General features: G+C 51.9%; 44 protein-coding genes (1 of these 44 running past the window's edge). 25 read left to right on the plus strand and 19 right to left on the minus strand.

Annotated features, from left to right (window positions below; all coding sequences use genetic code 11):
• The first annotated feature begins 1,448 nt into the window (after nucleotides 1-1,448).
• The 3 genes from X474_RS19925 to X474_RS19935 are packed head-to-tail and all read left to right on the plus strand — an operon-like array spanning nucleotide 1,449 to nucleotide 4,680.
• A complete protein-coding gene (locus X474_RS19925; protein ID WP_044351501.1) occupies nucleotides 1,449-1,679 on the plus strand; it encodes a hypothetical protein in 231 nt (76 codons plus the stop codon).
• A 2-nt stretch (nucleotides 1,680-1,681) separates the two neighbouring features.
• Nucleotides 1,682-3,067 carry an SAM-dependent methyltransferase gene (locus tag X474_RS19930; protein WP_044351502.1) on the plus strand — a complete coding sequence of 462 codons (1,386 nt, stop codon included), beginning with the start codon at nucleotides 1,682-1,684 and terminating at the stop codon, nucleotides 3,065-3,067.
• A gap of 5 nt (nucleotides 3,068-3,072) precedes the next feature.
• Nucleotides 3,073-4,680: a sulfatase-like hydrolase/transferase gene (locus X474_RS19935; RefSeq protein ID WP_156360857.1), complete on the plus strand. Its 1,608-nt coding sequence runs from the start codon at nucleotides 3,073-3,075 to the stop codon at nucleotides 4,678-4,680.
• A 701-nt stretch (nucleotides 4,681-5,381) separates the two neighbouring features.
• Here the strand turns inward: X474_RS19935 and X474_RS19945 are convergent.
• The 3 genes from X474_RS19945 to X474_RS19955 form a co-directional block, all read right to left on the minus strand.
• On the minus strand, nucleotides 5,382-6,662 hold the full coding sequence (locus X474_RS19945; protein ID WP_044351506.1) for a radical SAM protein: 1,281 nt from the start codon (nucleotides 6,660-6,662) through the stop codon (nucleotides 5,382-5,384).
• A 241-nt stretch (nucleotides 6,663-6,903) separates the two neighbouring features.
• Nucleotides 6,904-7,410, minus strand: a complete 507-nt coding sequence (locus tag X474_RS19950; protein WP_197282208.1) for a YqaA family protein — start codon at nucleotides 7,408-7,410, stop codon at nucleotides 6,904-6,906.
• Between the two features lie 80 nt (nucleotides 7,411-7,490).
• A complete protein-coding gene (locus X474_RS19955; RefSeq protein WP_044351508.1) occupies nucleotides 7,491-9,932 on the minus strand; it encodes a glycosyltransferase in 2,442 nt (813 codons plus the stop codon).
• A 787-nt stretch (nucleotides 9,933-10,719) separates the two neighbouring features.
• Between X474_RS19955 and X474_RS19960 the strand changes: the two genes are divergently transcribed.
• Entirely contained in the window at nucleotides 10,720-11,016 is a 297-nt protein-coding gene (locus X474_RS19960) for an MTH1187 family thiamine-binding protein (RefSeq protein ID WP_044351510.1), read from the plus strand.
• A gap of 89 nt (nucleotides 11,017-11,105) precedes the next feature.
• On the opposite strand, the gene X474_RS19965 is transcribed toward X474_RS19960, so the two are convergent.
• The 3 genes from X474_RS19965 to X474_RS19975 all read right to left on the minus strand — a co-directional run bounded on the left by X474_RS19965 (nucleotide 11,106) and on the right by X474_RS19975 (nucleotide 14,511).
• Nucleotides 11,106-12,356, minus strand: a complete 1,251-nt coding sequence (locus X474_RS19965) for a dicarboxylate/amino acid:cation symporter (protein ID WP_044351511.1) — start codon at nucleotides 12,354-12,356, stop codon at nucleotides 11,106-11,108.
• Between the two features lie 12 nt (nucleotides 12,357-12,368).
• Nucleotides 12,369-13,577 carry a threonine synthase gene (locus X474_RS19970; protein ID WP_044351512.1) on the minus strand — a complete coding sequence of 403 codons (1,209 nt, stop codon included), beginning with the start codon at nucleotides 13,575-13,577 and terminating at the stop codon, nucleotides 12,369-12,371.
• A gap of 277 nt (nucleotides 13,578-13,854) precedes the next feature.
• Nucleotides 13,855-14,511: a GntR family transcriptional regulator gene (locus tag X474_RS19975; RefSeq protein ID WP_197282209.1), complete on the minus strand. Its 657-nt coding sequence runs from the start codon at nucleotides 14,509-14,511 to the stop codon at nucleotides 13,855-13,857.
• A 439-nt stretch (nucleotides 14,512-14,950) separates the two neighbouring features.
• Between X474_RS19975 and X474_RS19980 the strand changes: the two genes are divergently transcribed.
• A complete protein-coding gene (locus X474_RS19980) occupies nucleotides 14,951-16,246 on the plus strand; it encodes a M48 family metallopeptidase (protein WP_052515442.1) in 1,296 nt (431 codons plus the stop codon).
• A gap of 94 nt (nucleotides 16,247-16,340) precedes the next feature.
• Here X474_RS19980 and X474_RS19985 read toward each other — a convergent pair whose 3' ends face one another.
• The 8 genes from X474_RS19985 to X474_RS20020 all read right to left on the minus strand — a co-directional run bounded on the left by X474_RS19985 (nucleotide 16,341) and on the right by X474_RS20020 (nucleotide 26,181).
• Complete coding sequence (locus X474_RS19985; RefSeq protein ID WP_044351516.1) at nucleotides 16,341-17,954, minus strand: ASKHA domain-containing protein; 1,614 nt, start codon at nucleotides 17,952-17,954, stop codon at nucleotides 16,341-16,343.
• A 30-nt stretch (nucleotides 17,955-17,984) separates the two neighbouring features.
• Nucleotides 17,985-19,709 carry an N-acetylmuramoyl-L-alanine amidase gene (locus tag X474_RS19990; RefSeq protein WP_052515443.1) on the minus strand — a complete coding sequence of 575 codons (1,725 nt, stop codon included), beginning with the start codon at nucleotides 19,707-19,709 and terminating at the stop codon, nucleotides 17,985-17,987.
• A complete protein-coding gene (gene mutS, locus X474_RS19995; protein WP_044351518.1) occupies nucleotides 19,696-22,305 on the minus strand; it encodes a DNA mismatch repair protein MutS in 2,610 nt (869 codons plus the stop codon). The genes X474_RS19990 and mutS overlap by 14 nt, the downstream gene beginning before the upstream one ends.
• A 74-nt stretch (nucleotides 22,306-22,379) precedes the next feature.
• Nucleotides 22,380-23,603 carry a tetratricopeptide repeat protein gene (locus tag X474_RS20000; protein WP_044351520.1) on the minus strand — a complete coding sequence of 408 codons (1,224 nt, stop codon included), beginning with the start codon at nucleotides 23,601-23,603 and terminating at the stop codon, nucleotides 22,380-22,382.
• Nucleotides 23,603-24,076: a lipopolysaccharide assembly protein LapA domain-containing protein gene (locus X474_RS20005; protein WP_044351522.1), complete on the minus strand. Its 474-nt coding sequence runs from the start codon at nucleotides 24,074-24,076 to the stop codon at nucleotides 23,603-23,605. The genes X474_RS20000 and X474_RS20005 overlap by 1 nt, the downstream gene beginning before the upstream one ends.
• Complete coding sequence (locus X474_RS20010) at nucleotides 24,073-24,576, minus strand: HIT family protein (protein ID WP_044351523.1); 504 nt, start codon at nucleotides 24,574-24,576, stop codon at nucleotides 24,073-24,075. Before X474_RS20010 ends, X474_RS20005 begins: the two co-directional genes overlap by 4 nt.
• Nucleotides 24,577-24,624: 48 nt before the next feature.
• Entirely contained in the window at nucleotides 24,625-25,101 is a 477-nt protein-coding gene (locus tag X474_RS20015; protein WP_044351524.1) for a metallophosphoesterase family protein, read from the minus strand.
• Nucleotides 25,102-25,452: 351 nt separating this feature from the next.
• Nucleotides 25,453-26,181 carry a UPF0280 family protein gene (locus X474_RS20020; RefSeq protein WP_044351561.1) on the minus strand — a complete coding sequence of 243 codons (729 nt, stop codon included), beginning with the start codon at nucleotides 26,179-26,181 and terminating at the stop codon, nucleotides 25,453-25,455.
• Between the two features lie 467 nt (nucleotides 26,182-26,648).
• Here X474_RS20020 and X474_RS20025 point away from each other — a divergent pair, with 467 nt between their 5' ends.
• From X474_RS20025 to X474_RS20070, 10 genes are all read left to right on the plus strand, one after another.
• Nucleotides 26,649-27,290, plus strand: coding sequence for a helix-turn-helix transcriptional regulator (locus tag X474_RS20025; protein ID WP_044351526.1), 642 nt, complete (start codon nucleotides 26,649-26,651; stop codon nucleotides 27,288-27,290).
• A 101-nt stretch (nucleotides 27,291-27,391) separates the two neighbouring features.
• Nucleotides 27,392-28,570: an acetyl-CoA C-acetyltransferase gene (locus tag X474_RS20030; RefSeq protein WP_044351527.1), complete on the plus strand. Its 1,179-nt coding sequence runs from the start codon at nucleotides 27,392-27,394 to the stop codon at nucleotides 28,568-28,570.
• 92 nt (nucleotides 28,571-28,662) lie between these two features.
• On the plus strand, nucleotides 28,663-29,844 hold the full coding sequence (locus X474_RS20035; protein WP_044351529.1) for an acetyl-CoA C-acetyltransferase: 1,182 nt from the start codon (nucleotides 28,663-28,665) through the stop codon (nucleotides 29,842-29,844).
• Between the two features lie 221 nt (nucleotides 29,845-30,065).
• Complete coding sequence (locus X474_RS20040) at nucleotides 30,066-30,851, plus strand: enoyl-CoA hydratase/isomerase family protein (protein ID WP_044351530.1); 786 nt, start codon at nucleotides 30,066-30,068, stop codon at nucleotides 30,849-30,851.
• A 396-nt stretch (nucleotides 30,852-31,247) separates the two neighbouring features.
• On the plus strand, nucleotides 31,248-32,396 hold the full coding sequence (locus X474_RS20045; protein WP_044351563.1) for an acyl-CoA dehydrogenase family protein: 1,149 nt from the start codon (nucleotides 31,248-31,250) through the stop codon (nucleotides 32,394-32,396).
• Nucleotides 32,397-32,627: 231 nt separating this feature from the next.
• Nucleotides 32,628-33,593, plus strand: coding sequence for a methylmalonyl Co-A mutase-associated GTPase MeaB (gene meaB, locus X474_RS20050; protein ID WP_044351531.1), 966 nt, complete (start codon nucleotides 32,628-32,630; stop codon nucleotides 33,591-33,593).
• A gap of 303 nt (nucleotides 33,594-33,896) precedes the next feature.
• Nucleotides 33,897-35,567, plus strand: coding sequence for a sodium:solute symporter family protein (locus X474_RS20055; RefSeq protein WP_052515444.1), 1,671 nt, complete (start codon nucleotides 33,897-33,899; stop codon nucleotides 35,565-35,567).
• A gap of 227 nt (nucleotides 35,568-35,794) precedes the next feature.
• Nucleotides 35,795-36,340, plus strand: coding sequence for a helix-turn-helix domain-containing protein (locus X474_RS20060; protein WP_044351532.1), 546 nt, complete (start codon nucleotides 35,795-35,797; stop codon nucleotides 36,338-36,340).
• A gap of 70 nt (nucleotides 36,341-36,410) precedes the next feature.
• Complete coding sequence (locus X474_RS20065; protein ID WP_044351533.1) at nucleotides 36,411-37,568, plus strand: acyl-CoA dehydrogenase; 1,158 nt, start codon at nucleotides 36,411-36,413, stop codon at nucleotides 37,566-37,568.
• A gap of 767 nt (nucleotides 37,569-38,335) precedes the next feature.
• On the plus strand, nucleotides 38,336-40,345 hold the full coding sequence (locus tag X474_RS20070) for a methyl-accepting chemotaxis protein (RefSeq protein ID WP_044351534.1): 2,010 nt from the start codon (nucleotides 38,336-38,338) through the stop codon (nucleotides 40,343-40,345).
• 78 nt (nucleotides 40,346-40,423) lie between these two features.
• On the opposite strand, the gene dnaE is transcribed toward X474_RS20070, so the two are convergent.
• From dnaE to X474_RS20090, 4 genes are all read right to left on the minus strand, one after another.
• Nucleotides 40,424-43,894: a DNA polymerase III subunit alpha gene (gene dnaE, locus X474_RS20075; protein ID WP_044351535.1), complete on the minus strand. Its 3,471-nt coding sequence runs from the start codon at nucleotides 43,892-43,894 to the stop codon at nucleotides 40,424-40,426.
• A gap of 222 nt (nucleotides 43,895-44,116) precedes the next feature.
• Entirely contained in the window at nucleotides 44,117-45,670 is a 1,554-nt protein-coding gene (gene guaA, locus X474_RS20080; protein ID WP_044351536.1) for a glutamine-hydrolyzing GMP synthase, read from the minus strand.
• A gap of 3 nt (nucleotides 45,671-45,673) precedes the next feature.
• Nucleotides 45,674-47,137, minus strand: a complete 1,464-nt coding sequence (guaB, locus tag X474_RS20085) for an IMP dehydrogenase (protein ID WP_044351537.1) — start codon at nucleotides 47,135-47,137, stop codon at nucleotides 45,674-45,676.
• A gap of 5 nt (nucleotides 47,138-47,142) precedes the next feature.
• A complete protein-coding gene (locus X474_RS20090; protein ID WP_156360858.1) occupies nucleotides 47,143-48,078 on the minus strand; it encodes a Ppx/GppA phosphatase family protein in 936 nt (311 codons plus the stop codon).
• Between the two features lie 306 nt (nucleotides 48,079-48,384).
• Between X474_RS20090 and X474_RS20095 the strand changes: the two genes are divergently transcribed.
• From X474_RS20095 to X474_RS20125, 7 genes are all read left to right on the plus strand, one after another.
• Nucleotides 48,385-50,373 carry a hypothetical protein gene (locus X474_RS20095; protein ID WP_044351540.1) on the plus strand — a complete coding sequence of 663 codons (1,989 nt, stop codon included), beginning with the start codon at nucleotides 48,385-48,387 and terminating at the stop codon, nucleotides 50,371-50,373.
• Nucleotides 50,336-50,641 (plus strand): hypothetical protein, encoded by a 306-nt coding sequence (locus X474_RS20100; protein ID WP_044351543.1) that lies wholly within the window; start codon nucleotides 50,336-50,338, stop codon nucleotides 50,639-50,641. The genes X474_RS20095 and X474_RS20100 overlap by 38 nt, the downstream gene beginning before the upstream one ends.
• Nucleotides 50,642-50,667: 26 nt before the next feature.
• Nucleotides 50,668-50,976: a hypothetical protein gene (locus X474_RS20105; protein ID WP_044351546.1), complete on the plus strand. Its 309-nt coding sequence runs from the start codon at nucleotides 50,668-50,670 to the stop codon at nucleotides 50,974-50,976.
• 14 nt (nucleotides 50,977-50,990) lie between these two features.
• Nucleotides 50,991-51,167: a hypothetical protein gene (locus X474_RS20110; protein WP_156360859.1), complete on the plus strand. Its 177-nt coding sequence runs from the start codon at nucleotides 50,991-50,993 to the stop codon at nucleotides 51,165-51,167.
• Between the two features lie 130 nt (nucleotides 51,168-51,297).
• The gene (locus X474_RS20115) at nucleotides 51,298-52,434 is read left to right on the plus strand and encodes a 4Fe-4S binding protein (protein ID WP_044351550.1); all 1,137 of its coding nucleotides are present in this window, start codon (nucleotides 51,298-51,300) and stop codon (nucleotides 52,432-52,434) included.
• Nucleotides 52,435-52,566: 132 nt separating this feature from the next.
• A complete protein-coding gene (locus X474_RS20120) occupies nucleotides 52,567-53,313 on the plus strand; it encodes a TRAP transporter TatT component family protein (protein WP_052515445.1) in 747 nt (248 codons plus the stop codon).
• A 40-nt stretch (nucleotides 53,314-53,353) separates the two neighbouring features.
• Complete coding sequence (locus tag X474_RS20125; RefSeq protein ID WP_052515446.1) at nucleotides 53,354-54,022, plus strand: 2-phosphosulfolactate phosphatase; 669 nt, start codon at nucleotides 53,354-53,356, stop codon at nucleotides 54,020-54,022.
• 86 nt (nucleotides 54,023-54,108) lie between these two features.
• Here the strand turns inward: X474_RS20125 and X474_RS20130 are convergent, their stop codons facing one another.
• Complete coding sequence (locus tag X474_RS20130) at nucleotides 54,109-55,788, minus strand: Na/Pi cotransporter family protein (RefSeq protein ID WP_044351552.1); 1,680 nt, start codon at nucleotides 55,786-55,788, stop codon at nucleotides 54,109-54,111.
• A 259-nt stretch (nucleotides 55,789-56,047) separates the two neighbouring features.
• On the opposite strand from X474_RS20130, the gene X474_RS20135 reads away from it, so the two are divergent.
• The 3 genes from X474_RS20135 to X474_RS20145 all read left to right on the plus strand — a co-directional run.
• A complete protein-coding gene (locus X474_RS20135; RefSeq protein WP_044351554.1) occupies nucleotides 56,048-56,404 on the plus strand; it encodes a DVU0772 family protein in 357 nt (118 codons plus the stop codon).
• 193 nt (nucleotides 56,405-56,597) lie between these two features.
• Nucleotides 56,598-57,110, plus strand: coding sequence for a cyclic nucleotide-binding domain-containing protein (locus X474_RS20140; RefSeq protein ID WP_044351556.1), 513 nt, complete (start codon nucleotides 56,598-56,600; stop codon nucleotides 57,108-57,110).
• A 522-nt stretch (nucleotides 57,111-57,632) separates the two neighbouring features.
• Nucleotides 57,633-57,671, plus strand: part of the annotated coding region (locus X474_RS20145; protein ID WP_044351557.1) for a flagellin N-terminal helical domain-containing protein (this coding region is incomplete at its 3' end). The annotated region continues 465 nt past the right edge of the window; 39 of its 504 annotated nt are in view.

The raw sequence follows: 57,671 nt of genomic DNA on the forward strand, positions 1-57,671 counted from the left end.
ACAAATTCGGGGGAGGTTCAATGTACTGATTCTGAGTCATAGTCCTTCTTCCCAATTAAGATGTTTCTTTTGGCTTGAACCATCTTAACCGGAAGGCCATGACTCTTTCTCTCAAAGTCTCAAAAGGTCAACGCTTTTCTTGACTAGGAAACTTAGCCGCTACAAGCAAGGGGGCCCTGGCAGCTTTGCATACCCGTAGCTCAAAGCCTCTACACAGCACCAAGTGGTTGCCTGTTGAGCAGGTTACCACCATCGCGGCTATGAGGCGGATGAGGATGACCGGGCCAGCCATGCCTATTCTCTTTCCCTGCTTCTTTCCACAGTTGACTTGGAACTGAGGTTTTGGGCTTGAACAAGCTGTCTCGTCTGGATGAGCCGATTCCTGTTGTGCGAGCACAAGGTTCCAGGCGACATGGGCTATCTTGATATCAAGAAGTTGTGAAAAATCGACTGTGTAGGGCATTGCGCCATCGGTGGCCGCTCCGGCAAAAGATGTAACCCAGGCTGGAAATTCCTGCATATCTGCGTCGATGATAACAGTCGCACAGCCTACACCGAGGTGCTGCCGATCGAAAAAACAACCAGTGCCACCTGCTTCCTAATCCGTGCCGCAGCCTGGCTCCAAAGGCATGGTGTGGCCATCAGTAGAGTAATGAAGGGTATTAGCAGGTGCTATCGTTTTTACTTGTTCATACCAGCTGTGGACCACATCAAGGCCAAGCACGTGACCACGCGGCCATATACGCCCTGCACCAACGGCAAGGTAAAGCGATTCATCCAAACAAGCGTCAAGGAATGAGCTTACATCCAGACTTATGGAAACTCGGAGAAAAGAATAGAGCGGCTCAAACCATGAACTTACTTTTGCAGCCAACAGCGGCTAGACACCGCTTCAAATCGCAAACCACCGCTTTTAAGATTGTTTAACTGTGAACAACGTCTTTGTCAACAACATCTAGTGAATATTTTTATCTAATAAATTGTCCAATGAAATTTTAAGATATTAGATCACAACATAACTCAATAGATAAGGATTTTAAGGCAAAAATCTTGAACATACTTATTATGGATAAGATCAATAAAGCCGCCTAGCCCTGCTGTTTGGGCCTGAAAGATGCTATGGAAGTGTAATGCTAAAAAGGTGAGTATTTCTGATAATTTCGATGGGCGCTAAGGTCTTTGGCGGTAGTGTATTCAGCAGCCTTGTTGTAAAAACAAAGGCTGATGATATGGCGATTACAGGATCCCTTTCATTTTAATCTATAAGTACACCTTTTGTTTGACAATTAAAACAAAAAAAGATATTATATTTGAAACCAATTGTAAAATTATTTTTTTGGTGTGGTTTTCCCGTAGCAAGTAAATAAAACTATCTGCCTTAAGATTGATCAAGATAAAAGTAATAAAATAGGCATATTATGTTTTTTTTTAAACAGAGGTAATTGAAAATGAGCGCGAAAGTAATGAAAATTGTTGGCATAACTTTGTCCATTTTTTGCTTAATAGTAAGCCCTGCTTATGCCTACTTAGACATGGGAACAGGTAGCTATTTGTTGCAAGTTTTAGTTGCTTCGGCTCTTGCTTTAGGCATTAGTGTTAAGGTTTTTTGGCAGAAAATTTTGACATTTTTCAAAAAACCTCAAAAAAAAGATACGGAGATTAGTAGGGAAGGCAAATAGATATGACAAATGAGCGGGTTTTTTCTTCTTTTCGAGATCCTTCCGGTTTTGTCTTTTTAAAAAAGGGTATTATTTATCGTCAGATTAATAAAAGCTATGCTGAGTGCTTTGAGATGGCTTCAACTTCAGGGCTCTTTGAAAGTTTGATGCAAAAAGGTAAATTGCTACCGTTTGACGAATGTGATTTAGATTTAAAACCGGATTGCCAACCATACAAGATCATTAAACCTGCTTTGATAGATTTCATATCATATCCATATGAATGGTCGTTTAGTCAACTAAAAGATGCTGCTCTGTTAAGCCTTGATATTCATATTGATGCACTGGATAAGGGCATGATTCTAAAGGATGCCAGTGCATATAATATCCAATTCTTAAAAGGTAAACCAATATTTATTGACCATTTGTCTTTTGATATCGCAGAGAATTATACCGCCTGGCCGGCATACGGTCAGTTCTGTAGACATTTTTTGGCTCCACTCGCTTTAATGTCTTACACAGACGTAAGACTTAACAGTTTGCTTAAGGTGTATATAGACGGTATTCCCCTAGACTTAGCCTCAAAACTTTTACCTGTAAAAGCTAAATTACATTTTGGCTTGGATCTGCACCTCTTTTTACATGCTAAAACGCAACTTAAATATTCGAATAAAGGTGAAAAGCTTGAAAAGACTAAAGCTCTTGATATAAAAGGAATGAAGGCGATTGCAACTTCTTTACATAATTCGATAAGTAAACTTAAACTAGGATCATTCAAGACCGAATGGGGTGATTACTACTCGGATACTAATTACAGTGAAGAAGCCATGTCATCTAAAAAGATGGCTATTAGCTTGATGTTGCGCTCTGTGTCGCCAAGTATTGTTTGGGACTTAGGTGGAAATACAGGGGTCTTTAGCAAGTTGGCCGTAGATGCCGGTGCTAAGGTTGTTTGTTTTGATATAGACCCCTTAGCAGTAGAACAGAATTATCTGAACTGCCGTGAGTTTGGCCCAGCTGAGATGCTTCCTTTGGTTATGGATTTTACTAACCCAAGTCCTGGGCTAGGATATGCGGCCAAAGAAAGGGAATCTTTAACAGATCGAGGTCCTGCCGATTTGCTCATGGCCCTTGCTCTTATTCACCATCTTGCAATTTCGAATAATTTACCTTTTGCCTATATTGCTAAATATTTTTCGAGATTAGGGGATTGGCTTTTAATTGAATTTGTCCCCAAAAGTGATTCCCAAGTCCAAAGACTACTTATTAGTCGTGAAGATATATTCAGCCATTATACCCAGCAAAATTTTGAAAATACCTTTTCTGAGTACTTCGAAATTGTCAAATATGGTGAAGTTAAGAATTCAGAACGTACGATATACTTAATGAAGACGAAGCAATTGGGGTGATGGTCATGTTTCGAAAACTTGATATTAGAGTAATCATACTTGTATTTATTTCAGGCTTGTACCCGGCGGTATTACTAGCAAGTAATAATTGGTCGCTTTATCCTTTACAAGAAATTTTACTATTACTTATTGGTACCCCATCGGTTGTATTTTTAATTGGCTTGGTTTTATTTTTCTGCGCAAAAATTATTATATTTTTACTGAATGTGTTTCTGCTAAAATCAAAAAAAATTGTTCTTTCGTCACGTTTGTTGCAGGTAATTTCTATTTTTTATTCATTTGCTGTAATGATGTATTTGTTGGAGCCCCTTAATCGATCTTTACTTGGGGGAAGCTCAACACTACTATTACCTATATTTTTATTGATATTAGTTGTTTCATTTTTAATCTACCGGAAGAAAGGTATAAGTCCCTTTCTGTTATTTTTTGCTATTTTGACTGTTTCCGCTAGTATACAATGGGGATGGGCATACTATGATTTAAATACACGAACATCTGCTGGCAGCTGGTATACAGCAGGGAAAGATCATAACGATAAAATACAGTTAACAAAAAAACCCAATATATATTTATTGGTATTGGAAGCCTATACGAATAATCACGCTTTGCAAAAAATTTATAATTTCGATAATAGTAAATTCCAAGAAAAACTAACCCAATATGGCTTTGCTATTCACGAGGATGTTTTTTCAAATTATAGAAACACCCTTACTAGCTTAGTATCCTTATTTTCAATGCAACATCATTATTATTCGATCTCAACCGGAAAAGAAGATGCATTGGGAGCTAGAGAGATAATAGGTGGTCGTGGTTATAATTCTATAGTGGATGTGTTAAAGCGAAATGGATATTCTATACAATATATATCCAATTCTGACTACTGTTACTTAATCGGGCCTCCTATTGATTATGCCTACCCTGAAAGAACAATCTTTAAAGTTTTTGAAGTTTTTCAAAACGAGACACTTAATAGGTTTTTATCCTCTCACTTTAAGACATATAGGAGGTCGAAGAAAAAGCGTAAGGATAGGGTTTACTCCCCTTACCAGGACGCACTCGCTGTGCTGAAAGAAAGGATATCTACAGCTTCCGGTAGTCATGAGCCATATTTCACCTTTTTTAAAAATCCATATCCTGGACATTTTGGCGCTAACTGGGATCAGATTTCTTCTGGCGATTTGAAAGACTATACTGAAAAATTAAAAAAATCCAGCGAGGTTATCATTGATCTTTCAGAATATATCATAAATAAAGATCCAAATGCGCTTGTTATATGGATCGGTGATCACGGTGTATGGCGCTATAGATCCGTATGGCATGGTGATGGTGATTTCCATCAGAATCTCAAAGAACGAGATGTGGACGAAGAATTAGTCAGTTATGATCTTTTCGGCACTTTTTTTGCTGTTAAGACACCAAAAAATATTAAATTGCCTGATGGTCCTATTAGTCACGTTAATCTGTTTCGTTATATCTTCACTGCATTATCAGATAATAAATACCCTTTGAGTGATAGACAGTTAGATGAATCTATCTTTGATAGAACCTCTAACCTGGTGGCAGTAAAAAATGGCCAACCCTTGAGTCAATGGGAAGATTTAAAAAGAAAATAACGTGAGTTTTCTTCGCTTTTATTCGTAGACGGTGGCCACTGTATAGACAAATAGAAATGGGGAATGTTTTACCGGCCCCAAAAAAGATCACCAAGCTGGTAAGCAAGTGTACGAGCAAAACTCTTGAGCGTTTCATACATATCGATGAGAGTAAAATCCCAGTCTATTTCGATGAAATGGTCAGGGGCTCTGTTGAGCAGCCTTTATACGACTTACTAGATACCGCGCCCCTATATACTCTATAATACGTGTTGGAATAGTCTCGTTCTCCCGGCAGGGTTGACAGGCGTGCCGGTAATTACGAGCTGAGGCTTTTTACCAACCCAGAAAAAGCGGAACTGGAAAGTTTTCAAAACTTGGAAAGGATCTTCAATAACGCGATCATAACAAGTTAATTACGACGATCATTTTTTTCAGAGCAGCCTTTGTGAAGTTTTTTAGCCGCAGTAAGAGTAAGATCCACTAAATCTTTGACTGAAAATCTTTTAGGCTGCATGATATGAATATGCACTATTAGTAAATTGAAAATACAGATATAAACACAGATTAAAAGATGATGCGATCGGCCTATTAAATTGGACTCTCCCCAATTCCATTTTGATCGCATTTTTTCATACTGAGTTGTTGAGTAAAGGTCCGCACTATTTTTTAAATCTCGCCAATCGATGCGGGCACCATCTAAATATTTTTTTACCTTAAAACTAGGCGGCTTTACTTATCTTTTTGATCGACCTGGGCCCTTTGCGCCCATTGAAAAAGCCACAAGCCTTGTAATACCGCAGATCTTCCAGCCAAAGACTGCTTGCATAGCGTTCTTCTTTTATGGTGCGCATCAATTTTAGGGGATTGTGCCATAGATCCAAAACCGGACCCAGGAGGTGGGACGGGTCTCGAAAACATTCCCAATCGCACAGGCGGCAGGCCTTTATGTCGTCAAAGGTCTCGGTTTTAAGATCCCACAAAGGGCCCAGTGATTCAGTTCCCCGATAACCGCAGGGATATGCATGACCGTCTTTGGCATCAATGAAAAAATAGTCGAGCCCGCCACGGCAGGGGTATGATACATCGGCCCTGTCCGCATAGTGCCTGAAAAGGGCATAAAGTGAGCTTCTGGGCGAGAAAAGACGTATCTGCTCACGATAAGCCGGGATTACCTCCAAAAGGGCCTTAAACAAGACAGCTTTTTCTTTGCGGGAAAAACGCACAATATCCTCTTGGGCCGTAGCGGCGTAAACCGCTTCAAGCCCCTGATTGTGTTCGTCTTCTGTAATGCTCATGGGGTAACACAGGTTTACCATGGTGAATCCCAGGCTTATAACCAGATCAAAAAAACGGCTGAAAGCCTGGTGATAGGCATGATAAAAAGCTTCTAAGTATTCGGACTGGTTTGAAAAGGCGCTGGGAACCAAGTTTCTGGTTGCCTCGCCGCCGGTGTTGCGGTTTATACCCATGTTGGCAGCCGGGTAGATTCCCCGGTTGTGAAAGTGATGCAGGTTTTTGGCGATGCCTTCCACCAAGCCGGGAAAACCGCGCATCTTTTCATGGGTTCCAGGATCTGATGAGTCCAGGCTCACCCACAGATTGCGTAAAGGGGTGGCGGCCAGGGCATCCGCCACCCTCTCTACTCGAGCAGTTAGTCTTCCCTGGTTTTTACCGGCAAAGAAAAAGCCGTTGGTGCCGGTTCGGATATATTCCAGGCCCATCTTGCCCGCATACCTTATGTGATCCGTCAACTCGTCTAAAAATAAAAGCGGTTCACCGCCGGTGAAGGAAACTACATAAGCTCCCCTTTCGGCCGCTGCCCGCAGGGTGTGACGCACCTGTGTTCGGGAAAGCGTGTGACGTTGAAATCGGCTGGTTTTTCTCATCCCGCATTGTGGGCAAAGGGCGTTGCAGTGGTCTGTGTATTGGATGACCACCTGGCCGGGAGTCTTGTTGTATCTCAGGTCGCGCATTTGCTTGATAACGGTTTTAACTGTCATTTCCTATGCCTCTAGGCTATGGCTGTTATGCATTTTAAGACTGTTCAAATGGCTTTGGGGGGGGCCTTATTTTTCAGGTTGTCTGCCGTATTGATTTTTAAGGGCCCGAAATGGCGGATTCCGCCCCCAATCTGGCTATACAGTTTAAAGCGAAATTATGTAGGCCTGATTGCGGCTGGTTTAAGATTAGGTCACAACCGGTTTTGTAAAGCGCGGAGTTTCACGTATGAAGCCTTAAAAGTCATAGCCAAAATACCACTAGAAAACCGGCGATCAGCAGGCTCAACACTACCCAGCCCAACAAGGCTCCATGTTTTCCCAGGAGATAACGTACAGAAGGCCCAAAAAAATAAAATAAAAGGGCAAAGGCCAGAAAACGCAGGCTTCGGGAAACCAGGGAGGCTGCCATGAACACGGGAAAGGCAAGCCGGGCAAAACCGCTTGCTATGCTCACCACTTTGTAGGGGATGGGGGTGATGCCGCCGACCATGACCACATACCAGCCGGCCTCCCTGAATTTTTCTTGCAGGCTGTTGAATTCGTTCTGATAGCCATAGAACTCAAGCAGCCAGCGCCCCAGGCCTTCATAAAGGTGATAGCCGATTGCATAGCCCAGTATTCCTCCCAGGACAGAGCCCAGGGTGGCGACCAGGGCCACCAGCCAGACCCTTTTTCTATCTGCCATGAAAAGAGGTATTGTCACCACTTCGATGGGGATCGGCAGAATTGAGCTTTCAAATAGAGACACCAGGGCCAACACCCAGAGTGCGCGGGTTGTCCGTGCCCTTTTTAAGGTCCATTGGTAGAGCCCCTCAAAGTTGGGCAAGCTCAACCGACCGGGACCGCGGCGCCTTTTTCCAGGCCGTACAGTTTCCATTGTTTGGCAAAAGCGTTTTCAAAAGATCTGGATTCCATTAAAAGCCGGGCCTGGATAGACATCTCCTTCAGCCTTTGGGGGTTGTCTGCCAGTGACAAGACAGCCTTGGCCAAGGCCATATGATCATTTCCCGGCACCACCAACCCGCTTATTTCGGGAGTTATGTTTTCTTTGGGCCCGCCCTGGTTGGTCACCACCACCGGCAGGCCCGAAGCTTGGGCCTCCAGGATTACGTTGCCAAAGGTGTCTGTAGTGCTGGGGAAAATAAAAAGGTCACTGGAGGCGTAGGCAACGGCCAAATCCTGGCCCTCAAGATAACCGGTAAAGGTGACCGGCCAGGGTTTCAGCTCCTGTTGCATCTCATTCAGATAGGGGCCGTCCCCCACCACCACCAGGTGAACACTGCTGTTTTGACGGCAAATTTCCTGATAGGCTGCAACCAGGACAGGCAGGTCCTTTTCACGGCTCACCCTGCCTACGTAGAGTAGTTTCAGGCAGTGATCCAGGCCAAAGTTATCTTTAAACCAGCCGTTTCTGTATTGAGGGCTGAAGCTTTTCGTGTCCACTCCCCTGGGATAGGTCCGTATCTTGGAGGCATCTATTCCCTTTTTAATCAGCTCCTTGCCGGTTTCTTTGGAAGGAACGTAGATGCTGTCCATCTGGTCGTAGTACCACAGGATATAACGCCACATAACTTCAGTCAGGTTTTGGTCGCCGGTCAGGTAGGCGGTGTATTGGGGGAATGCGGTGTGATAGGTGGCTGATATCGGCAGGTTCAACACCCGGGCCGCCGCCAGGGCCGCCAGGCCCATGGGGCCGGGGGTGGCTGAGTGGATATAGGTGTACTCCCTCTCGTGAATATGGTCCAGAATCTCCAAAAAAGGAGGCAGGGCGAGTTTTTGTTCCTGGTATTCCGGTAAATTATAAACAGCTATGGGAATAAAATTTTTCATGCGGCCAATACCAGGGAGTTGGCCGCTTCCGCAGGTGATTATAGTCAGATCCCTGCCTGTTTTCTGAGCAACCCGCGCTTGCCGACGCAGGGTGTGGGCCACACCGTTGATCTCGAAAAAGGTGTCTGTGAAATGGGCCACCTTGAGCTTGCGTTTAGGCTTTTTGTTGAGGTAGGGAGTGCCGAGAAAACGGCTCTGCACTTCCCTGGTCAAGGGGCGGTCCCTGCCGAAAAGTCCAAAGGCCACAAAATAGGGAGCCAAAAGCAGGTAGTTGGACCCTGCCGCTCCTATGGTCTCAAACAGACTGAAAACATTGGCCCCCGAGAAATGGCCGTATAGCCTTTCAGCGAAATGTTTCACCACTTTGTCTGTCACCCGGCTGACAAACCTGAACCAAAGGTCTTCGGCCGCGGTTTTTTTGTGACTTGCGCCGTTATTCATCAGGTCCATGAGGTCCGGATCAGCCAAAATGAGGTTTTGGCTCTCCTGCCTTATCACCTCTTTGAGCCCTTTCAGGCCTGATTCCTTGCGCAAACGGTGCTTGTTCACCATACCCATTATCTTGTGCAGAAGCCTCCCCTGGGGAGCCTTGTGGTCAGGGCGCAGGGATTTGTCCATAAAGCGCATCAACACATCCATGCCGATGTATTTTTCCAGGTCAAAGCGGCTGTTGAAAAATTGATAGGCAATACCGTACAGGTTATGGGCCATGGTGCGAGGGGTGGACCCCCGGCCCCTGGTCTTCACCCGGCCAAGGCGCAGGTCAGAGAAAAATTCTTCTAATGATTCTGCCTTGGGGGCCTCTGTGTACATTCGGGCCACGTTAAGGGAGCTGTGATCGTCTGATCCGCCAATCAGAGTTTTTTCCCAGGCCCTGGTGCAAAGAGGCTCCATGTCGTGTTTATTGGCCAGGTGATCGATCATCCCCGGGTCCAGGCCGCGGGTGATCCTTTTAATAACCTGGTTTTGGGCATCGTCTCTGGCGCCGTTTAATTCAAAGACTTTAAAAAGTAGAATGAATTTTTCCAAGTGTTCTGAGGTGAGGCTATGGTTGATGGAAAAAAGCGGGTGGGCAACGGCATGGACCAGATTTGCGTCATTTAAGTAGGCAATAAGGTCATATAGGTTTTTTCTATGATGACTTAGGTCCTGGTGAATGGCTTCGTCAATATTGTGCACCAGGACATGCACCTTGCAGCCGTCTTCCGGGAAATAACTTGTAACTTCTTCGCTTATGAAAACAGAAGGTAAATGTGCGATCTCCAGGCACCCTTCAATGGTGTTATGATCGCATAAGGTCATGGCATCCATACCCAGCTTTTTGGTCAGCCGGTAGAGATCCCTTGGTCTACTGAAACTCTCCGGCGCTCCGATCTTCTGTAGAATCCACTGGGTGGGCCTTTTGGAGGCGTTGGAATGAAGATGAAGATCGATTTTCATGACTATATCCTCTTGATAATGGCGCAAAATTCATGCAAGTCGTGTGGTTTGGTGAACTTCATGGACCGGTTGGCGCCTTTTTTATGGAGGGTTTCAATTGATTGAATTTAAACTTTTTGGATGACATTTTTTTTCAGCGGGGTGATTTTTATTTAATTGCAAAGGTCCTGGTGCAGTTGATTGGGCTTCCGACCTGGTCTTTGGAGAACAGGTCAGATGCCGGCTATTTAAGTTGTCAGAGTGATAATACCCTCATAATTCTATGGGGCTAAATTTACCCAAACACCATGACGAACGATTGGCGAAGTGGTTAATTTGAAGTGACGAAAGGCAGTTTGCCCGGAGGGATTTTGTCTGATTGGGGAAAAACCTATTTTAAAAAATAGTGTGTTGCTTTTGAGGATAGCGGGGTTGACACAAAATAAAAAACAACAGTTTCATTTCTCTTTTTTTACACCCCACCAGGCAGTGCAACCCCAGCAAGGATTTTTGGGATCCTGACTGGCTTTTTGGCAGACGGCCTGGGGCTTCTTTTGCTTGTTAATAGGACACCATACAAATTTAGAAGGGGTCTTGGTCATTATTTCTCCCCCAAAGGCGGGTGGTTGCCTGCTTGAATAAACGCTTTTTTCTGTGAACGGCTTTTTTGATTTTGCCCCGGGCCTGATAGAATAAATTCCGCCCCCTTTGGTCGGGTGTTCCCCGGCACGGGCGGGCGCGGTTTAAAACCCGCGTTAGTTACGGCTTGAATTATAACGCCTATTTTTCCTAAACAGGAGAAGCAAAGATGGCTATTGTGAATTTGACCATCGTGCCCTTGGGCACTCAGACCCCCAGTGTCTCAGATTATGTGGCCGCGGTTCATCGCGAACTTGAGAAAACCGGAATCAAAAACCATCTGACCCCCATGGGCACGATTTTGGAAGGTGATCTCGCAGAAATACTGGAGGTTGTCAAGACCCTGCACGAGGTTCCCTTTGAAAAGGGAGCCCAACGGGTTGTGACCACAATAAGTATAGATGACAGAAGGGATAAAAAATCCACAGCCATGGGTAAGGTGGAAAGAGTAAAGGCCAAGCTTTAATTTTTGGGCAATGAAAGATCCCCTCCCATAGATTTTTTCTGCAGGAGGGGATCTTTTGAAACTTGGCTTTTTGGGGGCAAAAGGCCTGGTTATGCCGATTGAGAGGTAGCGTTAGCCAAGTCCTGTTGTTTGAATTCTCCTTCCGTACCGGCGATTGTCACCGCAGCGGTGGCGTCTCCCAGGATATTCACCGTAGTCCTGGCCATATCGATGATTCTGTCAATACCGGCAATCAAGGCAACACCTTCCATGGGCAGCCCCACCTGGGTGAAGACCATGGTGATAACAACCAGAAGGAAGGCGGGCACCCCAATGGAGCCAATGGATGCCAAAATACCCATCAAGATGATGGTCAGCTGCTGGCTTAAACCCAGGGACACCCCATAAACCTGGGCTACAAATACCGCTGCAAGGCTTAAGTATATGGCCGCACCGTCCATGTTGATGGTGTTGCCCAGGGGGATGGTGAAGCTGGCCGTGCTTTTGCTCACCCCCATGCGCTGAACAGCTTCCATGTTCACCGGGAGGGTCGCCCCGCTGGAGCAGGTGGAAAAGGCCACCAAAAGCGGTTCGCGCATCTCTTTGAAGAAACTTTTAATTGGGTACTTGGCGATAAATTTTAAAACCGGCAGGTAGACGATTACAACATGGATAAAGGCGATGGCGTACATGATCACAATCACCTTTGCCAGGGGCAGTATCACCTTTAATCCGTGCAACCCCACTGTGTAGGCGATAAGTGCAAAGACGCCGAAGGGGGCATAGAGCATAACCACGTGGGTTATCTTGATCATCACATCCATGGTGAGTTCAAATACCCTCAGAAGCGGTTTGCCCTTTTCACCCAAGGTGCTTAAGGCAAAACCAAAGAACAGGGAAATGAATATGATCTGCAGCAGGTTGCCGTCGGCGCATGCCCCAAGGGGATTGATCGGCACTATGTTCAAAAGCACCTGTACAATACCCGGGTTTTCGGCAGTCTTGACCACCACTTCCTTGGATACGTCCAGGGTCAGCCCCACACCCGGGTTGAAGATGTTTGCGAAAAACAGACCGAGGCTTACGGCGATGGTGGTGCTGATCAGGTAGTAGCCCAGGGTCTTGCTGGCTACTCGCCCCAGTTTGCGCAGGTTGTCCATACCGGCCGCGCCGGCCACCAGGGAAGAGACAACCAAGGGGATGACTATCATGCGGATGAGGCGTATGAAAAGATCGCCGAAAGGTTTAAAAACGTGCGCATCCCATCCGGCCCATTGCCAAATAAGACCGGCTATGACACCAAGCACCAGGGCGATTCCCATCTTGGCCGGGAGACTCATTTTTTTCCTGTTTTGTGTCATGATGGCTTCCCCTTAGCATTTAGGCAATTTGTCATTTATATCAATACAAAGCGGTTTGGCCTGAACAGTATCCGGGTATTTGAGGCCGCTTCCGGTATTTAAAAGGACAACTTTTTCATCCGGCTTGATCCAGCCTTTTGCCACCAGCTTTTCCGCTGCGGCCAAGGTTGAGCCTCCTTCAGGGCAGATAAAGGTTCCTTCGGTTGCGGCGAGCCTTTGCTGGGCTTCCAGGGCCTCCTGGTCGGAAACCGCCACAGCGCAGCCGTTGGTTTCGTATATGCTTTTGAGGACAAGAAAATCCCCCAGGGCCTTCGGCACCCTCAGGCCGGGGATTTTGGTTTGGACGTCCTGCCAATAGTCGCATTCGGCCTTTTTTTCTTCCCAAGCCTTGGGGATGGGAGCGCAGGCGCTTGACTGCACAGATACCAGCCGGGGCATTTTGTCCCCGATCCAGCCTATTTGCTTAAGCTCCTGCAGCGCCTTTTGAATGGCTATGATCCCCACGCCTCCGCCGGTGGGATAGAGAAGAACATCCGGAACATCCCATCCCATCTGTTCCGCTATCTCAAAGCCCATGGTTTTCTTGCCTTCAATTCGGTATGGCTCCTTTAGGGTGGATGCGTCATACCAACCGTAATCCTTTACGGCTTGGGCCACTATTTGGCCAGCATCATTAATAATTCCTTTGACCAGGTAGGTGGTGCCGCCGGTTGCCAGGCACTCGCGTATGTTGATTTCCTGGGCATCCTCGGGCATCACGATCACTGCCTCTATCCCTGCGGAGGTGCAGTATGCACTCCATGCGCCGCCTGCGTTGCCCGCGGTGGGCATTGCCAAAACTTTGACGCCCAATTCCTTGGCCCGGGACACTCCAACCGCAGCGCCTCTGGCTTTAAAGGAGCCCGTCGGCAGGATGCCTTCGTCCTTCAGGAAGAGATTATTCACCCCGATTTCAGAACCAACTTTTTTCAAGGGCAGAAGGGGAGTCATCCCTTCTCCCATGGTTACTATGTTTTCTTCTTTTTCCACCGGCAGCAGTTCGCGGTAACGCCAGAGATCCGGTTTCCTGTTTTTCAGGCTTTCCTTGCTGAGATCGGCTTTTGCCTTTGCAAGGTCATAGCGCACCAAAAGCGGAGCCCCGCATTTTTCGCAGAGCTGGGCCGGCTGGTCGCTGTCATAGGTTGCCTTGCATTTGGAACACTCCAGATGGGTCACATGCACTTTTTGCCTCCGTAAGGTGTTTGAGTCGGCCTCCAGAGCTCGACTTTTAGTATCTTATATTTTAGATCTAAAATCTTTTCCAGGAAAAAAGGAACGACTCGCCGTCTTTTTTTAGATCAGGAGCTGCGTTTACTTTGCCTGATTGTCTTAACTATTTGAAAAGATATGAAAAAATAAAAGATTTTTATGGTGGGGTAAAGATTTTCAGAAATATATCGGTTTTAAGGAGTTGGACGAACAGCGGCCAATGGTGACCGCTTACCGCGTTTCCAGATACTTAGCCGGCAATAGTTGTTTTTACCGCATTCATGGAGTTGTCCAGGTGCTCCTTCATGGCCGTTTCCGCAGCCCGGGGATTGTTTTTGCGAAAGGCGTCGACTATTTTGGCGTGTTCCCGGCAAGCTTGTTTCCGCCTTTCCTTGGAAAGAGCGGACTGGTACTTCAGCATTTCAATACGGTTGATAATGGGGTTCAGGCATTCCCTTAGTAATCTGTTACCTGAATACTCGATAATCATGTGGTGAAAAAGGTTGTCCCCCTGGATATAGTCTTTTAAGGAGATATTCTCAATGTCATCGGCCATGGAAAGGTGGACCTTTTCAAGCTTGGCAAAGTCTTCATCTGAGATATTGCTGACAGCGAGCTTTACAGCCAGACTGTAGAGAACTTCACGGAGGGAAAAAATTTCTTTGATTGTTTCTTCATTTATTTCAGAAACATAGCTGCCTCTGCGGGGCAGGGTGACAACCAGGCCGTCTTGTTCCAGCTTGGCAATTGCAAGTTTGATCGGTGTCTTGCTGATGCCGAACATTTTGACCAGGAATTCTTCTTTAAGCCTGAAACCGGGCAGGAATTCTCCGGTTATTATTTTTTCCTTCAGTTCCTTATAGGCCACTTCGTTCAAGCGTGGATGTCTGCTTATCTTTTCTGACATGGTGTATTTCTTCGCATTGGTTGTAATTAAATAAACGGCAAAATTGTCCGAACTGTAATCCATGTCCGAGTAAAAATACTCCGCTTGCGGGTATTTTGTCTTTATAGAGGCCGAGCTTGTCGCTGACAGGATTATGTTTTTATATATAACACAGGTTTAACGCAAGTTTGTTTCCATACGGAAACTTGGTTTCCCAAAAGCCTTGGACCGGTTCTGTGCTGCCGTGTAATTTTTTGCTAAACTTGAATTATGCTCAAATCAGGATCCCGATTCAGGCTTGTTGCCTGAGGACCTGGTTTTCTTGCCCTGACCAATTGGGAGGGTCTATACTTCAACATTAAAGTATGTGGGGGGGTGAGAAAACGTCATGTCTAGAGTTTTGCCGAAGTATTTTTTCAGGAAAAATTATGTAAATCAATCAGCTAACAGGTGTAACCCCTTGGGCGGCGGGCTGGGTTTGTGGCTGGTTCTGCTTCTTTTGGCCTTTGCCCAGGCCTGTGTAATGAATCCGGTCACTGGTCAGGATGAACTCTCCTTTATGAGTGTCCCCCAGGAGATCGCCATGGGGAAACAGTATTATCCCCAGACCACGCAGATGAATAACGGGTTGCCGGCCAAGGATCCTGCTTTGCAGACCTATGTGAAAAACGTCGGTGGCAGATTGGCGAATTTGAGCCACCGCCCCAAGGTGCCCTGGGATTTCAATGTGGTCAATTCCAGCCAGGTCAATGCCTTTGCCCTGCCAGGGGGTAAGATTTCCATCACCAGGGGGCTCATCAGCAAGATGAAAAATGAAGATGAGCTGGCCAGTGTGCTGGGCCATGAGATAGGCCACGTCACTGCCAGGCATCAGGCCCAGCAATACACCAACCAGGTTCTCACCGGTTTGGCCCTGGCTGGATTGGGGGCTGTATTGGCAGGTGAGGAATGGGGTCAGTATGGGGTGATGGCGGCAGGCACGGCCGCCTCCCTATTGATGCTTAGCTATTCCAGAGATATGGAAAGGCAGGCCGATGCCCTGGGGTATGAATACATGACCAGGGCAGGATACAACCCCAAGGGGCAGACCGACACCTTTAAGATATTTTTAAATGAGCATAAAGAGTCGCCCAGCGCTATCCAGGCTATGCTGCGGTCTCACCCCTTGACCACCGAGAGGATCAATACAGCCCAAAACAGGGTTTTACGCACCGACCCCAGGTTCACCAACCAGCCCTTTAAAAAGCGGCCCTTTGACCGCGCCCTGGCCATACAGAAACGCCGTTCTCCGGCCTATGCGGCCATGGATAAGGGGGATGCCCTTTTAGCGAAAAAGAACTGGAAGGCGGCTTATACACAATACCAGCAAGCCATAAAAAAATTCCCGGATGAAGGGCTTTTTCATACCAAAAAGGCCATGGCCCTGATGAAGGGCAAAAAAACTAAAATCGCACTCAAAGCCGCCCAAAAAGGTGCGAGGCTAAGCCCCAACCTTTATTTGAGCCAACACGTGGAAGGCCTGCTCTTAATGCAGGGAGGCAAATTTAAATCCGCCACCAATTCTTTTGCCAGGGCCCGGAAACTGTTACCTCAAAGCCCTGAGAATTCTTTGTATTTGGCCTATTGCCTGGAAAGGACCGGCAGAAAAAAACAGGCGGTTTCTTTTTATCGCAAGGCCGCCGGGCTTGCGCCGAGTTCGTGGGTGGCGCAAAAGGCCTACCAAAGGCTCAATGCCATGGGAGTTTATAAACGCTGATTTTTCCCCGTTTTTTGCTTTTAGTATATGAACAGCCCGAAAGCGTATTGTTTTCGGGCTGTTTTCTTACAGGCGTTTTGGCTTGGAGGGAGCTTTATTTATTAAAAACAGGCACGCTGGGAAAGCGTGAGGCGTCGGTGTGGGGAATGAACCTGGCAGCGCTGAACCGGTTCATGAGCGCCTGGTTCACGTTGAGTTCAATATAGGTGAGCCGATCGCTCACCGCCTCCACATCCGGCCTGGTCTCAGGCTCCAGGAGAAGTCTTTTACAGCCTGCCAGGGATGAATTACCGAGCGAGCGGAAACGATCCCTCGGCAGATCCGGCAGCATTCCCAGGGTGATGGCTGTCTCCGGTTTGATGACATTGCCAAAGGCTCCGGCCACGAAAAAGGCGCTTAAGTCCTCAAATCCAAGCCCCACCTCCAGGACAACGGTGCGTAGAATGGTGTACATCCCGGCCTTGGAGCGAAGCAGGATGTCTATCTCCACCTCTGTGAAGACTATGGCCTCGCCTGTCTGGGTTTCTTCCTCCGTGGCCACCACATATCCCAGGCCTTCATCTGTTTCCACGATGCGTTTATGGTCGGGCAAAACGAACTTGCCCCGCATATCCATGATCCTGGTCAGGTAGAGTTGGGCCAGAAGATCCAACAGCCCGGAACCGCAGAGCCCTTTGGGTTTGGGAATTTTTCCATCCGGTTCGGGGATGATTTTGAGGCTGGGTTCATGGGTCTTGGGATCTATGGTTATTCCTTCTATGGCTCCGGGCTGGGCCAGGATTCCGGTTTTGGCCACTCCGCCTTCCAGGGCGGGGCCTGCCGCACCGGCGCAGGCGGCCAGCCAGTCCCGGTTGCCCAAAACCACCTCTGCATTGGTGCCCACATCCACCAAAATGGCGTTGTCTTCCCGCAGATGCAGGTCTGCGGCCACAATGCCGGCCACCAGGTCTCCGCCAAAATAAGAGCCCACATTGGGCAGGCACCAGACCACTGCCCGGGGATTGAGGCCCAGGCCGATCTCCGCCCCGAAAAAGGGTGCGGGCCGGTTGGTCACCGGAATATAGGGTTCCCGGCAGATGGTCTGTACATCCAGACCCAGGAAGAAGTGGGTCATGGTGGTGTTCCCCGCAGCAACCAGAAGGTTTATTTCCTGGTGGTCGCGATTTGCCCGCGCGCACATTTCCCGGATAAGTCCCCTGGCCGACTCCACCAGCATGAGGTGCAGGGATTTAAGGCCGTTTTCAGTGTTTGCGCTGTGGATGCGGGTCAGAATGTCGGCTCCCACCGCAGTCTGGGGATTAAGGCAGGTGCCCTTGGCCAAAGTCTCTTTAGTGGCAAGCTCCAGGAGTTCTGCCTGAAGGTGGGTGGAGCCGATATCAAGGGCCACGCCCAGACCGTCCCTGGGCCAGTCACTATCCGGGAAGTTTGATTCAACCTCAGACCATTTTTGGTCTATTGGCCCGCTCTCCGTATTACCGGGCTCCACCTGCACCAAGATGCCGCCTTTTTCCGATTGCATCAAGGTGGCGGTGATTTTGTAGTCCGCTCCCCTGATGGTTTCGGCAAAGGGCATAAGACATTTCACCGGGATCTGGGGCCAGTCTCCCGTTTCTTTGCGCAAGCCCTTGGCCAGGCGGTCCATGGTGGCGGTATTGTCGCTAAGGCTCGGTCGGCTTAAGCGCAGGTAATATTTTTGCATGGAGTTCATGATTCAAATCCCGTGCAGGTCTGTTGCTGATCAGTTTTGGGTGTTTGTGCCGTATTTTTTAAGATATTCAGCGTAATCCACCACACCCTTGGCCACACCCTCCGCCACTGCAGAGCGATATCGGCTGCCGGTCAGTCTGCGGTGTTCCGTCTGGTTGGTGATAAATCCCATCTCCACCAGGACAGCGGGCATGCGCGCACCAATTAGCACGTAAAAGGGCGCCTGTTTGACTTTCAGATCCCGCACCTTGTATCTCTTGCGCAGGGTTTTTAAAAGCCCCTTGTGCAGGTCACGGGCCAGATGGTTGGATTCATTGATTTTTGAATTGAGCATAAGATCATTTAAAATGACCTGTAAATCAGATATGGAGCGTTTGGTCGTGGCGTTTTCCCGTGCTGCCACCCGCATGGACTCCTCGTCCGAGGCCAGGTTGAGGAAATAGGTCTCCACCCCATTTAACCGGTGACTCGGCGCTGCATTGACATGAAGGGATATGAACAGATCCGCATCTTTGGTGTTGGCAAAAGCGGTGCGGGCCTCCAGGGGAATAAATTTGTCCGTAGTTCTGGTTAGGTAGACCTTGCAGCCCAAACGTTTTTTCAACTGAACCGCCAGGCGTTTGGCCACATCCAGGGTTATGTCTTTTTCCTTGAGCCCCCGCCAGATAGCCCCCGGATCCTTGCCTCCGTGCCCGGGGTCTATGACAATGCGTTTGATGCCCAGCCCCAGGGCGGCGGCCAGGGTCATGGCAGGCGGGGCTTCCTTGGCCCTGCCCCTGGGCACTTTTTTCTTTTTACCCAGGGAGGCGGTGCGGTTTTTTTTCTGATGCCCAAAGCAATCCACCACCACCCGGAAAGGATTATCCAGGGTGAAAACCTTGTATGAGGCCAAGTGTTTGATATCCAGAACCAGCCTGACTGTGTCATTGCTGTATTGACCGGCCCGGGCCGCGGTTAAGAGTCCGTCGCCAATGGGGTGCTTGTCATCAATTTTTTTGCCCAGGCGACTGCCCTGCAGGTCCAGATAAAGCCTGCGGGGCTTGCCCTCGGCCGGATCTTTTTTCAGCAGGTGGGTGTCATAGGGAACCGGGCGCTCCAAGGCCATGACCACCCTGGTGTAGGTGGGGGTGGACCAATGGCGCAGTTCCGTCACTCTGGCCAGGGGGGAGGTTTCCTCCCGGCCTTTGGAATCGGTTTTTTGGGGCTCCCGGTTATCCTGTTTATCCGAGACCCCCTTGATCAGCTTTTTTTCCAGGGCTGCCAGGCGTTTTTCGGCCAGGGGCTTCATATCCCCATTGGGATAATTCATCACCACCCTGAGGTATTCCAGGTAGGCTTTTTTGGGCTTTCCAGAGGCCTCCAGGAGTCGTCCGATCCTGAGTTGAGCATCATCGGCCAGGCGTGATTTGGGAAAGTGCCTGGTCAGACGTCGGCAGATATCCAGGGCCTCGGTGAGGTTCTCCACTCTTTTGAAGCGTTCATAGGCCCCCTCATGTATGCGGGCCATCCAGTAAAGTGAGCCCGGGGCCAAGGGGCCTTGGGGGTTTGAGGTGTAAACCCTGGAAAAACGCTCAGCCAGGGACTGCCAGTTATGATAGACGCTTCCGGCTTTTGGGGTTTTGACAAGCCATTTATAATCGGCCTTGATCTGGTTATAAATGGCCTTTTCGTCTTGAGCCAGAGCAGTCCCTTGGCCAAGCAGCCAGGCCAACAGGCAGAAAAAAGCTATGAAAAGGTTTGACCTAGGAGACCGCACGCTTCATTTCATCCAATATGGTCAAGGCCTGTACAGGCGTGAGGTTGTCTGTTTCCAGTTCTTTTAATGATCTTAGCACCGGGTGCAACGCGGTTTCAAAAAGCGGCAATTGTTTTTTTGTTTTGTTGTCCTGATGGGCCGGTTTTACACTGTGACCGTTTTTTTCCAGCCCGTTTAAAATGTCCTGGGCCCTTTCTAATACATTCTGGGGCAAACCTGCCAGTTTGGCCACCTGTAACCCATAGGAGCGGCTAACCCCTCCGGGCTTGAGCTTACGCAAAAATACAATGCCGCCCTGATATTCCTTGGCAGCCACATTGTAGTTTTTCACCCTTGGGCACTCCCCGGCCAGATCGGTCAGCTCATGGTAATGGGTGGCAAAAAGGGTTTTGACCCCTTTTTGATCAAGGTTGTGCAGATGCTCGGCTACGGCCCAGGCAATGGAAAGCCCGTCATAGGTGGAGGTGCCCCTGCCGACTTCGTCCAGTATGACCAAAGAACGGCTGGTGGCCTGTTTAAGGATGCGGCTGGTTTCGGTCATCTCCACCATAAAAGTGGAGAGCCCTCCGGCCAAGTCGTCCATGGCCCCCACTCTGGTGAAGATCCGGTCAGTGACCGGAATGCGGGCGCTTTCAGCCGGGACAAAGGACCCTGTCTGGGCCAGGAGCACAATAAGCGCTGTCTGGCGCAGGATAGTGGACTTACCGGCCATGTTGGGGCCGGTGATTATCATGACCTGCTGCTCCTGGTCGTCCAAGTGAATATCATTGGGCACAAATTCGCCCTCAGGCAGCATATCCTCCACCACCGGATGCCTGCCCGCCTTTATTTCAAGAGGGCCGTCTTCCTTTAAAACAGGGCGTTGCCAGTCTTTGGAAAGGGCCAGTTCGGCCAGGGAGGCCAGCACATCCACCACTGCCAGGGCCCTGGAGCAGGCCATCAGCGGGCGGCTGTGATCAGCCACCTCTCTCCTGAGTTTGAGGAAAAGTGTTTTTTCCAATTCCAGGGCCTTTTCCTCTGCGCCGAGGACTTTGGATTCCCACTCCTTTAACTCCGGAGTGATATAACGCTCGCTGGCCGCCAGGGTCTGTTTTCTGATAAAGTCTTCCGGCACCTTGTTCAGGTGGGTCTTGGTCACTTCGATGTAATAGCCGAATACCCGGTTGAAGCCCACCTTAAGGGAGGGGATGCCGGTTTCGGTCTTCAGCTTGGCCTGTAAAGAGGCGATCCAGTCCTTGCCTTGGGTGCTGAAAGAACGCTGTTCATCCAGGTCCGGGTCAACCCCCGGTGCGATGACTCCGCCGTCGGCCAGGCTGATGGGCGGATTTTCGGTAAGGGTCTTCCGAAGGGTTTCAGCCAGCTCATCTAAACCAAGTATCTGTTCTTTTTGCTTGGCAAATATGGGTGAACCGAGCTTACACAACTCTGCCCCCAGCTCAGGGAGAGCCAAGAGCCCGTCCCTTAGGGCGGCCAGATCCCTCGGCGTGGCCTGGCCCAGGCCCGCCCGCCCCACCAACCGGGGCATATCAGGCAATTCGGCCAGCAGTTCTTTAAGCACCTGGCCGGAGATGTGAGAGCCGACCAGTTCGTCCACTGCCTGTTGTCTGGCCTCTATGCGTTTCTGGTCCGTAAGGGGAAAGCCCAGCCATTCCCTTAAAAGCCGTCCGCCCATGGGGGAGGAGGTTCGGTCCACCGAGTGTAGGAGCGAACCCTTGCGCCCCTTTCCGGCAAGGGACCTGAATATTTCCAGGTTGCGCCTGGCGCTGGCGTCAAGGATCAGGTGGGTCTCCACCTGGTAAAGTTCGAGCTCTTCCACATGCTCGGGCTGACGGCGCTGGGTGGCCAAAACCGTGCCCCAGGCCATGGCCGCGGCTGCCAATGCCTCTTTGGGCGCGTCTTCCAATTCCATGGGAAGCCTTTGGCCCAGAATCTCTCTGGCCTGGTTGGGGGTGGGAGGCTTGCCCGTATAGGAGGTGCGGGGCAGGGCCGCGGCTTGGTTGGAGAGCTGGGAAAGACCGGGATGCTCCATTTGGGACTCGGCCAGAATCAGCTCGGCCGGTTCCAGGCGGGCCAGTTCGTCGTTCAAGGGCGGTCCGGCCTCAACAGCCGTGGCCCGAAACTCTCCACTGCTCAAGTCCAGGCAGGCCAGACCCGCCTTGCCCGCGGAGAGGCAAAGGGCGGCCAGAAAGAGGTTGTCCCTGGCCGGAAGATGCTCCGGGTCTGTGAACATGCCCGGGCTCACCACCCTGGTTATTTCCCTGCGCACCAGACCCTTGGCTGATTTGGGGTCTTCCACCTGGTCGCAGACCGCCACCTTGAAGCCCGCCTCCACCATTTTGGCCAGGTAGGAATCAAGGGTGCGATGAGGCACCCCGCACATGGGAATGGGGTCCGGCTGGCCCTTGTCCCGGCTGGTCAGGGAAATGGATAGCGCCTTTGAGGCCACCTGGGCGTCCTCAAAGAACATTTCATAAAAATCGCCCATGCGGAAAAACAGGATGCAGTCCGGGGTCTGTTCCTTGAGCTCCATGTACTGGCGCATCATGGGAGTCTGTCTGGCTGGGTGTTTTTTCAAGGTAGAAAGGGTTTTGGTCATGGGTCGGCTACTTATGGCTCCCGTTTTTCATGTGGAATATCAACAGGGTGACAAATTGGAATCAGGCCGCTTTGCTACATGTTGCGCGGGCCTAAGGTGTCCCATTTATGGCAGCGGGGGCATTTCCAGGCCAGCTCATGGGAAAGATGCCCGCACTGGCTGCACTGATAGGCCGCCGTGTTTCCATTTAATTGGGCCAAGAGTTCTTCATAGGCTGCAAGCGCTTGTTCCTGGGGGCCTTTCTCCAGAAGGATTTCCCCCTTGAGCCTGTGGGCGCCCAGGTTGCCCCGGCTTTGCCTGATGGCTTTTGTAAGGAGCTCCACGGCCTTCAGGTCTTCGCCGTGGTTGTTGTAATGCCTGGCCAGGGCCACCATAGCCAGACTGCTTATCTTGGAATGGTCCAGTTCCGCCAGAAAATCTTTCATTGCCTTGGAGCCGACCTGGTCTTCAGCCTGGGCCACTCTTTCTATAATCAGATCCGTATAGCGGGGGGCAATGGCCGTTGCCTTGCGCCATATGTTCATGGCCTTTTTGGGCCGGTTTTTCAACATTTCCAGATCGCCCAGATGCAGATATGCGTCTAAGCAGGCCTTGTCTTCCTTTTTGGCCTGGTTCAAGAAACCTTCGGCCTGTTCAATCTGTCCCTGGTCCAACAGCTCCTTGGCTCTTTCGGTCTTGTAATGGGCCAGCACGGTGGAATGATCCGCCCCAATGAGGCGGTCAAGGCGTTTCAGGGTCTCAAAGGCCTTTTCCCAGTCACGGCTTTCCTCATAAAGCGAGACCATTTGACGGCAGGCCTCCACATGCTCGGGATCCATGGCCAGAACCTCGGCAAAGAGTTCCGTGGCCCGGTTCAGAAGGCCTCCCTTTTTATAGTCCAGGCCCAGATCAAACAAGGCCTGAATCTTTATCTCCGGGTCCAGATTGGGACGGGCCACTATATTCTGGCGGATGCGCACCGCCCTTTCAATCTCTCCCTTTTGACGGAAAAGGTTCCCCAGGACCACATAGGTTTCAACCGTGTCGGAATCCAGGTCCACGGCCCGGGTGAATTCTTCTATGGCCTTGTCGGTGTGATCGGCCATCAGGTGGGCCAAGCCTTTTAAAAATGCGTCGTCAAGGGCAAGGCGGCCCTTGCCGCCGCCTTTTTTGTGGGCGGATTTCTCCTGTTTGCTTTTGCCGGATGATCCGGAGAACAGAAACCCCAGTATAAGTCCTAAAAGAACAAGGCCCAGCCCCAGTAAGGCGTGGGCCAGGGTGATATCAATCTGCCCGATGCTGAGAACAGTTGCTCCCATTACTTGAGGGCCTCTTTCTCCTCCGTCGTCAGCGATTCCTCGGATTCGTCAAGAGGTTCCGGCTCTGGTTCGAGTCCCTTGGCCGGAAGGTTTTTTTCCTCTGAATCCTTTTTGCCTTTGCCGTTTTTCGGGGCTTCGGCCTCACCATTCGGTGACAGGGTTTCGCTGGTGATCGGTAGGTTTCTAAGGGACTTCAATTCACTGGCCAAATTATCCAGTTCTTTGTCCTTGGCCTTGAGCTGCTTGCGCAGCCTGAAGCGCTCGCTTAGGCCCAAAAGGCTGGCAGCCAAGAGACCGACAAAGAAAGAAAGCATTATTATCAGATAGGTGGCATAAGGAGTGGATTGAAACTTGACGAATATCAGGTTCAGCCTGATGGACAAAGGATGACTGAGAGGTTCGATATTCTGAACCATAAAGATGATGGCAAAGGCCACGGCCGCTGAGATTATAAATGCCTTTAAATAGCTCATGAAGCCCTCTTTTCCTTTTCCATGACGGCGAAATGCGGCTTGAGCTTTTCATAGGTCGCCCTGATATGCTCGGGTATGACCCGCACCTCTCCCATAACGGTCATGAAGTTTACGTCTCCACCCCAACGGGGCACTACGTGAAAATGCAGATGTTCGGCGATTCCCGCCCCGGCTGTTTCTCCCAGGTTTAGGCCTACATTGAATCCCTGGGGGTTCATAACCTCTTTAAGGGCCTTTACGGCCAATTCAACCTTTTGCATGAGGTCTGTTTTTTCCTGGGGCGTCAAATCTTCCAATGCCGCTTTGTGGCGGCGGGGTGCAACCAGGAGATGACCATTATTGTAAGGAAATTTGTTCATCATAACCAGGGTGTGTTCACCCACGCCCAATACCAGATCATCTGCGCCCCGACCGTCTTTTGCCAGACAGAATATGCAGCCCGGAGGTTTCTCCTCATCCAAAATATAAGTCATGCGCCATGGGGCCCACAAGTTTTTCATATTTAGAGGCGTCCTTTTTTATTCTTAAAATTTATAAAACTATTATTTTCAGATTTCAATTATTTCACCTGAGATGGAATCTCCCAGTGTCAGCATGCCCACGGTTTTGGGGTGTCCTCTACCTCCTGCCGCAGATCCCGGGTTGAAATAAAGCAGGCCGTTTAGCAGATAATTGGTCGGTTTGTGGGAATGGCCGAAAACAATGGCATCCACATCATCGAATTCCCGGCGCACCCTTTCTTCCAAACCGTTAGGCGGTCCATAGCCATGGATCAGGCCGATCTGAAAACCCTCCAGCTTGAGCTCCCTTTTGGCAGGCAGGCTTTGGGCCGCTGCAAAACCGTCCATATTGCCCAAGACTGCGATCACCTGGGGGGCCTCCAACATGTCCAGGACGGAAAGCTCCGTAATGTCGCCTGCATGCAGTATCATCTGCACGTCTTTGAAATGTTCGGCCAGTTTTTTGGCCAAGTCCCGGTCATAGGAGCGAAGGTGGGTGTCTGAGATAACTCCAACGCGCATCATGCTGACTGATCCTTTGGTTGTCGGCTTGCTTTTTAATTCCTCTGGGTCTAAACAAAGGGCCAATGCTCGAAACAGTCTAAACAGCATGCCTACAGGGACTGTTATTCAAAGAGGAGAGAAAGCAAAGATAGAGCTTCTCACCTGGCCGAAATTGTCTTAAGCCGTATAAGGCCACTGTATGTTGGCCTAAAATAGCATAGTAACCTAACTGGCGGTTAAATCAACCTAAGTTTGGGCTCAAGCCTTCTGTTGAGGAGTATCGGCAAACTTGTTTGCCTGGCGGCTGTTTTTTTTGAAACTGAATGCTCCGTTTTTGGGGGGAGAAAAGGGAGGGCGAAAAGACTCCTTTTTCTATATCCGGACCAGTTCAATCTCTCCCCAGGCAGCCAGGTTCTCACCGGCTATCAAAAGAGCGCCCCTCACACCTTTTATTCCGGCCGCCCAGTTAAGAGCCGGTTTAAGGTCTTTTTTGTGTATGACCAGGTTTCCCATGGCCGTGGCAACCGCGTCGGCCAAGGCGGGGTCTTTGGCCAAGACGGTGGCTGCGTCAGTCTTACCCAGGGAAAGGGAATGCCCCACAGTCCCCGAACTGGTGGCCAGGCCGGTGGGCTGCAGGGCCCGGGGCAGGCTGAGCCCTATCTTGCCGCTCAAGGACGAATCTCCGGCCCACAAACCTATGGTCAGATCCTGATTTGAGGCTATGAACAGATCGCCTCCGTTTTCAACCACAACTTGAGGGGAGGCCTCAAGCAGATCCCTGCCCACGGCCTGGGCAATGGCGCCTGCCACTGCGGCCATGGGGCCTGTGCCCGCCTTTTGCCCGGCATTAAGCATTTGCTGCACTAAAAGGGGTGCATAGGGGTCCGGTGGAAGGGGAGTCAGAGCCTCGCCCCATTGGGGATTTTCTTCAAGGTATTTTTCCAGCACCCTGCGATGACGGCTGATCGACTGTACAGCCTGGGCGGTCAGGTCCTGATCAGCCAAAATCCACAGGTCGGTTTCCTTGACTCGGGCATTAAAAGAAGCCAAATGAGGGCAAAGGCAAGACCTGCGGTAGGTTCTTTCTTGATAAAAAGTCATTTTTTGGCTCGGATTCAGGTTAAGGTTAAGGCAAATATCGCGAGCATCGTGTAGATAAAACTTCCTTTGAATATAGCTTATGATAACCAAAAGACCTAAGCTTCCCAAGCTGCGGGTCCGGATTTCACCCAAGCTTTTTGGGCCATGTTTTTTAAGGCCGCCTTTTGTTTTGTTTTCAGCGATCCTATGAACTCCGGTGTTGCCCCATCCGTCGATTGCCTTGACTTAACCGAGCGTGAATTCTGATGGAGATGGCTGGAATTATGCCCTTTCCAGGGCTTTGCCCGTTTCCGGGGGAGGTCCCTTTGAAATGACTGTTCAGGGCAATCAAGGAAAAAATAGGGGTAACGCAGAGTGAATGCTTCAATATCGCAAAGAAAATTGAACTGATGACAAAAGATGCTTTTCTTGACTTGGAGTCCGCGATCAGCTAAGAAATAACTCGTTTAGCCTCGTTGGGAGGAACCATGAACAGCCGCCGGTTGGCAAGACTAATGAGGATCATATGCGATATCAAGGCCTATCCCCGGCGGACACCGGAGGAGATGTGCAAACGCCTTGATGTCTCCCGCCGGCAATTTTACAAAGACCGCGACACCCTGGCCGAGATGGGGTTTTCTTTTCATTACTCGCGCAGCGGCGAGGGGTTTGTTCTGGACAAGGAACTGACCTTCAGCGCCAAGGGCCTCAGCCTTACGGATCTGTTTTCCTTGATCCTGGCAGTGCGGGAGCTCACGCGCATGAATGATTTTTCCCTGGCCCTGGGAGCTATTAACGGCCTTAGAAATTTAGTGGAGGAACTCCCCGGCGAACTGAGGGAGCTTTTTTCCGAGGCCCTTGACCAACTGGTGGTTGCCGACGGCTTTTCATGCATACCCGAGATCATGTACACCTTGCAAGACGCCATAAAACAGGGACGCAGGGTGGCGGTGGAGATAAAAGGGGCGAATCCCTCTAACAGCCTTACCGTAGATCCCAAGCGTTTGTTCTTACGCGACGGAACCCTTTTTTTAGAGGCAGGGGGACTGGGCTCCGGCAAAACCGGTCTTTTGGCTTTGAGCCGGATCATAAAGGCGGTGCCAACGCCGTTTTTCTCTTCACCCGATTGATTGTTTTTTAACCGGACCTGTGGGAAGGGCGGGGAGCACCCCGTAAATGACAGGTCCATTCGCATTAATCAGCAGGTTTGAAACCTGGGAGGGTTATCTTAATGTCTGATGTAGTTATCGTCAGTGCTTGCCGCACGCCCGTGGGGGCTTTTCAGGGGGCTTTCTCCTCTTTGACCGCTCTTGACCTGGGCCAGACGGTGATTATCGAGGCCCTGAAAAGGGCCGGAATCGGCACCGGCGATGTGGATGAAGTCATTATGGGCAACGTTCTGCCCGCAGGATTGGGCCAGAACCCGGCCCGCCAGGCTTGCCTCAGGGCGGGCATGCCTTTTGAGATAGGCTGCACCACTGTCAACAAGGTCTGCGGCTCCGGTCTCAAGGCGGTGATGATGGGGGCTCAGGCCATTGCCATGGGCGACGCCGAGGTGGTGGTGGCGGGCGGCATGGAGTCCATGACCAATGCACCCTATTTGATTCCCAAATTAAGGGACGGCCACCGCATGGGTAATGGCCAGTCCCTGGATTCCATGGTGTGCGATGGCCTTTGGGATCACATTAACGACTTCCATATGGGCATGAGCGCCGAGCTCTGCGCTGAAAAATACGGAGTGAGCCGCGAGGACCAGGACGCCTTTGCCGCCAATTCCTACGAATTATCCTATAACTCCTCAAATGAGGGAAAATTTGCCGAACAGATTGTGCCTGTATCCGTCCCTCAGCGCAAAGGCGATCCCGTGCTGGTGGAAAAAGACGAAGGCTTAAGGCTGACCACCCTGGAACAGCTGGCCAGGCTCAAGACGGTCTTTAAAAAGGACGGCACAGTAACCGCGGGTAATGCCAGTACATTGAACGACGGGGCCGCGGCTGTGGTCTTGATGAGCGCGGCCAAGGCCAAGGATATGGGTGTAAAACCCATGGTCAAAGTCGGCGCCCAGGGCGCTGCCGGGCTGGATCCCAAATATGTGCTGGTCGCCCCCATGCTCTCCATTCCCAAGGTCTGCAAAAAGCAGGGCCTGGAACCCAAGGATATTGAATTACACGAACTAAACGAGGCGTTTTCCGCCTCCTCCCTGGCGGTGCAGCGTCAGTTGGACCTGGACCCTGCCAAGATCAACATCTATGGCGGCAGTGTGGCCATTGGGCATCCCATCGGCGCCAGCGGCGGCAGGGTGCTCACCACGCTGATCTATGCCATGAAAGACACCGGCGCCGCAACCGGCATGGCCAGTCTGTGCCTGGGCGGCGGTGAGAGTGTTTCTCTGATCGTGGAAAATATGTAATAAGGCCGTTTCCAAAGGCGGCGCTTGATCGCGCCTGCCTTGGAAAAGGCTAAATTGGGTTCAATAGTGGAACAGTCTTGAAGGAGAAGGCAATGCTCAAGGATGTGGTGATTTGCAGTGCGGTCCGTTCGGCGGTAGGCCGTTTCGGCGGTATGTACAAGGGGGTCTCTGCGGTTCAACTAGGCGTGACAGCCGTCAAGGAAGCCATGGAGCGGGCCGGTGTCAAGCCCGAACAGGTTGATGAAGTGATCATGGGCAATGTGCTCGGTGCGGGCCTGGGCCAGAACGTGGCCCGTCAGATTGAGATTCATGCAGGAATCCCGGCCGAGAAAAACGCCTTTACCGTGAACAAGGTCTGCGCATCCGGCCTAAAAAGCGTCATGCTGGCCGCCCAGGCTGTCATGTGCGGTGATGCCGAGATCGTGGTGGCAGGCGGCACCGAGAACATGACCGATGCGCCTTATCTGCTGAACGGCTCCCGCTGGGGCCAGCGCATGGGCAACGGTTCTTTGGTGGATTCCATGATCCATGACGGCCTGTGGGATATTTTCAATAATTATCATATGGGCATCACCGCCGAGAACGTGGCCGAAAAATTCGGTTTGACCAGGGAAGAACAGGATGAACTGGCCCTGGTTAGCCAGAATCGGGCCGAGGCCGCCATTAAAAGCGGCAGGTTCAAAGACGAGATCGTGCCGGTTGTGGTGCCTCAGCGCAAGGGCGATCCCAAGGTCTGCGATACTGACGAGCATCCCAGATTCGGCACTACCATGGAGGCTCTGACCAAGGTGCCGCCCGCCTTTAAAAAGGGCGGAACCGTCACCGCCGGAAACGCAAGCGGCATCAACGACGGAGCCGCGGCCATGGTTGTCACCAGTCGGGAAAAGGCCGAAGAACTGGGGCTGCCGGTGGTGGCCTCGATCAAGGGCTATGGCTGGGGAGGAGTCGACCCCTCTGTTATGGGCCTGGGTCCCATCTACGCCACCAGGGCGGCGATGAAAAAGACCGGCTGCGAGGTGGAAGACTTTGATCTGGTGGAGGCGAACGAGGCCTTTGCCTCCCAGGCCCTGGCCGTGATCAAGGAACTGGGGCTTAACACTGATATCGTAAATGTAAACGGCGGGGCCGTTGCCCTGGGCCACCCCATCGGCGCTTCCGGCGGCCGCATTCTGGTCACCCTTTTGCACGAGATGCAAAAGAGGGACGCCAAGTTGGGACTGGCCACCCTGTGCATCGGCGGCGGCCAGGGCGCTGCCATGATCGTGGAAAGATAAGTAAACAGCAGAAAGGGCCGGAGGGGTTCTCCGGCCCTTTCTGCCCCAAGTAGTCTTAGAAATATTATTTCAATTCCCCGTAGAGCCGGGACCGGCGGGCTGTTTCAGATTGAATCCTTGGATCAAAAAGGGATAAGGCCAAAGGGCCTGCGACCTTTATGCTGTTTTAAGTATGCTGTTCTTGGACTAGCCGGTCGGCAAAAGGGAACAAAGGGAAAAAAATGGCTTACGAGACCATACTGTACGAAGTGGAAAGCCAGGTGGCCACCCTGACCATAAACCGCCCCAAGGCCTTGAATGCCTTGAGCCCCCAGGTTCTGGATGAGGTCAGCCGTGCCATCGACGAGGCGGCGGCGGATAAAAGCGTGCGGGTGATGATTTTAACCGGCGCGGGCAAGGCCTTTGTGGCCGGCGCCGATATTGCCGTGATGTCCACCATGAGCCCCCTGGAGGCCAGGCGTTTCGCCAGAAAGGGCCAGGAAGTCCTTTTTATGCTGGAACGTTTGGAAAAACCGGTCATAGCCGCGGTTAACGGCTTTGCCCTGGGCGGCGGCTGCGAGATTTCCATGGCCTGTGATTTTATCTGGGCCAGTGAAAAGGCCAAGTTCGGCCAGCCTGAGGTCAACCTGGGAGTGATGCCGGGCTTTGGCGGCACCCAGCGTTTAAGCCGTCTGGTGGGCAAGAATTGGGCCAAGGAACTCTGCCTGACCGGTGGGATGATTTCAGCGGATCAGGCCAAGGAGATAGGCCTGGTGAACCGGGTTTTCCCCGCCGATGAGTTCATGTCCGAAGTCAATAAGATGGCTCAGGAAATGGCAGGCAAGGGCAGGGTTGCCCTGCGCGGCATCAAGAACATGGTCGACGAAGGCTACGATCTGCCTCTGGAAAGGGCGCTTTCCATGGAAGCCGAGGCCTTTGCCACCTGCTTTGCCTCCAATGATCAAAAAGAAGGCATGAGTGCGTTTTTGGAGAAACGAAAACCCAAATTCCGCACCAACTTCAGATAACGAGTTATTCGCTTTTTTGATCAAACCCCGCTCGGCTAAATGATTTTGGCAGAGCGGGGTTTTTTATGCCTGCCCCTAAGAGTCGTCTCTTGGCCTGGGAAATGCCTTCTAGCCTGCCCAACTTTTTTCATTTTTATTACACCCTATGACAACAGGCTTGCCTTGCGCCTGTTTTTCGCTGAAACCCGGCTTTTAATTCTGTCTGATTGATAATGCCTCTACTAACCGACCTGCCTTTTATATACGATTTATGTTATGAAGAATCTGGAGTCTGTTAAATAAATGGGATTGCCGCGTATGGCTTGATATGCGGTCCTGATTTTGGCCTTCAGGAGAGATCGTGCCGCTTTACGTATCACTCCAGTGTGTTGGCCAAACATTTTAAGTGAGGTGGATATGAATTTTGCGCTCACTGAAGAACAGCAGATGGTCAAGGATACAGCCGCCCGTTTTGCTGATGAGGTTTTGAAACCAAAGGCGGCTGAATTTGACGCCAGCCATGAACACCCGGCCGAGGCTTGCCAGGCCCTGGGTGAACTGGGGTTTATGGGGATTGCCGTCTCGGATGAATTCGGCGGGGCGGGCATGGATTATGTGAGCTATGTCCTGGCCCTTAGTGAAGTGAGCAGGGGTGACGCCTCGGTTGGGGTGATCATGAGCGTCTGCAACTCGCTTTACTGCTTTCCTGTGGCAACCTTTGGCACCGAGGAGCAGAAAAAGGCCTTTCTCACACCTGTGGCCAGCGGCCGGAAAATAGGCTGTTACGGCCTTACCGAGGCAGGCGCGGGGTCAGACCCGGCGGGCATGCGCACCACTGCCAAATTGGACGGCAACGAATGGGTGATTAACGGGGAAAAGAAGTTTATCACCAATGGCAACGTCTCCACCTATGCGGTGATTGCCGCGGTAACGGACAAGGAGGCCGGTTCCAAGGGAATCAGCAGCTTTATTGTGGACCTGGAGAACACCAAGGGCTTTTCCGTGGGCCGCTTGGAAGAAAAAATGGGGATCAACGCCTCAGGCACCGCGGAGCTGGTGTTTGAAGACGCGCGCATTCCCAAGGACAACCTTTTGGGTGAGCCCGGAGCCGGACTGCGCCAGATGCTGACCACCCTGGACAGCGGGCGCATCGGCATCGGCTCCCAGGCCCTGGGCATTGGCCGGGCGGTATTGGAAGACGCCCTGGACTATATCCCCACCAGGGAGCAGTTTGGCCGGTCCATCGGTAAATTTCAGGCTATTCAGTGGAAGGTGGCCGATATTGCCACTGCCCTGGATGCGGCTGAGCTTCTTTTGCTCAAGGCCGCCTGGATGGAAGACCAGCACGCGCACTTTGAAAAAGAGGCGGCCATGGCCAAAATGTACGCCTCTGACACGGCCATGCAGGCCGCTGTGGAAGGCGTTCAGATTTTGGGCGGGTATGGCTATACCAAAGAATATCCCATGGAACGTCATATGCGCGATGCCAAGATCACCCAGATCTATGAAGGCACCAATGAAATCATGCGCCTGGTCATAGCCAGAAACCTTTTGAAAATGAGATAGGTTAAGCCGTATTAAAGGGCCGGTTAAGCTATTTTGGGGTTTGACCGGCCTTTTTTATACAAACGCAGGAAGGCAAAGGACAGCCGGACAATTCAAAAAAATCCCGCCTTCAGACGATCAAGCCCGATTGACTTTTTACGGTCGGCCTGTCAGAACAAATCCATAAGGCTGATCTCGGCCTTTTAAAAAATATTACGGAAACTGATCCTTTAAAAAGGCGGTTCGCTTTTTATGGATATTTTAAAGACAGCGGAATTAATAGAAAAAGGAGACCTGCGTCATTCTGCCAGGGTAATGCGCAGCTTAGATGACGGCGATCCCGAGGCCTTGGAAGTGCTGAAGGTCCTATACCCCAATACAGGCCGCGCCTGGGTTTTGGGCATTACCGGATCACCGGGAGTCGGCAAATCCACCCTTACCGATGTTTTGGTGACCCGTTTTCGTGAACAGGGCAAGACCGTGGGAGTGGTGGCGGTGGACCCCACCAGCCCTTTTACCGGCGGGGCCATTTTGGGGGATCGCATTCGCATGCAGCGCCATGCCACTGATGACGGGGTGTTTATCCGTTCTTTAGCCACCAGGGGGCATTTTGGCGGCCTCACCGCCTCCACCAGGGGGGTGGTGACAGTCATGGACGCCATGGGCAAGGATGTGATCCTGGTGGAGACTGTGGGCGTGGGACAGGATGAGGTGGATGTGGCCAAGATGGCGGACACCACCCTGATTGTCACCGTGCCGGGCATGGGTGACGATATACAGGCCATAAAGGCCGGCATCCTGGAAGTAGGCGATATCTTTGTGGTGAATAAGATGGACCGTCCCGGAGGCGAGGCCACTTTGAGCCAGCTTGAGAATATGCTGATGATGGAGCGCGAAGGCACCCGCTGCCCCGGCTGGAACCCGCCGGTGGTGCCGGTTTCAGCCGCAAATAACCAGGGCCTGGATGATTTATTGGAGGCCATTAAAGGTCATTATGATCTTTTACATGAGAACAAAGCCCAGCTCATGAACCAGCGCCGCAGGGAAAGGGCCAAGATGGAGCTGATGGACCTGATCCAGACCAGGGCCAAACAGGTCATCTTGAAGCGGCTGGAGGCCGGGCACCGGCTGGAAGACCTGGCCTTGAGTATTGCCAAGGGCGAAAAAGATCCCTATTCAGTCTGCCAGGAGGTGATAGAAGCGGCTTTTTCCGATTAATCCCTGCTATCTATAGTTCATTTTAAGACCCGGCCTTGTCAAAAAAAGGCCGGGCTGCTATATTCTGGCCACGCCAAGTTATGTCAGGTCTCAGTTGAAGGCCATCCCGGCTTGGCGGGACACCTGTTGTCCTGTCATGGGGAGGCCTGACATGTTCCACAGAACAGATTTTTATTTCCAAGTTTCCCCCAAAAATCAGAACAAAGGGTGAGCTGCGCGCCTGACCGATGCGTTTTTGCGTCGCCGGATTGTGCGCAAAGTTTCCGCCCAATGATTTTTATACGGATTATGAGGAGTAGTTGTATGTTCACCAAGATAGTGGTCTTGGCTGCTTATTTCGCCATGGTGATTTTGTTGGGTTTTTTGGCCAGGGGCAGACTAAGCGAAAAGCCCAGCCAGTATTTTCTGGCCGGCAGGGGGCTTAAGGGGTTTGTGCTGGTCGGCACCATAGCTGCCACCAACTTCAGCGCTTTTACGGTTTTCGGGGCCAGTGGAGCGGGCTATCGGGATGGCCTTGCCTTTTTCCCGATCATGGGTTTCGGAACCGGGTTCATGGCGGTTACTTTTTGGCTGCTGGGCCGCCGCATCTGGGAAATGGGGCGCAAGCACGAGCTGGTCACCCCGGCTGAGCTGATCCAGGTGATCTACGGCAATAAGTGGCTCAGCGCGCTTTTCGCACTGGTCATGGTTTTCTTTACAGTGCCTTATCTGGCGTTACAGCCCTTGGCCGGCAGCAAGGTTCTAGGTGGTCTTTTTGGCATGCCCACCTGGGCCGGAGCCGGGCTGGTAACCCTGATAATCATGGGCTACACCCTGCGCGGCGGGCTCAAGGCAGTGGCCTGGACCGATGTGCTGCAAGGGTTTTTGATGCTGTTTTTATTGATCGCGGCCATTTTCATGGTGACCGGTCATCATGGCGGCTGGACCGCGGCCTTTAAAAAAGCCCTGGCCACGGATTCTTCCCTTTTCAGCCGTCCGGGACCCAGGGGAATGTACACCCCCTTTATGTTCTTCAGCTTTATTTTCTTGTGGTTTTTCTGCGATCCCATGTTTCCCCAGCTTTTTCAGCGTTTTTATTCGGCCAAAACCAAGAAGGATCTGGCCAAGAGCGCTGTTTGGTATCCCATTATCTGCACCTCTGTGTTTTGCCTTCCCATTGGCCTGGGTCTCCTGGGCAGGCTCAGTTTCCCGGAGCTGGCAGGCAGCACTTCAGACAACATCATGCCGCTTTTAATGACCGAAGTGGCGGGCGAGTTTATGGGCACCCTGGTCCTGGCCGCCGGTTTGGCCGCCCTGATGTCAACCATGGACTCCCAGCTTCTCACCTTGGGGTCTATCTTCAGTCGTGATCTTTGGCCGCTTATCACCGGCAAACAGGTGACAACCGGCGGTCAGAGCCGCATATTCGTCTTTGCCCTGGCCTTGGCCGGCCTGGCGGTGGCCTTAAATGCGGATACCACCATCCTGCAGCTCGGCATCACCGCTTTCACCGGGCTGGCGGTTTTGTTCCCGTGCGTGTTTTTCGGGCTTATCCTGAAAAATCCTCACCCAAAAGCAGCGCTTGTTTCCATTTTGGTGGGGGAGCTTTTTGTGGGGCTTTATCACTTTAAACTCCTGCCCAGCTTTGGCTTTTTACCGGCAGTGCCGGTGATAGTGGTGAGCCTGGCGAGTTATCTGGCCGTACAGATCGCCTCCGGGGGGCTAAAGACCCAAGGCGTAAAAAAGGCGGAGCTTATGTTCCTGGCCGGGTTTGGTGCCATATTCATTCTTTCACAGGATTTCTGGCAATGGGGCCAGGTGGGGAATCTCTATTTGGGCTGGCCCGGTTGGGCCTGGTATTTTGTGTTCTTGAGCTTGGCCCAGTTCGGCCTGACCTGGTGGTGGGTTAAAAACACCCTGGCTGAACCGCTTTTTGCCGAATCCACTGTGAACCAGGGGTTGACAGACGGAGCCTCCATGGGGCTTGGCAAATAGCCGTGGGTTTGTTTCTTTTCTGCGATCCGTTGGTTTGTTGACAATAAACAATGATTATTGCTAGATCAGGTGTAGCTCATTTTAGCCTGGCTCCAAGAGGTGCCAAAAGACCACGGCGGTTATTTAGAAGATAAAAAAGTTTTTTACCTTGGCTCTTTTGGAGAAAAGCCGATATTAACCGGGTTTCTGATAAAATTTAGATGTTAATCGATAACCAAGGAGAATCCATGCCTAGAAAAATCAAAAGGGTATCTTTGGGCACCCGCATAAGAAGGGTGCGTCAGAGTAAGGATATGAGTCTCAAAGCCATGGCCAATGAAACCGGTCTGTCTGTGGATTATCTCATGCAGGTTGAGAATGACGAGGTTATCCCTCCGGTGGCGGTTTTGCTCACCTTGGGCCGGGCCCTGGAACTGGAGAGCGGAGAACTCCTAAAGGATGAGGAAGAAGCCGCCCAAAAGCGGGAAGAAGCAGTGCGCAAACGCACGGATCATTATTCCTACAGGGTGCTCACCTCTGAGTCACGGCAGAAACACCTTAAAGGTTTTAGGGTGGGAATTGAGGCCAACAGTGACTTGGACGGCCCCGGATATCAGCACGAAGGCGAGGAGTTCATCTATGTGCTTTCCGGACAGGTGCAGGTCAAGGTGGGGGAGCATGTAAATGATCTGGCTCAGGGGGAATCCTTGCATTTCAATTCCAGTCTGGTGCATAAGCTCAGAAACACCGGTGATGAAGACTGCGAACTCCTGGTGGTCCTTTACACCCCTTAGTCCGGGAGGACGGTTATAGACCTTAACGGCAGGCTTTCCATAATACCTAAGCACCCCTAAGGAGAGGCACATGGCCTTTGTCTTGACCGAAGAACAGGAAATGATTCAAACCATGGCCCACGATTTCGCCCGCGAGGTGGTTATGCCCCAAGCGGCCGAGCGTGATCGGACCCATGTTTTTCCCAGGGATATTTTGAATCAAATGGGGGAGCTTGGCTTTATGGGGATGATGGCCCCCGAGGAGTACGGAGGAGTGGGGCTGGATACGGTTAGCTATGTTCTGGCCCTGACCGAGATCGCTTATGCCTGCGCCTCCACTGCGGTGGTGATGAGCGTGCATAATTCCATCTGCGTGGAGACCCTTTTACGTTTTGCCTCTCCCGAACAGAAGAAAACCTGGCTGCCCCGCATGTGCAGCGGCGAGTGCATAGGGGCCTTTGCCCTGACCGAGCCCCATGCCGGAAGTGATCCCGCCAGCCAGCGAACCACCGCACGCTTAGATGGTGATGAATATGTCATAAACGGGACCAAGCAGTTTATCACCACCGGAAAAAACGCTGGCCTGATCATAGTGACCGCGCTTACGAATAAGACAAAACGCCACAGGGGGATAAGCGCATTTCTGGTTCCCCAGGGCACACCCGGACTTATTGTGGGCAAGACAGAGGAAAAACTGGGATTAAAGGCAAGCGACACGGTGCAGCTTATCTTTGAGGATTGCCGTATCCCAAAGGAAAACCTTTTGGGCAAAAGGGTGGGCGAGGGGTTTAAGGTGGCCATGAGTGGGCTGGACTGTGGACGTATAGGTATTGCCGCCCAGTCCGTGGGCGTTGCCCAGGCCTGTATGGATGAGGCCATAGCCTATATGCACGGTCGTGAGCAGTTTGGCAGATCCATTAGCCAATTCCAAGGGCTGCGCTGGAAAATTGCCGATATGGCCACTGAGATCGAAGCTGCCAGGGTGCTTTGCTTGAATGCGGCTTCACTAAAGGACCAGGGCAGGCGCTATACCAAGGAAGCCTCCATGGCCAAGCTTTTCGCCAGTGAGATGGTGAACCGGGTGGCCGGTCAGGCCATTCAGATCCACGGGGGCTATGGCTATTGCAGTGAATACCCCATGGAGCGTCATTATCGGGACGCAAGGGTCTTCACTATCTACGAAGGGACCAGTGAAATCCAAAGGGTGGTGGTCTCAAATATTCTGCTGGGGCCTCCCGAAAAACGTTGAAGTCGGTTAACTCAGCTGTCTGACGCCGGGCCTTTTGGCCCCGGCGTTTTTTTTTGTGAGTTGAGAATCAGGGAAAGGTTAGCTGAACATCAGATGAGAAGTTTGGATTTTTTTGTAATATTTGTAATAATTATTTTTTGAAAAAGTGATTTAAGTAATAAATTTGGTAATCGATATTTTTGCATCGGCTTTAAATGTTTTTTATTATGCTTTGATTCTTGAGATGGATGATCTGTGCCCTATAGGTGCTCTGTGTTTATATCTCATAACAAGAAAACTGTGTGGGGATTTTTTGTTATTTGATTATTGTAATTTTTTTTATAACAATTAATTTTATTTAAATCGAACACTATTTGCCTAGGAAACTTTTTTAGTTTATCATTCGTAAAAATATTAACAGGTGTATGAGAATAATGCAGTTTTGATGCCGGGTTGGCAGTGATTGTCTGAAGTGTTGCGGATTTCATATTAAAGATCTTTTGGGGCTTTGGGTGGACACAAACCAATTGAATCAAGGCCATATTTAGAAATAGTATTGTTATAATAGTTGTAAATGTTGATACTATTGTCTGGTTTTTTCAGGGAAGGCTCTTTTCAAAATTTAATTTCCGAGATAACAGTTAATTAAGCCGTTTATGAATAGATATAGATAACTACCCGACAGAACAGTTTATCCTTTGAAAACCAGGGCCAATAGGCAGGTGAGTAAACTTGGGGGGAGGTGGAGTCTGTCTGTCTAAACCGACCAGTTTTCCCAAGGAGAAAAAGTGCTCAAAAAGCTAAGCCTCAAGGCAAAAATGTTGGTTCTTATAATCAGTCTGGCCTTTTTGGCCTTTGGTGGCACTATTGCCTATGTGGGGATCAATTCTTTTGGCATGGCCGAGGATGACGCTCAGGACATGGCTCGTCAGATGGCCTATAATTATTCCAGCCAATTGAAATCCAAAGTCGATGTGGCCTTTTATACGGCAAGGTCTCTGGCAGAAACATTTGCCGGTCTTAAAATGGCGGATGCGATTGATCGAAACGCCTTAAATGCCATTTTAAAAAACGTGCTTGAGGATAATCCCCAGTACAAGGGAGTCTGGACCTGCTGGGAGCCCAATGCCCTGGATGGCCGGGACGCAGAGTTCAGCGGCAAGCCCGGTCATGACGTCACCGGTCGTTTTATTCCTTACTGGTACAGGAACCAGGGTAAGCTGGCCAGTGAACCCCTGGTGAGCTATGACAAGCCAGGCGATGGTGATTATTATCTGCTCGCCGCCCGATCAGGAGAGGAAACGATAATTAATCCCTATCCCTATGAGGTCGCGGGTAAACAGATCCTTCTCACCAGCCTGGTTGTTCCCATTAAATATCAGGGCAGCGTGGTTGGAGCTGTTGGGGTTGACTTCGCCTTAAGCGACTTTGTACCCCTGGTGGCCAAGATGAAACCCTATGGCAAGGGGTACGTTTATCTGGCCTCCCATGACCTCAAGGTGGCGGCCCACCCGCAAGCCGAGTTCATGGGCAAGGATATCCTCCCCCTGCGCCCCCAGGAACACAGGGAAGCTCTTAAAAACGCCATTCTCCAGGGGCATGAGTACAGCTACATGACCACCAGCAAGGCCACTGGGCTGGTTAATTACGAGGTCTATGTTCCGGTTTACTTTGGCAAGGCCAAGGATCCCTGGTCTTTTGCCGTTTCCATACCCATGGATGTGGTTTTGGCCAGGGCCGAATCCATGCTTTGGTCCATTCTGGCCATTGGCGTAGGCGCTCTTCTGTTGATGGTCCTGGTGGTTTTCTTTATTGCCAGAGGTGTTGCCAATCCCCTTATCCGTATTGCCCAGGCCCTGGATTCGGGTACTGAGCAGGTGGCGGCCGCTTCCCATCAGGTTGCCGCTTCCAGCCAGTCTGTGGCCCAGGGCGCCAGTGAACAGGCTGCTTCCTTGGAAGAGAGCTCTTCTTCCATGGAGGAGATGGCCTCCATGGCCAAGCAGAACGCGGAGAACGCCCAGGGAGCCACCCAGTCCAGGCAAAAGGCGGCCCAGGCCCTGGATGAGGCTGCCGGCTTGATGGGCAAGACCAAAGACGCCATGGGTGAGATTAAATCCGCGGGTGAACAGATGGCCCAGATCATCAAAACCATTGATGAGATTGCCTTCCAGACCAACCTGCTGGCTTTGAACGCGGCTGTGGAGGCGGCCAGGGCCGGGGAAGCCGGGGCCGGTTTTGCCGTTGTGGCCGATGAGGTGAGAAACCTTGCCATGCGCGCAGCGGAAGCGGCTAAAAACACTCAGGGCCTTATTGAGAGATCAGTGGACCATATTGAGACAGGGGCCGATCTGGTGGGCAGCACGGAAAAGGCCTTCCAGGTGGCCATAGAGCAGACAGGCGACATGGGCTCCAGGATAGAGGAGATTGCAACCGCATCCACAGAGCAGGCCCAGGGGATTGACCAGTTGAACAAGGCCATGAGCGGCATGGATCAGGTCACCCAGCAGAATGCGGCCAATGCGGAGGAGTCTTCGGCTGCTTCGGAAGAACTTTCCGCCCAGGCCGCTACCATGCAGGGTTATGTGGTTGAGTTGAGACAGGTGGTCAATGGGGAAAATGCCGCAACCAAGCAGTTTCAGAGCAAAAATGCTGGATCAAGGGCAAAGAAAAAAACGGATTTAAGCCAGACAACCCAATCCGCCAGGCCTTCCCTGCCGGCTCCGGGGGCTAAGAAACCGGTTGCCAAGTTTGACCCTGAAAAAGAGCTCCCCCTGGACGACGACTTCAAGGATTTTTAAAGACGTAATACTCCGCAAGCGGCCAGGCGGGCCGCTTGCGGAGAGCTTGGTTCCCCGGAGTTTTTCTCCGGGGATTTTTTAGGCTGATTCAGGATAGCTGATTACCGGCTCAGTTACCTTGCCGCCGAACATACCGTTTATCTCTTCCATAAGAGATGCCTCGGGCTTTATGCGGTAGCGGTTGGGCAAAGCCAGAACCGCCTCACCCTTGCCCGGTACGTTAAGGTAAAGGGACACCCGGCAGTCGCCGGGGTTTTTCTCCAGAGTCTGGCGCAGGGTAACCAACTGCTCCCTGGTGAGGTCTTCCGCATTCACATAGAGCTTGATCCTGGTGGTGACTCCCTGGGCGGCCTGTTCCAGGGGGATGATCTTGGTGGCTTTTATCTTGACGCCCCTTTCATCCTTATCCAAGGTGCCTTTGACAAACAGGGGCTCTTCAGTTGCCAGGCATTCGCTGCACTCGGCAAAGCAATTTGGAAAAACAATCAGTTCCAGTGATCCCTTCAGGTCTTCCAGGCGCACAAAAGCCATGCGGTCGCCTTTTTTGGTGACCTTTTCCTTGATCTCAGTGGGCAGCCCGGCCAGTTTGACCTCACATCCGTCCGAGGCTTCGGCCAGTTTCTGGGTGTCCTGGGTGGTGAGACGCCTTATATCCTGTTTAAACCTGTTTAAAGGGTGACCGGAAATGTAAAGGCCCAGGGCCTCCTTTTCATAGGCCAGTTGATCGGGCTCGCTCCAAGGCGGCAACTGGGGCAGTTCGTGTTTTTGCTTTTCCGGCTTGGCCTCTTTAAAGGCCGCGAACATGTTGGTCTGTCCGCCCAGCCGGTCGCGCCCCATTTTTTGCCCATAGTCCAAGGCCTCTTCCAACACCCCCATGAGTTGGGAGCGATAGGCTCCGGTCGAGTCATAGGACCCGCATTTAATCAGGCTCTCAAGGACCTTTTTGTTCACCTTGCGTAGATCGACCCTTTCGCAGAAATCAAAAATATCCTTATAATCACCGCCCTCGGACCTGGCTGCCAGGATGGAGTCAACTGCGCCTGCACCCACATTTTTGATGGCCGACATGCCAAAACGAATGGCATCGCCCTCAACAGTGAAGATGCGTTCAGACTTGTTTATGTCCGGCGGCAGAACCACTATTCCGTTATCTCGGCATTCGCCGATATGGCGCATTACTGCTTCTGTGTTGTTCACTTCGCTGGTGAGCAGGGAAGCCATGAATTCGTGGGGATAATGCGCTTTTAAGTAAGCGGTTTGATACGCGATAAGTCCGTAGGCCGCCGAGTGTGACTTGTTGAAGCCATAGCCTGCGAATTTGGCCATCAGATCAAAGATCTCAGCCGCCTTGCCGGGGTCTATGTTGTTTTCCTTGGCGCCTTTCATAAAGCGTTCCCGCTGTTCCTCCATGACTGCGGGAACCTTTTTACCCATGGCGCGTCTGAGGATGTCGCCCTCTCCCAGGGAGTACCCGGCCAGTACGCGGGCGATCTCCTGCACCTGCTCCTGATAAACAATGACCCCGTAGGTCTCCTTTAAGGCGTCTTCCAGTTGGGGCAACAGGTAGGAGACCTTTTTTTGGCCGTGCTTTCTGGCTACAAAATCGTCGACCATGCCGCTTTCCAGTGGGCCGGGCCGGTAAAGGGCGACCAGGGCGATGATATCCTCAAAGGTGCTGGGCTTCATCTTGACCAGGAGTTCCTTCATGCCGGTGGATTCAAGCTGAAAAACACCGGTCGTCTCTCCTGAGCAGAGAAGATCGTAGCTGGCTTGGTCGTCCCTGGGTACGGTGTCGATGTTAAAGTCCGGGTTTTTACCCCGCTTTATCATCCGCACGGCCAGGTCGATGACCGTGAGGGTGCGCAACCCCAAAAAGTCGAACTTGATAAGCCCGGCTTTTTCCACGCATTTCATATCGTACTGGGTTACAATTTCTTCCTTGGACCCTTTGTAAAGGGGGACCACCTGGTTTAGGGGCACGTCGCCGATGACCACCCCGGCCGCATGGGTGGAGGCGTGGCGGGGAAGCCCTTCCAGGGCCATGCCTATTTCCAGGAGTTTTTTGACCTTGTGGTCTTTTTCATAGCGGTCTTTGAGGCGGGTCTCCACCTCAAGCGCCTTGGTCAGGTTGATGCCGGGCAGGGAGGGAACCAGCTTGGCTATCTGGTCCACCTCGTTGTAGGGGAGTTCCATGACCCTGCCCACGTCGCGCAGAACCGCCCTGGCCTGCATGGAGCCAAAGGTGATGATCTGGGCCACACTGTCGCCGCCGTATTTTCCGGTGACGTATTCAATAACCTCGCCCCGGCGGTCCATGCAGAAGTCCACATCGATATCAGGCATGGACTTGCGCTCGATATTCAAAAAACGCTCAAATATGAGCTTGTAGCGGATGGGGTCCAGATCGGTTATGCGCATGGCATAGGCCACCAGGGAGCCGGCCGCCGAGCCGCGCCCCGGACCCACGGGAATGTTGTTGTCCTTGGACCAGTTGATAAAGTCCGCGACCACCAGGAAATAACCCGGGAAGCCCATTTTTTCGATAACGTCCAGCTCATAGGCCAGGCGTTTTTCATAGACCTCGCGGTCATATTTTCTGCCCACGAGTTCCATGGTCTTGTAGCGTTCATCCAGGCCTTTTCGGGCCTTTTCCCGCACCACTTCCTCGGCGGTCCTGCCTTCCAGGGGATATTGGGGGAAGCGCAGTTTGTTCAAGGGCAACTCAAATTCGCAGCGTCTGGCCAGATCCACGGTGTTTCCCATGGCCCCGTCCACATGACCAAAGAGAAGCTCCATCTCCTCAGGGGATTTGAAATAGAGCTGGTCTGACAGGCGCATGCGGTTTTTGTCGCTCAGGAATTTGCCTGTCTGAATGCAGAGCAGGGCGTCATGGGCTTCGTGGTCCTCCTTGTGCAGGTAATGGCAGTCATTGGTGGCCACCATGCCCAGGCCCAGCTCATCGGCTATCTGGATAAGGCCCTGGTTCACCTTTTTCTGCTCCGGGATGCCCGCATCCTGGAGTTCTATGAAGAAATTGCCCTCGCCCATGATCTGGGCCATCTGGATGGCTTCGTTTTTGGCTCCTTCAAAATCATCGAACATAAGGCGCCTGGGAACCCTGCCCTGGAGGCAGGCGCTCAAGGCAATCAGTCCCTTGTGATGGTCTTTTAAGATTTCAAGGTCGATCCTGGGCTTGTAGTAAAAACCCTCTGTAAAACCGGAGCTGACCAGGCGCACCAGGTTGAAATAGCCTTCCACATTTTCAGCCAAAAGCACCAGGTGATTGGCTATGTCCTGACCATGGGTCTGGGTGTGGTCCCGCCGGTCTCCGGGGGCCACATACACCTCGCAACCGATGATCGGGGTTATGCCTGCGTCCCTGGCCTTTAAATAGAAGTTGATCGCCCCGAACATATTGCCGTGGTCAGTCATGGCAACCGAGTTCATGCCCAGTTCCTTGACTCTTTGCATAAGGTCCGGCAGACGGATGGCTCCGTCTAAGAGGCTGTAGGCTGTGTGTAAGTGCAGGTGAACAAAAGGAGGAGCCATGGTCCAAATACCCCGTTTGCGGAAGGTGTGGCTAAGTGTATAAAATGATAAATTTTTTTATATATAGCCGGAGATGACGGCCCCGGCGAATCTTTTGTCTTTGCCTATTCTCCTCTTATCTCGGGAAATTGGCAAGGCCGGGGACCGGTTCGGAAAAGGGCTTTTTAAAGCCTTTTGGAGAAGCATCCTTCCCCAAAAGGCTTGTTTAAGGGCTAAAAAAAATTATTCCCATTCAATGGTGGCGGGCGGTTTGCTGCTTATATCCAATACCACCCGGTTCACGCCTTGAACTTCGTTTATGATGCGGCTTGAGATGCGGGCCAGAATTTCGTGCGGAACCCTGGTCCAGTCCGCGGTCATGGCGTCTAAGCTGTCCACAATGCGCAAGGCCACAACATCTTCATAGGTGCGCTCGTCACCCATGACGCCCACTGTCTTGACCGGCACCAACACGGCAAAGGATTGCCACACCTTGTGGTAGTAGCCGGAGTTGCGCATTTCTTCCTGAACGACCGCGTCGGCTTCCCTTAAACTGGCCAGTTTTTCAGGGGTGACCTCACCCATGATGCGGATGGCCAGGCCAGGGCCGGGGAAGGGCTGGCGGCTTACAATGGACTCGGGCATGCCGAGTTCGCGCCCCACTTCCCGCACTTCGTCCTTAAACAGCTCGCGCAGGGGCTCCACCAGCTCCATGCGCATCTTCTCGGGCAGACCGCCCACATTGTGGTGACTTTTAATGGTGGCGCTGGGGCCCTTGAAACTCACCGACTCGATAACGTCCGGATAAAGGGTGCCTTGGGCCAGATAGTCCACCTGTCCGATTTTGGCGGCTTCCTCTTCAAAGACCTCGATAAAGGTGTGGCCTATGATGCGGCGTTTTTCCTCTGGGTCGGTGACTCCGGCCAAACGGCCCAGGAAGGTTTTGGCCGCATCGACAACCACCAGGTTAAGGCCAAAGGTCTCCCTGAAAATTCCCGCCACTTCGCTGACTTCTCCGGCCCGCAAAACCCCGTTGTCCACAAATATGGAGGTGAGGTTTTTGCCGATGGCCTTATGCAGCATCAAGGCCACCACAGACGAGTCCACCCCTCCGCTCAAGGCGCAGATCACCTTTTTGCCGTCCAGGCGCTGTTTCAGCTCGTCTATGGTTGCCTGGGCGAAGTTGTGCATGGTCCAGATGGGGCGGCAGCCGCATTCTCCCAACACAAAGGAGGCCAGCATCACCGCGCCCTGGGGCGTGTGCACCACCTCGGGATGGAACTGCACCCCGTACATGTGACGTTCATGGTTGGCCATGGCCGCCACCGGGGAGTTTTCAGTCACGGCCAGAGGCTCGAATCCCCCGGGCATTTCCTCGATGCGGTCGCCGTGGCTCATCCAGACCTTGTGTGGCTCTTTGCCGTCCAGATCCCGGAAGGGACCGGCCAGGGCCTTTATATCCAGATTTGCCGGGCCGTATTCCTTTTTGGTGCCCCTGGCCACCTTGCCGCCCTGCAAGTGGGTGATGATCTGCATGCCGTAGCATATGCCGAGCACAGGCACCCCAAGCTCGAGGATGCCCTTGTCCATGGTCGGCGCATCTTCGGCATAAACGCTGGCCGGCCCTCCTGAAAGGATGATTCCCTTGGGCTCAAAGGCCTTGACCTCGCTTAAGGGCATGGTGCAGGGGTGGATCTCACAGTAGACCCTGGCCTCCCTCACCCGCCGGGCGATCAGCTGGGTGGTCTGCGAACCAAAATCCAGGATAAGTATTTTTTCGGAATGAATATCTTTCATGTTTTACTCTACCCGGTAGTTGGGAGCTTCCTTGGTGATAATCACGTCGTGGACGTGGCTTTCTCTTAGGCCTGCGGTGGTGATGCGGACAAATTCGCTCTTTTCGTTCAGCTCGGGCACAGTGGCCGCTCCCACATAACCCATGCCGGACTTAAGGCCGCCCACCAGCTGGTAGACACTGTCGGCCAGATGCCCGCGATAGGGGACCCTGCCCACAATTCCCTCGGGCACCATTTTATCAGAGGCCTGCTCAACCTTCTGGCTGTAGCGGTCTGCCGAGCCTGATTTCATGGCGTCTATGGAACCCATGCCCCGGTAGATCTTGTATTGGCGGCCCTGATAAAGGACCGTCTCTCCGGGGGATTCATCGGTTCCGGCAAATAAGGAGCCGATCATAACCACCTGGGCTCCTCCGGCCAGGGCCTTGGTCAGGTCGCCCGAGTATTTTATCCCACCATCGGCTATCATGGGAATACCCGCTTCGCTGGTGACCTCACTGATCTCCATTATGGCGCTCATCTGGGGTACGCCGACTCCTGCGACCACCCTGGTGGTGCAGATTGATCCAGGCCCCACGCCGACCTTGACCGCGTCGACTCCCGCTTTGATCAGTGCCTCGGCCCCTTTGGTGGTGGCTATGTTGCCTGCGATGAGCTGGCAATTGGGAAATGCCTCTTTCAGGGCCTTGACCGAGTCGAGCACTCCTTGGCTGTGCCCATGGGCCGAGTCCAGGCAAAGGGCGTCCACGCCCGCTTTGATCAGTGCCTCGGCCCTTTTAAGACCGCCGTCACCGACCCCGATGGCCGCGCCCACCCTGAGGCGGCCCATGGCATCTTTGGCCGAGTGGGGATACTTGCGGACCTTTTCGATATCCTTGATCGTCACCAGGCCCTTTAAATTGCCTTTTTCGTCGGTGACCAGAAGTTTTTCAATGCGATGCTCGTGTAAAAGGGCCTTGACCTCTTCGGTGCCCACCCCTTCTCTGGCGGTGACCAGCTTGTCTTTGGTCATCACGTTTTCCACGGGCTGATCAAAGTTGTTCTCAAACCTGAGGTCCCGGTTGGTGATGATGCCCACCAGTTTGGCGCCCACCACTACCGGCACTCCGCTTATGCGGTACTGGCTCATCAGGTCCAGGACGTCGGAGATGGTGGCATCCGGTCCAACCGTCACCGGATCCACAATCATACCGGACTCGGACTTTTTGACCTTGATCACTTCCAGAGCCTGGTTTTTGATGCTCATATTCTTGTGAATAAAGCCCATACCGCCCTGACGGGCCATGCTGATGGCGGTCCTGCCTTCGGTGACAGTGTCCATGGCCGCCGAGACCAAGGGGATATTGAGTCTTATTTTATTGGTTAGCCAAGTGGAAGTGTCCACCTCGCTGGGCAACACTTGGGAAAAACCCGGTTTCAATAGCAGATCCTCGAAAGTGAGGCCCATTTGGCATTCTTTGACCGCCATATTTTCTAATCTCCTTTAGAGGCAAAGCCAAGACCGTCCAGGAGAATGCCCTCCAAAAGACCGGCGTCCATGGCTGTTAATTCCGTAAGTCCGAGGCCTTTTAGCAAACCTCTTAAAATAGCCATTCCGGCTATAATTATATCTGCTCTTTCTCTCTCCATGCCTGGTAAAACTCTTCTTTTTTCCAGGGGAATATCGGCAAGCATCCCGGAAAGTCCGTCCAGGTCACGGAGGCTTATATTAAGGTTATTGACCTTTTCCGGCCGGTATTGTTTGAGCTTAAGCATGAGGCTGGCCGCATTGGCGGCGGTTCCCGCAGTGGCGATGAGTCTTTGAACGCCTTTTTGGCGAAGAGGGGCCAGGTGGGGGGCCAGGGCCTGTTCGGCCATTTCATCAAGCCTGGCCATTTCATCCGAGGTCGGGGGATCTTGGGAGTTCCAGGTCTCGGTCAGGGCTACGGCCCCTGTTTTGATGCTGCATGGCGGATGAGAGCCGTTATCCAGGTTGATGAGTTCGGTGGAGCCGCCTCCCACGTCTGCCAGCCAGGCCTGTTCGGCTTCCCCCTCAAGGCGGCTCATTACTCCCAGGCGGGAGAGCCGGGCCTCTTGTCCCCCGCTCAAAATGGTTGCCTTGTCCAGTTTAAGCTCGCGGGCAAGCTCCTCCACAAAGTCGGCCCCGTCCGTGGCGGCCCGGCAGGCCTGGGTTGCCCCCAGGCAGATGTAGCTAGCGCCCAGGCTGCGTGCCTGGGCGCTGAATTCTTGAGCCGCTTTAAACGCCATTTGTTTTGATTTTTTATCCAGAGGTCTCCCCTTGGCCAGGCCCCTGCCCAGGCGGGGAGTTGATATTCCCCTGCCCAGAGCGCGCCAGTTGCCTTTGTGCACCTCCGCCACCAAAAGGCGAAGCGTATTGGACCCCAGGTCCATGGCCGCCGCTTTTGTCACACTAGCCTCTAAGTAAAATGGTTTGGGCAGTTTAAGTTAGAAAGTAACCGAAGATAATAATGTGCCCGCATGTTCAGATAACAAGTTGATTTCATTTTTAGCAGAGGAATACAAATCTTACAAGGTGCAGAATTTAATTGACCCTTTGGTATGGCCAAGCCTTTAAACTGCGTCGTCCGGAAGGGAATCGGAAAAATCCTTGTATTAATTTTTCCTTGGGTGTGTATTAAAAATAAATTTTGATAACTCCTTTAAAGAATATAAAATTTTTGATCATGTGATTTAGAGGGGCCGCCCTGGGGCTGCTTGGGATTTTTTTCGCGGACCGGCTCCGGCCCGGGCATTGTGATAATATTCAAAGCCATGGAAAAGCAAAAGCTAAAAGGCGGTTTAAGGGCTTTTTTAAGGAAACGCACTGCCGGTAAGGTGGCGGAACTCATAGGCGGCAGGCAGGCCCTGGAAGAAATGATGGCCTCTGCCGGTTATGGAGCCAATGCGCCGGGCCTGGCCGCCAGGCTGGCCGTGGAGTTGGGCAGAGTTTTTCCACTTGCCCTGGATGCCTCCTCTTTGCGGGTTTTCGGCCGCTACTTTCCGGGCGCGACCGTCATGAAACGGGCCAGGCGTCAGGCGGGAAGGGGGCTTAGCGAGGAGCCTCCCACACCGCCGATTCCCGCCAGCTGCATCAAAATAGACCCCGAAGAACTCATGCTTTCCTGGCCCAGGTTGAGCGGACAGATTCCGGTTCGCCTGGCCAGGGCCCATGTGCTGGGCTCTGATCCCCAGCTTGCCTTGGCCGCGGTGAGAGAGATTAAACGTTTTTGCTCTCATCACCCGCCTTTGATGGGCCTGGGCTGGACCCATTCGGGCATGGTTGCCGGACGAGTGGCTAACTGGCTTTTGGCTCTGCGTTTTTTAAGCAACATGGGGATGTTGGATGCGGAAATGGCTCCCCATGCCTGCCTGCACCTGAAGGTGGCGGGCATGGTCTTCAGCCAGGAACTCGACGCCGAATCCCGACCGGGCCCGGACCTCATTTGCCAGGCAGGGGCCTTGATGCTTTTGGGCCGCACCCTGGCCTTTTTACCTGAGGCGGAAACTTGGGCCGAACAGGGAAAAGCGGCTCTTAACAAGGCCCTTAAAGCCTGGCACAGCCCCTTGGAATCTTGCCTGCCCACCCTGGAGTTGGCCGGGGCGGTGTCCTATGCGGGGTTATGCCTTTGGGTTCGCCAAAAGGCGGGAGAAAAGGCCTTGCAGTTGAGCCTGGACCTGGAGCCCCTGGCCCGGGCCTGCCGGGCTCTGGCTCCGCCCTGGGGCTGCGCCCAGGGATGGGGATGGTCACCTTTGGGGGTGCTGCCGGGCCTGGACCAGGGTGAAGTGGACCCCTACACCAAGGCGGCGAATCTGGCCGCGGTCCTTTTGGACAACCCCCTTCTCAGGGCGGGAAGGGACTTGGATGAAGACCTGTATTGGCTCATCGGCCCTTCGGCCAAGGAAAAATTAAGGAAGCTGGCAGGCGGAAAGACTCCGCCCGCTACTGAGATCAAGGCTCTGGGGATTGTTTTCCTTTGTCAAAAAAACCTGGGGCGCAAGGTTGGCCTGTTGTTGCGCACCACTTCAGGCCGTAAAGGAGATCAACCCGAGTTGCTCAGCCTGGCCGCTTCCCTTGACGGCAAGCCCTTTTTGGTCACCCCCGGCCCGGTGGGGGCGGGCCCCATGAGCGCTCACCTGGCTTCCAGGGAGGCCCAGAACGCCCTTTGCCTGGATAAAGACGGACCAGGTCCAGGGGTGGTGGAGCTGGAGGCCCTGGAAAAGGAAGGCAACCATGTCTTTACTTCGGTCTTGTATCAAAGCGCCAAAGGGGCCAAGGAAGCCTTAAGCCTAAGGCGCAGAATATTTTTAGATGGCGAGGCCGGGCTGTTCAATATAGTGGATCAGATCCAGGCAGAGGGGGAGCATCTTTGCCGGATCTACTTCCACCTTCCCAGGGGCACCCAGGTGGAACCGGTTTCCGACGGTTCTTTTTCCCTGAACGGCCCCTTTGGGCAGGCCTGGTTCAGACCTGAGCCAAATACATTTGTCTCGGTTGTCAAGGGCAGGCATCAGCCTCCCCTGGGCTGGCTGGCCGATGAAAACGGCCATGTAGCGGCCGCCCCGGTTTTGGCGGTGCAGGCAAAGGTGATGGGCGCAGCCAGGATAACAAGTGTTTTTGCCTTTGAGGATAAGGATTCTGCCTGGATCAAGAAAAAGGAAGCTCTAAATGGCTCAAAGACTGGGAATACTGGTGACCTCCGATGAACACATGTCCAGCCTTTTGGGTATAGCCCGGGCGGCAAACCGGGCGGGCAAGGAGGTCATGGTTTTTATCACCCACGAAGGGGTGCGTCTGACTCAACTGCCTGAGTTTGCCCAATTGGAAGGCCTGGCCGATATAAAGATCTGTGAAGTGAATTTTGCCTTTCATGGCCTTGAAAGACCGGCGCCTCTGCTTGAGGATGAGGATTACACCAACCAGGCCGCCAACGGCATGATGATAGAGGATGTGGACCGTTATCTGGTGCTTTAGCCCATTTTTTTCCAAGGAGGTGACAAATGGAGGTGGATAGGGCCTGCGTGCTGGTCAGAAGGCCCCGGGACGCCTGGGAGGCTTCCAGGAGTGCGCTGGGGCTTTTGCTTGAAGGCATAGAAACCCGGCTTTTTCTGCTTGATGCCAAGGTGAGCCTGCCCCAAGGGAAACGGGAATCTGATTTTCAAGACACCCTGGAAATGATCCTGGATATGGGGGGAGAGGTCTTTTCCAACCAGGATGAGGACAGAGAAAGGTGGCCCGATATGAGACGCGCAGACCTCTCTGAAACAGCCCAGGCCCTGCGGGAATGCGACCTGGTGATCCCCTTTTGAAAAAGGTGCCCGAAATGACCCAAAGCCTTTTACATGTACTGAAATCCCCGCCGGACCAGATTACCAGGGAGCTTATGAAAGAGCTCGGCAAGGACAGGCAGGTGGTTGAATTCAAACTTTATGGGGAAAACGATTACGAACGCCTGGTTGAGCTTGTTTTTGCGGCTGACCAGGTTATCTCCTGGCGCTGAACAGCGGCTCATTTTTTCTTTGCCAAAATTTCACCCACAGGCTAGCATGGAGCGTAACTTCCTCAGCCCATGCAAGCTATAGTCTTTTCGATGATTGGGTCGCCCTCGCGCGTGCACCCGGAGGATACATATGTCCCAAGATATTTACCAAAAACTTGCCAAACACTTAGATGATCTGCCCGGTGGATTTCCCCCCACCGAAGACGGAGTGGAGCTTAAGATATTAAGGCGGCTTTTTAGCGAGGATGAAGCCGCCCTGGCCCTTTGCCTCACCCTTATCCCTGAAAACACCGCAGTGGTGGCCAAAAGGGCTAAAATACCTGTTGAAGAGGCTGAAGAACGTTTGCGGGAATTGGCCCGAAAGGGGCTGGCCTTCAGCATAGAGCATAAGGGGAGAGCCCCCCTTTACATGGCGGCTCAGTATGTAATCGGCATCTGGGAGTACCATGTAAAAGACTTGGACCCGGAACTGGCCCGGGACATGCAGAAATATATCCCCACCTTGTTCAATATGAAGACCTGGGCCAAGGCCCCTCAGCTCAGGACCATACCTATTGGCCGCAGCCTTGAATCCGAGCAAAAGATCATGCCCTATGAAGAGGCCAGGGAGCTGATTGCCAAACGAAAAAAAATACTGGTCGCCCCTTGCATCTGCCGGGTTGAGAACAAGATCACCGGTGGAAAGTGCGACAAGCCGGAGGAGGTGTGTCTGGTTTTTGGCTGGGGCGCCGACTATTACCAAAGAAACGGATTGGGCAGGTTGATCAGCCGGGAAGAGGCCTATGAAATTCTTGATCTGGCCGATAAGCACGCCCTGGTGCTGCAACCCTCAAATGCCAAGAAAATTGTTAATATCTGTTGCTGTTGCGGATGCTGCTGTCAGATTCTCAAAAGCCTTAAAAGACATCCCAAACCCGCAGAATTGGTATCCAGCGCATTTATAGCTCAACTGGACCGGGAAGAGTGCCTGGGCTGCGGTCTATGTGTGGACCGTTGCCAAATGGATGCCCTTGCCATGGTTGACGACTTGGCGGTTTTGGATGCCGACCGCTGTATTGGTTGTGGGCTCTGCGTCACCACTTGTCCGGGAGAGGCCTTAAGCCTTAAGCGCAAGCCGGATGATGAGGTCAAGAATGTGCCGGCAAATATGATCACCAGCACCTTGGCCCTGGGCAAGGCCAGGGGAAAACTGGGGCCCGCCAAACTGGCCGGTATGCAGCTCAAGTCCAAGCTGGACCGGTTGTTGGCCTCAAAAAAGGGGGCTTAAGCGGCGATTAGGGCAAAATCCGCCAACAAGGCGTTAATCGTAATCTTAATAGTCTGCGAAAGGTTTCATAGCTTGATTCCATAGTCGTAAGTTCGAGGATGGTGTCCCCAACCCTTAGCAAGGAGGAGAACCGTGCTTGCCAAAAAGTCGCTCACTTTGGGTGTTTTTTTGTGCCTGACCCTGATTTTAAGCCAATTTGCATTTGCAGAAGACACGGCCGCTTTAATGGGAAAGGCTGATCAGCTTTACCTGCAAAGGGGGCAGGAGGGCAAGGCGGTCGAGGCCGCCCGGATTTATGAAACCATTTTAAAGGCTGAGCCGGGCAATACCGAAGCTGCCTGGAAAAAGGCCAGAGCCCTTTTCTGGGTGGGTGGGCATTCGCCTGAGGAAAAAAAACTCGAGATCTACAGCCAGGCTGTTGAATCAGCCAAGCAGGCCATAAAAAATGATCCTAAAAGCGCGCCCGCTCATTTTTGGTTGGGGGCCAGTTATGGGTTTTACGGAAATGCCAAGGGGGTAATGGAAAGCCTTTCCTTGATAGACCCTATTAAAGAGGAAATGGCGGCGGTCATGGAATTGGACCCCACCTATGCCCATGGCGGTCCTGACCGGGTTTTGGGCAGGCTTTACTTCAAAGTTCCCGGCCTGTTCGGGGGAGATAACGACTTGGCCATGGAGCATTTGGAAAAGGCGGTCAAGGCCGGGCCGAATTATTTTTTGAACCATATTTACCTGGCCGAGGTCTATCTGGATGAGGAGATGAATGACAAGGCCAAAGGACTTTTGCAAAAGGTTTTGGCCGGTCCCCCTTCCGAGGGTATGGAACCGGAGTATGTAGATTGGAAGGCCGCTGCCCAAAGAATGCTGGGTAAGCTGTAAATCCGGGTATGGGGGCCTTAACCGGAAAGAGCGAAAGATTTTGCGCATTGAAGTAGTAAAAGACTTGAACCGGGCCGAGGCCCTCACCGGGGTGGTGGTGGTGTTTGATGTTTTTCGGGCCTCAAACACCATCATAAGCCTTCTTTCGGAGGGGGCTTCTAAAGTGTTTTTGTTTTCCGGACTGGAAGAGGCCAGGGAATTCAAGGAACAGAATCCGGATTATCTGTTGTTGGGGGAAAGGGATGGACTCGCCCCGCCTGGTTTTGAGGGGGGGAACTCCCCTTGCTCGGCCAGGTCCCTGGATCTGGCCGGGCGCCGGGTTATTCTCACCACCTCCGCCGGGACCCAGTCCGTGCACAGGCTGGGCCGGGCAAGAGCTGTGTTTTTCGGCTCCTTTGCCAATGCCGCTTTTCTGGCCCGGCATATAAGATCCATGAATCCGGATGAGGTGCATCTCCTGCCCATGGGGCTCAATGCCCTCAGCCCGGCTGTTGAAGATGATGAGGCCGCCTGGTGGTTGGCCCGGCTTCTTAAAGGGGAACAACCTGATTTCACTGAGGTTAGGCCCAAGCTTATGAATTGTGACGGGGCGGATAGGCTGCGCTCCCTGAACCAGGTAGATGATCTTGAGTTCTGCACCAGTCCGGACACCCATGACCTGATTGCCGAAGTACATATGGCCGAGCCGCCCTGGGCAGGGGCGGTTTAAGCCTCCTCTGACCAAAAAAACCGGCGGCTGAAATTGCCGCCGGTTTTATAATTTATTTATTTTATAAGCTATTTAGAGGATTGAGCCTAGCGGACCCCGGCCACGGCCTGGGAAATGTTGAAGCAGTAGTCGCCTATCTTTTCAAAATTGTTGAGCATATTTACGAAGATCAGGCTGGGGTCCATCTGACAGACTCCGTCTCTTAAGCGGTTTAAGTGGTTGTTGCGCATCTCTTCGCGCATCTGGTCGATGTCGTCTTCCAGCAGCTTGGCCATCTCCATTATCTGGGGATCTTTTTCCGCCACCGCGGTTACAACCATGTCCATGAACATGCTCACCCGCTCTGTAATGGTTTTGTAGTCTTTTATGGCCTCATCTGAGAATTGCAATTCACTTTCCATTATTTCTTCGATGAACTCAGCCAGGTTTTCCACAGTATCGCCCACCCGCTCAAAATTGTTGGCCATACGCATCAAGCTGGCCAGCTCGCGGCTTTGGGCTTCTGTGATGTCACTTCTGCTGATCTGGACCAGGTATTCCACAATTTCCCGGTGCAACCTATCCAGTGAATCCTCAATGGTGAGCGATCGTTTGAGGGCGTCCCTTTTACGGGTGAAGAGCACTTTACAGACCTTTTGATTCATCTCCGCCGCAGCCCAGCCCATGCGCACGATTTCTTCCCTGGCCTTGGTCAGGGCCACCGCCGCATTGTCCAGATACATGCGGTCCAGATGCAGGGGCTTGGCCAGGTCCTCAAAATTACCATCGTCATCACCATGGGTCAGCTTGATCGCCGCCTTGACCAAAAGGGGAAGCAATATTAGGAAGACGGTTGCGTTTATTATGTTGAATAGGGTGTGGGCATTGGCTATATAGCGGGCAATATATGGTTTTTCTCCACCAATCAAGGTCTCTGGCGGCCCTACGCCCAAAAAGGTGGAGGTTGCCCATTCCACCAGCCCCACAAAGGGGTGGAAGAAAACCACAATATAAAGCACCCCCAGTACATTGAACATGGTATGGGCTCGGGCCGCCCGGTGAGCCGTCACCGAACTGCCTATAGCCGCCAACTCGGCGGTTATGGTGGTTCCTATGTTGTCTCCCAAGATCAGGGCAATACAGCCTGGAAGATTCAAAAGCCCTTCGCTGGCCAGGGCCATGGTTATGCCCACTGTGGCCGAGCTTGATTGCACCATTACCGTGAGAATGGTTCCGGTGAGTACGCAAAGCATGATGCCGAGCATGCTGTCAGCATCGAAACGGGTGAAAAAGGCGATGAACTCCGGGTGGGAGCGTAGGGGTTTAAATGCCCCTTTCATTACATCCATGCCATAAAAAAGAAGGCCAAAGCCAAGGATGACTTCGCCTATATATCGCCATTTGCGGCGGGGCGCGAAAAATTTAAGCCCCACCCCCAAGGCAATGGCTGGTAGGGCCAGGTCGGTAATTTTAAAGGCAATTAATTGAGCGGTGATGGTGGTGCCCACATTGGCGCCCAAAACCACTCCCACTGCCTGGGTAAGGGTGAGCAGCCCGGCGCTGACAAAACCCACTACTGTGACCGTAGTGGCGGAAGAGGACTGAATTACTGCGGTAACCACGGCACCGGTCAGTGCGCCGACCACCCGGTTGCTGGAAACCTTTTCCAGAAAATTTCTTAGGCGATCACCGGCAACCGACTGCAATCCTCCACTCATGAGCTTCATGCCGAGGATAAACATACCTAGGCCGCCGATAGCCTGGAAAAAAAGTAGTTTTAAATCCATTTCAGGGGATAACCTGCCAAGGTTGGGATGGAATTGTTAATTTATGAAAACAATTAGTGACTCCACCGCCATAAATAACGCCTGAAGGCCGTGCCGTCAACCTCTAAAGGGGGTTTATTTATTGATAACAGTTACTGGTAACTATCAATTTATTTTTTACCCTGTAATATTAATGTAACAGATTGGTTTTTGTGTCCCGAACCTAAAAATTCCTTTCACCAAAGAAAAGGCAGGTCACTGCCGGTTTCGGAGGCTGCATATGTTGGACCTTGAAGGTTTAAAAAATAATAAGGACTTGGTGGCCAGTATTGACTGGGACATGACCCCACGCAAAGCCTTTGAAGAGTATCAACTGAAATCAGTTGATAACTGGAAATATCACTCCGATTCTCCGGTCTGTTATTTTTATGTCTCCACCTGGAGAGGGGAGGCCAAGCTGCTGTTGATCCGGCGAAGCCTGAAGCAAAGTGAAGAACTGGCAGAGGTGTCGCCGCCCGAGGACCTTATGCGGGACTGTATAAGCAGCCAAGAGGGCGAGGATATGCCCAGGGGCCAACTACCCCTTACCCCGGCCCTTAAAAACTGGCTGTACCAGGAGCTTGGCAGCCGAGGGTAAAGCCGGGAGGACCGGCGTCTCCAATTCTCTCCCGTTTATCAGACAGAATGACGCACTATGGGTGAGATCCGAGTGGAAAAACCGGTCGGCTGGTTTGTTTTTTTACTTGGCTTGCTCATATGAAAAATATGGGTAAGTTTCTTCGTTGCATTGATATATTAAACTTTTTTAAAGGAAATGGGGTGTTTGGTTGATGTTTTTCGGGAAAGGGGCTGGAAGGCTCCGCATTACTGCGCTTGTTCTGGCAGGTCTGTGGCTTTTGGGGGCTGCCTCTCTTTGTCTCGCTGCCTCGAAAGAAGAGGTGCTGGCCCAATCTGATATCTTTTCCGGCCTTACTGACCGGCAATTGGATCTTCTGGCCAGTATAAGCAAAGAAGAACTGGTTCCGGCCGGAAATAAACTAACCACCTTTGGTGAGCCGGTTGAGGAATTGCTTGTCATTGCCTCGGGGACAGTAAAGGTGATATTGCCCAGCGGTAATGTTGTGGCCATGGTCGGGCCGGGCACCACCTTGGGGGAGATGGGGTTTGTGGATAAAAAAAACGCATCCGCCTCTCTGGTGACCCAGGCCGAGTGCAGGGTGCTGAAGCTAAAGGCCAGTGAACTGCGTTCAATCCTCAATGATAATCCTCTATTGGGTTATAAGGTGATGGAGAAGATCGCGGCCAAGATCAGCCGGAGCCTGCGGGCCAGGAACGGGGTTTAGGCAAAGTCTCCCCTTTTCTCTCCACCTTTGGCTCCATGAAGGCCGGATGCTTAAGTTGTAGGATTTTTTTCTAAAATCGTTTTAAGCTGAAAAAAGTTATTTTTTTGCTAAAGTGATTTTCAATTTTGGCCGATAAGGATACAAAGACCGGAAAAGTAACTTTAACAAATTTATTTTTGTTTCAGCTTTTAAATTTAAAAAATTATCAAATCGACGATCTTTTTAGATCGTCGATTTTTTTATGATTAAAATCAAGTAGAAAACTTATTAGTGAAAAACATTTAAATAACAATGGGTTACAGGTAGTAATTAGGGAAAAAATCAGAATTTTTTCTTAAAAAAATAAAAAAGTGCTTAACCTAAAAAATCATCCGCCGATAAGACCGGTGAAGGCAATGGACTTAGGGCACCGGGAAAATTCATGCCCGGACGCAAGGGGAAAGAGCACGCCATAAGGCTCCTGCCAAGTAAAAGTAAAGCGCCAAAAGGATCTTGGCGCGAAACGGACCAAGGAGGGTTCAAATGTCGTTGGTTGTCAATCACAACATGATGGCCATGAAT

Source organism: Dethiosulfatarculus sandiegensis, assembly GCF_000931935.2.
Lineage (GTDB): Bacteria > Desulfobacterota > Desulfarculia > Desulfarculales > Desulfarculaceae > Dethiosulfatarculus > Dethiosulfatarculus sandiegensis.

Coding starts and splice junctions, on each gene's coding strand:
- X474_RS19925 (WP_044351501.1), top strand. CDS start 1,449: ATGAGCGCGAAAGTAATGAAAATTGTTGGCATAACTTTGTCCATTTTT.
- X474_RS19930 (WP_044351502.1), top strand. CDS start 1,682: ATGACAAATGAGCGGGTTTTTTCTTCTTTTCGAGATCCTTCCGGTTTT.
- X474_RS19935 (WP_156360857.1), top strand. CDS start 3,073: ATGTTTCGAAAACTTGATATTAGAGTAATCATACTTGTATTTATTTCA.
- X474_RS19945 (WP_044351506.1), bottom strand. CDS start 6,662: ATGACAGTTAAAACCGTTATCAAGCAAATGCGCGACCTGAGATACAAC.
- X474_RS19955 (WP_044351508.1), bottom strand. CDS start 9,932: ATGAAAATCGATCTTCATCTTCATTCCAACGCCTCCAAAAGGCCCACC.
- X474_RS19960 (WP_044351510.1), top strand. CDS start 10,720: ATGGCTATTGTGAATTTGACCATCGTGCCCTTGGGCACTCAGACCCCC.
- X474_RS19965 (WP_044351511.1), bottom strand. CDS start 12,356: ATGACACAAAACAGGAAAAAAATGAGTCTCCCGGCCAAGATGGGAATC.
- X474_RS19975 (WP_197282209.1), bottom strand. CDS start 14,511: ATGTCAGAAAAGATAAGCAGACATCCACGCTTGAACGAAGTGGCCTAT.
- X474_RS19985 (WP_044351516.1), bottom strand. CDS start 17,954: ATGAACTCCATGCAAAAATATTACCTGCGCTTAAGCCGACCGAGCCTT.
- mutS (WP_044351518.1), bottom strand. CDS start 22,305: ATGACCAAAACCCTTTCTACCTTGAAAAAACACCCAGCCAGACAGACT.
- X474_RS20000 (WP_044351520.1), bottom strand. CDS start 23,603: ATGGGAGCAACTGTTCTCAGCATCGGGCAGATTGATATCACCCTGGCC.
- X474_RS20005 (WP_044351522.1), bottom strand. CDS start 24,076: ATGAGCTATTTAAAGGCATTTATAATCTCAGCGGCCGTGGCCTTTGCC.
- X474_RS20010 (WP_044351523.1), bottom strand. CDS start 24,576: ATGAAAAACTTGTGGGCCCCATGGCGCATGACTTATATTTTGGATGAG.
- X474_RS20015 (WP_044351524.1), bottom strand. CDS start 25,101: ATGATGCGCGTTGGAGTTATCTCAGACACCCACCTTCGCTCCTATGAC.
- X474_RS20020 (WP_044351561.1), bottom strand. CDS start 26,181: ATGACTTTTTATCAAGAAAGAACCTACCGCAGGTCTTGCCTTTGCCCT.
- X474_RS20025 (WP_044351526.1), top strand. CDS start 26,649: ATGAACAGCCGCCGGTTGGCAAGACTAATGAGGATCATATGCGATATC.
- X474_RS20030 (WP_044351527.1), top strand. CDS start 27,392: ATGTCTGATGTAGTTATCGTCAGTGCTTGCCGCACGCCCGTGGGGGCT.
- X474_RS20035 (WP_044351529.1), top strand. CDS start 28,663: ATGCTCAAGGATGTGGTGATTTGCAGTGCGGTCCGTTCGGCGGTAGGC.
- X474_RS20040 (WP_044351530.1), top strand. CDS start 30,066: ATGGCTTACGAGACCATACTGTACGAAGTGGAAAGCCAGGTGGCCACC.
- X474_RS20045 (WP_044351563.1), top strand. CDS start 31,248: ATGAATTTTGCGCTCACTGAAGAACAGCAGATGGTCAAGGATACAGCC.
- meaB (WP_044351531.1), top strand. CDS start 32,628: ATGGATATTTTAAAGACAGCGGAATTAATAGAAAAAGGAGACCTGCGT.
- X474_RS20055 (WP_052515444.1), top strand. CDS start 33,897: ATGTTCACCAAGATAGTGGTCTTGGCTGCTTATTTCGCCATGGTGATT.
- X474_RS20060 (WP_044351532.1), top strand. CDS start 35,795: ATGCCTAGAAAAATCAAAAGGGTATCTTTGGGCACCCGCATAAGAAGG.
- X474_RS20065 (WP_044351533.1), top strand. CDS start 36,411: ATGGCCTTTGTCTTGACCGAAGAACAGGAAATGATTCAAACCATGGCC.
- dnaE (WP_044351535.1), bottom strand. CDS start 43,894: ATGGCTCCTCCTTTTGTTCACCTGCACTTACACACAGCCTACAGCCTC.
- guaA (WP_044351536.1), bottom strand. CDS start 45,670: ATGAAAGATATTCATTCCGAAAAAATACTTATCCTGGATTTTGGTTCG.
- guaB (WP_044351537.1), bottom strand. CDS start 47,137: ATGGCGGTCAAAGAATGCCAAATGGGCCTCACTTTCGAGGATCTGCTA.
- X474_RS20100 (WP_044351543.1), top strand. CDS start 50,336: ATGGCTCAAAGACTGGGAATACTGGTGACCTCCGATGAACACATGTCC.
- X474_RS20105 (WP_044351546.1), top strand. CDS start 50,668: ATGGAGGTGGATAGGGCCTGCGTGCTGGTCAGAAGGCCCCGGGACGCC.
- X474_RS20110 (WP_156360859.1), top strand. CDS start 50,991: ATGACCCAAAGCCTTTTACATGTACTGAAATCCCCGCCGGACCAGATT.
- X474_RS20115 (WP_044351550.1), top strand. CDS start 51,298: ATGTCCCAAGATATTTACCAAAAACTTGCCAAACACTTAGATGATCTG.
- X474_RS20130 (WP_044351552.1), bottom strand. CDS start 55,788: ATGGATTTAAAACTACTTTTTTTCCAGGCTATCGGCGGCCTAGGTATG.
- X474_RS20135 (WP_044351554.1), top strand. CDS start 56,048: ATGTTGGACCTTGAAGGTTTAAAAAATAATAAGGACTTGGTGGCCAGT.
- X474_RS20140 (WP_044351556.1), top strand. CDS start 56,598: ATGTTTTTCGGGAAAGGGGCTGGAAGGCTCCGCATTACTGCGCTTGTT.